This window comes from Staphylococcus sp. 510 (assembly GCF_057219715.1).
On sequence record NZ_JBXVVK010000002.1, the window covers coordinates 1 to 57,671 of the forward strand.

Annotated in this window: 49 protein-coding genes and 8 pseudogenes (1 of these 57 running past the window's edge); 32 read left to right on the forward strand and 25 right to left on the reverse strand. The window is 33.3% G+C overall.

Features of this window, described 5'->3' with window-relative positions; all coding sequences use genetic code 11:
• Positions 1–689: 689 nt before the first annotated feature.
• Positions 690–1,322 (reverse strand): hypothetical protein, encoded by a 633-nt coding sequence (locus AC2D8K_RS01900; RefSeq protein ID WP_124227985.1) that lies wholly within the window; start codon positions 1,320–1,322, stop codon positions 690–692.
• A 409-nt stretch (positions 1,323–1,731) separates the two neighbouring features.
• Entirely contained in the window at positions 1,732–2,712 is a 981-nt protein-coding gene (locus tag AC2D8K_RS01905; protein ID WP_242238589.1) for a tRNA dihydrouridine synthase, read from the reverse strand.
• A gap of 154 nt (positions 2,713–2,866) precedes the next feature.
• Between AC2D8K_RS01905 and AC2D8K_RS01910 the strand changes: the two genes are divergently transcribed.
• From AC2D8K_RS01910 to AC2D8K_RS01920, 3 genes are all read left to right on the forward strand, one after another.
• Positions 2,867–3,337: a type I secretion system protein gene (locus AC2D8K_RS01910; protein WP_484697911.1), complete on the forward strand. Its 471-nt coding sequence runs from the start codon at positions 2,867–2,869 to the stop codon at positions 3,335–3,337.
• Between the two features lie 155 nt (positions 3,338–3,492).
• On the forward strand, positions 3,493–3,903 hold the full coding sequence (locus AC2D8K_RS01915; RefSeq protein WP_124227988.1) for a phosphate-starvation-inducible protein PsiE: 411 nt from the start codon (positions 3,493–3,495) through the stop codon (positions 3,901–3,903).
• A gap of 189 nt (positions 3,904–4,092) precedes the next feature.
• Positions 4,093–4,491: a nuclear transport factor 2 family protein gene (locus tag AC2D8K_RS01920; RefSeq protein ID WP_124227989.1), complete on the forward strand. Its 399-nt coding sequence runs from the start codon at positions 4,093–4,095 to the stop codon at positions 4,489–4,491.
• Between the two features lie 2 nt (positions 4,492–4,493).
• Here the strand turns inward: AC2D8K_RS01920 and AC2D8K_RS01925 are convergent, their stop codons facing one another.
• Entirely contained in the window at positions 4,494–4,688 is a 195-nt protein-coding gene (locus AC2D8K_RS01925) for a hypothetical protein (RefSeq protein ID WP_124227990.1), read from the reverse strand.
• Positions 4,689–5,145: 457 nt separating this feature from the next.
• Here AC2D8K_RS01925 and AC2D8K_RS01930 point away from each other — a divergent pair, with 457 nt between their 5' ends.
• Together AC2D8K_RS01930 and AC2D8K_RS01935 are read left to right on the forward strand one after the other, a co-directional pair.
• Positions 5,146–6,195 carry a PTS sugar transporter subunit IIC gene (locus AC2D8K_RS01930; RefSeq protein ID WP_124227991.1) on the forward strand — a complete coding sequence of 350 codons (1,050 nt, stop codon included), beginning with the start codon at positions 5,146–5,148 and terminating at the stop codon, positions 6,193–6,195.
• Between the two features lie 190 nt (positions 6,196–6,385).
• A complete protein-coding gene (locus AC2D8K_RS01935) occupies positions 6,386–6,706 on the forward strand; it encodes a hypothetical protein (protein WP_002466391.1) in 321 nt (106 codons plus the stop codon).
• 90 nt (positions 6,707–6,796) lie between these two features.
• Here the strand turns inward: AC2D8K_RS01935 and lip are convergent, their stop codons facing one another.
• On the reverse strand, positions 6,797–9,004 hold the full coding sequence (gene lip, locus AC2D8K_RS01940; RefSeq protein ID WP_124227992.1) for a YSIRK-targeted triacylglycerol lipase: 2,208 nt from the start codon (positions 9,002–9,004) through the stop codon (positions 6,797–6,799).
• A 245-nt stretch (positions 9,005–9,249) separates the two neighbouring features.
• Here lip and AC2D8K_RS01945 point away from each other — a divergent pair, with 245 nt between their 5' ends.
• From AC2D8K_RS01945 to AC2D8K_RS01955, 3 genes are all read left to right on the forward strand, one after another.
• Positions 9,250–9,504 carry a type II toxin-antitoxin system Phd/YefM family antitoxin gene (locus AC2D8K_RS01945; protein ID WP_002466398.1) on the forward strand — a complete coding sequence of 85 codons (255 nt, stop codon included), beginning with the start codon at positions 9,250–9,252 and terminating at the stop codon, positions 9,502–9,504.
• On the forward strand, positions 9,497–9,769 hold the full coding sequence (locus tag AC2D8K_RS01950) for a Txe/YoeB family addiction module toxin (protein ID WP_124227993.1): 273 nt from the start codon (positions 9,497–9,499) through the stop codon (positions 9,767–9,769). The genes AC2D8K_RS01945 and AC2D8K_RS01950 overlap by 8 nt, the downstream gene beginning before the upstream one ends.
• 393 nt (positions 9,770–10,162) lie before the next feature.
• A complete protein-coding gene (locus tag AC2D8K_RS01955; RefSeq protein WP_002450206.1) occupies positions 10,163–11,533 on the forward strand; it encodes a CitMHS family transporter in 1,371 nt (456 codons plus the stop codon).
• A 92-nt stretch (positions 11,534–11,625) separates the two neighbouring features.
• On the opposite strand, the gene AC2D8K_RS01960 is transcribed toward AC2D8K_RS01955, so the two are convergent.
• Positions 11,626–12,264, reverse strand: coding sequence for an FMN-dependent NADH-azoreductase (locus AC2D8K_RS01960; protein WP_124227995.1), 639 nt, complete (start codon positions 12,262–12,264; stop codon positions 11,626–11,628).
• Positions 12,265–12,551: 287 nt separating this feature from the next.
• Here AC2D8K_RS01960 and AC2D8K_RS01965 point away from each other — a divergent pair, with 287 nt between their 5' ends.
• Both AC2D8K_RS01965 and AC2D8K_RS01970 read left to right on the forward strand, forming a co-directional pair.
• Positions 12,552–13,982, forward strand: a complete 1,431-nt coding sequence (locus AC2D8K_RS01965; protein ID WP_124227996.1) for an MDR family MFS transporter — start codon at positions 12,552–12,554, stop codon at positions 13,980–13,982.
• A 24-nt stretch (positions 13,983–14,006) separates the two neighbouring features.
• On the forward strand, positions 14,007–15,245 hold the full coding sequence (locus tag AC2D8K_RS01970; RefSeq protein WP_124227997.1) for an ArgE/DapE family deacylase: 1,239 nt from the start codon (positions 14,007–14,009) through the stop codon (positions 15,243–15,245).
• A gap of 66 nt (positions 15,246–15,311) precedes the next feature.
• Here the strand turns inward: AC2D8K_RS01970 and AC2D8K_RS01975 are convergent, their stop codons facing one another.
• A complete protein-coding gene (locus AC2D8K_RS01975) occupies positions 15,312–15,578 on the reverse strand; it encodes a hypothetical protein (RefSeq protein ID WP_484697913.1) in 267 nt (88 codons plus the stop codon).
• A 153-nt stretch (positions 15,579–15,731) separates the two neighbouring features.
• Here AC2D8K_RS01975 and AC2D8K_RS01980 point away from each other — a divergent pair, with 153 nt between their 5' ends.
• Positions 15,732–16,466: a class I SAM-dependent methyltransferase gene (locus tag AC2D8K_RS01980; RefSeq protein ID WP_124227998.1), complete on the forward strand. Its 735-nt coding sequence runs from the start codon at positions 15,732–15,734 to the stop codon at positions 16,464–16,466.
• 213 nt (positions 16,467–16,679) lie between these two features.
• On the opposite strand, the gene isaB is transcribed toward AC2D8K_RS01980, so the two are convergent.
• Positions 16,680–17,189: an immunodominant staphylococcal antigen IsaB family protein gene (gene isaB, locus AC2D8K_RS01985; RefSeq protein ID WP_124227999.1), complete on the reverse strand. Its 510-nt coding sequence runs from the start codon at positions 17,187–17,189 to the stop codon at positions 16,680–16,682.
• 284 nt (positions 17,190–17,473) lie between these two features.
• Between isaB and AC2D8K_RS01990 the strand changes: the two genes are divergently transcribed.
• On the forward strand, positions 17,474–18,409 hold the full coding sequence (locus AC2D8K_RS01990; protein ID WP_484697915.1) for a hypothetical protein: 936 nt from the start codon (positions 17,474–17,476) through the stop codon (positions 18,407–18,409).
• 124 nt (positions 18,410–18,533) lie between these two features.
• Here the strand turns inward: AC2D8K_RS01990 and AC2D8K_RS01995 are convergent, their stop codons facing one another.
• Positions 18,534–19,571, reverse strand: coding sequence for a PTS sugar transporter subunit IIC (locus AC2D8K_RS01995; protein ID WP_124228000.1), 1,038 nt, complete (start codon positions 19,569–19,571; stop codon positions 18,534–18,536).
• Between the two features lie 305 nt (positions 19,572–19,876).
• Here AC2D8K_RS01995 and AC2D8K_RS02000 point away from each other — a divergent pair, with 305 nt between their 5' ends.
• From AC2D8K_RS02000 to AC2D8K_RS02030, 7 genes and pseudogenes are all read left to right on the forward strand, one after another.
• A complete protein-coding gene (locus tag AC2D8K_RS02000) occupies positions 19,877–20,098 on the forward strand; it encodes a hypothetical protein (RefSeq protein WP_002450216.1) in 222 nt (73 codons plus the stop codon).
• 123 nt (positions 20,099–20,221) lie between these two features.
• Positions 20,222–20,827: an FMN-binding negative transcriptional regulator gene (locus AC2D8K_RS02005; protein WP_124228001.1), complete on the forward strand. Its 606-nt coding sequence runs from the start codon at positions 20,222–20,224 to the stop codon at positions 20,825–20,827.
• Positions 20,828–20,881: 54 nt separating this feature from the next.
• On the forward strand, positions 20,882–21,439 hold the full coding sequence (locus AC2D8K_RS02010; protein ID WP_124228002.1) for a sugar O-acetyltransferase: 558 nt from the start codon (positions 20,882–20,884) through the stop codon (positions 21,437–21,439).
• Positions 21,440–21,664: 225 nt separating this feature from the next.
• On the forward strand, positions 21,665–23,023 hold the full coding sequence (gene brnQ / locus AC2D8K_RS02015) for a branched-chain amino acid transport system II carrier protein (RefSeq protein ID WP_185291343.1): 1,359 nt from the start codon (positions 21,665–21,667) through the stop codon (positions 23,021–23,023).
• Between the two features lie 159 nt (positions 23,024–23,182).
• Entirely contained in the window at positions 23,183–24,538 is a 1,356-nt protein-coding gene (locus AC2D8K_RS02020) for an MFS transporter (RefSeq protein WP_124228004.1), read from the forward strand.
• Positions 24,539–24,877: 339 nt separating this feature from the next.
• Positions 24,878–26,071 (forward strand): annotated as a pseudogene (fmdA, locus tag AC2D8K_RS02025) (formamidase).
• Positions 26,071–26,337 (forward strand): FmdB family zinc ribbon protein, encoded by a 267-nt coding sequence (locus AC2D8K_RS02030; RefSeq protein WP_124228005.1) that lies wholly within the window; start codon positions 26,071–26,073, stop codon positions 26,335–26,337. The pseudogene fmdA and the gene AC2D8K_RS02030 overlap by 1 nt, the downstream one beginning before the upstream one ends.
• 89 nt (positions 26,338–26,426) lie before the next feature.
• On the opposite strand, the gene AC2D8K_RS02035 is transcribed toward AC2D8K_RS02030, so the two are convergent.
• Both AC2D8K_RS02035 and AC2D8K_RS02040 read right to left on the reverse strand, forming a co-directional pair.
• Positions 26,427–27,581 (reverse strand): FAD-dependent oxidoreductase, encoded by a 1,155-nt coding sequence (locus AC2D8K_RS02035; protein WP_124228262.1) that lies wholly within the window; start codon positions 27,579–27,581, stop codon positions 26,427–26,429.
• A gap of 46 nt (positions 27,582–27,627) precedes the next feature.
• A complete protein-coding gene (locus tag AC2D8K_RS02040; protein ID WP_221410252.1) occupies positions 27,628–27,951 on the reverse strand; it encodes an FAD-dependent oxidoreductase in 324 nt (107 codons plus the stop codon).
• Between the two features lie 413 nt (positions 27,952–28,364).
• Here AC2D8K_RS02040 and AC2D8K_RS02045 point away from each other — a divergent pair.
• From AC2D8K_RS02045 to AC2D8K_RS02055, 3 genes and pseudogenes are all read left to right on the forward strand, one after another.
• Positions 28,365–28,963 (forward strand): annotated as a pseudogene (locus AC2D8K_RS02045) (stage II sporulation protein M).
• A 64-nt stretch (positions 28,964–29,027) separates the two neighbouring features.
• Complete coding sequence (locus AC2D8K_RS02050; protein ID WP_484697918.1) at positions 29,028–29,345, forward strand: SdpI family protein; 318 nt, start codon at positions 29,028–29,030, stop codon at positions 29,343–29,345.
• 379 nt (positions 29,346–29,724) lie between these two features.
• The gene (locus AC2D8K_RS02055) at positions 29,725–30,804 is read left to right on the forward strand and encodes a hypothetical protein (protein ID WP_185291336.1); all 1,080 of its coding nucleotides are present in this window, start codon (positions 29,725–29,727) and stop codon (positions 30,802–30,804) included.
• A gap of 54 nt (positions 30,805–30,858) precedes the next feature.
• Here the strand turns inward: AC2D8K_RS02055 and AC2D8K_RS02060 are convergent, their stop codons facing one another.
• Together AC2D8K_RS02060 and AC2D8K_RS02065 are read right to left on the reverse strand one after the other, a co-directional pair.
• A complete protein-coding gene (locus AC2D8K_RS02060; protein ID WP_124228008.1) occupies positions 30,859–31,431 on the reverse strand; it encodes an LPXTG cell wall anchor domain-containing protein in 573 nt (190 codons plus the stop codon).
• A 228-nt stretch (positions 31,432–31,659) separates the two neighbouring features.
• Positions 31,660–31,818: a hypothetical protein gene (locus AC2D8K_RS02065; protein ID WP_185291337.1), complete on the reverse strand. Its 159-nt coding sequence runs from the start codon at positions 31,816–31,818 to the stop codon at positions 31,660–31,662.
• A 287-nt stretch (positions 31,819–32,105) separates the two neighbouring features.
• On the opposite strand from AC2D8K_RS02065, the gene AC2D8K_RS02070 reads away from it, so the two are divergent.
• From AC2D8K_RS02070 to AC2D8K_RS02080, 3 genes are all read left to right on the forward strand, one after another.
• Positions 32,106–32,636 (forward strand): hypothetical protein, encoded by a 531-nt coding sequence (locus AC2D8K_RS02070; RefSeq protein ID WP_124228009.1) that lies wholly within the window; start codon positions 32,106–32,108, stop codon positions 32,634–32,636.
• A 686-nt stretch (positions 32,637–33,322) separates the two neighbouring features.
• Complete coding sequence (locus AC2D8K_RS02075) at positions 33,323–34,078, forward strand: 3-hydroxyacyl-CoA dehydrogenase (protein ID WP_484697920.1); 756 nt, start codon at positions 33,323–33,325, stop codon at positions 34,076–34,078.
• Entirely contained in the window at positions 34,071–35,138 is a 1,068-nt protein-coding gene (locus AC2D8K_RS02080) for a 3-hydroxyacyl-CoA dehydrogenase (protein ID WP_311634435.1), read from the forward strand. Before AC2D8K_RS02075 ends, AC2D8K_RS02080 begins: the two co-directional genes overlap by 8 nt.
• Positions 35,139–35,426: 288 nt before the next feature.
• Here the strand turns inward: AC2D8K_RS02080 and AC2D8K_RS02085 are convergent, their stop codons facing one another.
• The 5 genes and pseudogenes from AC2D8K_RS02085 to arcA form a co-directional block, all read right to left on the reverse strand.
• Positions 35,427–36,140 carry a Crp/Fnr family transcriptional regulator gene (locus tag AC2D8K_RS02085; protein ID WP_484697921.1) on the reverse strand — a complete coding sequence of 238 codons (714 nt, stop codon included), beginning with the start codon at positions 36,138–36,140 and terminating at the stop codon, positions 35,427–35,429.
• A 19-nt stretch (positions 36,141–36,159) separates the two neighbouring features.
• A complete protein-coding gene (gene arcC, locus AC2D8K_RS02090) occupies positions 36,160–37,101 on the reverse strand; it encodes a carbamate kinase (protein ID WP_484697923.1) in 942 nt (313 codons plus the stop codon).
• Positions 37,102–37,117: 16 nt separating this feature from the next.
• Positions 37,118–38,552 (reverse strand): annotated as a pseudogene (gene arcD, locus AC2D8K_RS02095) (arginine-ornithine antiporter).
• A 110-nt stretch (positions 38,553–38,662) separates the two neighbouring features.
• Positions 38,663–39,670 (reverse strand): annotated as a pseudogene (gene argF / locus AC2D8K_RS02100) (ornithine carbamoyltransferase).
• 54 nt (positions 39,671–39,724) lie between these two features.
• On the reverse strand, positions 39,725–40,960 hold the full coding sequence (gene arcA / locus AC2D8K_RS02105) for an arginine deiminase (RefSeq protein ID WP_484697924.1): 1,236 nt from the start codon (positions 40,958–40,960) through the stop codon (positions 39,725–39,727).
• Between the two features lie 436 nt (positions 40,961–41,396).
• Between arcA and AC2D8K_RS02110 the strand changes: the two genes are divergently transcribed.
• The 7 genes and pseudogenes from AC2D8K_RS02110 to AC2D8K_RS02140 all read left to right on the forward strand — a co-directional run bounded on the left by AC2D8K_RS02110 (position 41,397) and on the right by AC2D8K_RS02140 (position 47,435).
• On the forward strand, positions 41,397–41,873 hold the full coding sequence (locus tag AC2D8K_RS02110; RefSeq protein WP_002450226.1) for an arginine repressor: 477 nt from the start codon (positions 41,397–41,399) through the stop codon (positions 41,871–41,873).
• A gap of 386 nt (positions 41,874–42,259) precedes the next feature.
• Positions 42,260–43,710 (forward strand): annotated as a pseudogene (locus AC2D8K_RS02115) (SulP family inorganic anion transporter).
• 86 nt (positions 43,711–43,796) lie between these two features.
• Positions 43,797–44,327, forward strand: coding sequence for a GNAT family N-acetyltransferase (locus AC2D8K_RS02120; RefSeq protein ID WP_124228014.1), 531 nt, complete (start codon positions 43,797–43,799; stop codon positions 44,325–44,327).
• A gap of 261 nt (positions 44,328–44,588) precedes the next feature.
• Positions 44,589–44,753, forward strand: coding sequence for a YqcI/YcgG family protein (locus AC2D8K_RS02125; RefSeq protein ID WP_242238583.1), 165 nt, complete (start codon positions 44,589–44,591; stop codon positions 44,751–44,753).
• A gap of 27 nt (positions 44,754–44,780) precedes the next feature.
• Positions 44,781–45,617, forward strand: a pseudogene (locus AC2D8K_RS02130) (YqcI/YcgG family protein); the annotation flags it as partial.
• Positions 45,618–45,642: 25 nt separating this feature from the next.
• Positions 45,643–46,284, forward strand: a complete 642-nt coding sequence (locus tag AC2D8K_RS02135) for an HAD family hydrolase (RefSeq protein WP_124228015.1) — start codon at positions 45,643–45,645, stop codon at positions 46,282–46,284.
• A 3-nt stretch (positions 46,285–46,287) separates the two neighbouring features.
• A pseudogene (locus AC2D8K_RS02140) lies at positions 46,288–47,435 on the forward strand (MFS transporter).
• Between the two features lie 139 nt (positions 47,436–47,574).
• Here the strand turns inward: AC2D8K_RS02140 and AC2D8K_RS02145 are convergent.
• From AC2D8K_RS02145 to secY2, 8 genes and pseudogenes are all read right to left on the reverse strand, one after another.
• Entirely contained in the window at positions 47,575–47,820 is a 246-nt protein-coding gene (locus tag AC2D8K_RS02145; protein ID WP_124228016.1) for a DUF3923 family protein, read from the reverse strand.
• 178 nt (positions 47,821–47,998) lie between these two features.
• On the reverse strand, positions 47,999–49,339 hold the full coding sequence (gene gtfB / locus AC2D8K_RS02150) for an accessory Sec system glycosylation chaperone GtfB (RefSeq protein WP_124228017.1): 1,341 nt from the start codon (positions 49,337–49,339) through the stop codon (positions 47,999–48,001).
• Positions 49,332–50,849 (reverse strand): accessory Sec system glycosyltransferase GtfA, encoded by a 1,518-nt coding sequence (gene gtfA, locus AC2D8K_RS02155; protein WP_124228018.1) that lies wholly within the window; start codon positions 50,847–50,849, stop codon positions 49,332–49,334. Before gtfA ends, gtfB begins: the two co-directional genes overlap by 8 nt.
• Positions 50,850–50,863: 14 nt before the next feature.
• Positions 50,864–53,254, reverse strand: coding sequence for an accessory Sec system translocase SecA2 (gene secA2, locus AC2D8K_RS02160; RefSeq protein ID WP_484697926.1), 2,391 nt, complete (start codon positions 53,252–53,254; stop codon positions 50,864–50,866).
• A gap of 32 nt (positions 53,255–53,286) precedes the next feature.
• Positions 53,287–53,907, reverse strand: a complete 621-nt coding sequence (asp3, locus tag AC2D8K_RS02165) for an accessory Sec system protein Asp3 (RefSeq protein WP_124228020.1) — start codon at positions 53,905–53,907, stop codon at positions 53,287–53,289.
• Positions 53,897–55,477 (reverse strand): annotated as a pseudogene (asp2, locus tag AC2D8K_RS02170) (accessory Sec system protein Asp2). The gene asp3 and the pseudogene asp2 overlap by 11 nt, the downstream one beginning before the upstream one ends.
• Positions 55,467–57,029: an accessory Sec system protein Asp1 gene (asp1, locus tag AC2D8K_RS02175; RefSeq protein ID WP_124228021.1), complete on the reverse strand. Its 1,563-nt coding sequence runs from the start codon at positions 57,027–57,029 to the stop codon at positions 55,467–55,469. Before asp1 ends, asp2 begins: the two are co-directional and overlap by 11 nt.
• Positions 57,030–57,039: 10 nt before the next feature.
• Positions 57,040–57,671, reverse strand: the 3' portion of a protein-coding gene (gene secY2 / locus AC2D8K_RS02180; protein WP_484697928.1) for an accessory Sec system protein translocase subunit SecY2. It continues 580 nt past the right edge of the window; 632 of the gene's 1,212 nt are visible here — the last part of the coding sequence; its start codon lies beyond the right edge, outside the window; its stop codon occupies positions 57,040–57,042.

Here is a 57,671-nt window from a genome sequence, read left to right on the forward strand (position 1 = left end):
TGTTGCTGGTAAAAATCTTGTCCCCAAACCAACTGCTGGTATTATAGCCTTCTTAATTTTCATATATATTACATTCTACTTTTAATTATTAATAAAATTTCTATATTTTTAGCAACGGTTTTTTAGATGGATGCTAAATTTAGCACTATTTAAAATATTTGTTTTCCAATTATTGTTAGTCAAGATAATCCGAATTTTAACTGTCAAATATCTTTCTACAATAAAAGTGTATGAACAGTGACCAGTTTTGAACTTGTGTCTATTATCCATATACCATCACTTTTTGCTTAAAATTCTGTTTATTGAAATTTGAAGAGGAAACATCTTTGTCCTTATTTTGATAAAAATCTATTATGATATGATTAAATAAATTAGCTCAATTAACGTTAAAGTTAGAATATTTATTTTTTATTATGCTTTTTATGAACATACTTTCATCAACTTTAACAATTTCACTACCATCATTATTTTGTTTTTGAGTAAGATAATATTTTTCACTTGAGTTATTTTAATTACTCGTTTCTTCTTTAATGTTTTGTTAGTTACTACAATTTTCGGGTTTGTACCAATTTATTTTGATACTTGTTATCTCTAAAAAATTTATTATCCTCTAATATCTCAACGACGGTAATTATTGTGATTGTACTTAATGTTTTTGTATAGTTTGTATAGTTTATGTATTAATAAAGTTAATAAGTGCCGCCTTGGCCATTGGCACGTGCTTCTACTTGTCCTCTCAAATAGTTGATATAATCTCCAGAACCTTTAGCTTTGCTATCAATAGCTGCAGCTTCTTTTTCGCTCATTCCTTCTTTATATGCAGCTAAAAATTCATCATCAGACATGTTTTTAGCATCTTCTGCTGTATATTTTGATTGTCCCTTACCTTCACTATCACTAGGGGGAGTTGCACCTCCCGCAGCTGGTTGGAATTTCCCTGCTTCTGAAAATTTTTGTAAGGTAGGTGTCATTTCTTGTGTTGTAATAATCCCATCCCCATTTGTATCTGCTGCATCTATTTCATTTGCTAATATTCGTGCTTCTTCACTGTTAATATTAAAAGCTTTTTCAAGTTGTTTCGCTTTTTCATTATTTACTTCATTTGTGACATTATCTTGTTGTATGTTTTCTGTTGATACTTGGTTTTGATTTTCATTTTCTGTAGTTTTGTTTTTATCGATTTTCTTATTCTTCTCATCCTCTAGCTTAGCTTCTTCTTTTTTAAGTTCTAAATCTTTGTAACTCCCATATGCAAATACAACAGCAACGCCCAATATTACAACTAATAAAATAACCCCTAAACTTGCGAAAACTTTCTTCACATAATCATCCCCATTCAACAATTAGTTTAAATTTATATTAATATATTTTGCTACGCTTTTCTATATAAATTTTAAAAATTAATATAGAAAAGACGTATTTATAAAAACAATTGTTTTGCTAGATAAATTTAGATTCATTTAATTTTTCAGATTGAAAAGTATGCTTAAATATATAGAATTAGTTTTGATATGACTATTCTGATGAAAACTCAAATCCTTATTAACTTGCGTGAAATACTTAGACATCAATAGAAACACTTGATAATTCGTATAAAGATGATTATGAAGAAGGTAATTTTATTAAAAATATAGGTGATATGTATAAAGGTAAAATTGTTGTGTTTAAAAATATACAATAATCCCCTGTTAACTAAATGATTAACAGGGGATTGTTATGTGTTGAAATTGATTATGATTCTGAATGTTTTTCTCTTTGTGCTTCGAATTCATCTAGTAATTCGCGTGCTTCGGCAATAGATTGTGTGTTCATTAATTGATGTCGTAGTTGGCTCGCACCTTTAATGCCACGTACGTAAATTTTAAAGAATCTACGTAAACTTTTGAATTGTCGGTCTTCATCTTTGTCATATTTTTGGAATAATGATAGATGTAATCGTAATAGACCTAATAGTTCTTCGCTAGTATGTTCACGTGTTTTTTTTTCAAAGGCAAATGGATTGTGGAATATGCCTCTGCCAATCATCACACCATCAATGCCATATTTTTCGGCAAGTTCAAGTCCAGTTTGTCTATCTGGAATATCGCCATTAATTGTTAATAAAGTATTTGGTGCTATCTCATCACGTAGTTGTTTAATCGCTTCAATTAATTCCCAATGCGCATCAACTTTACTCATTTCTTTACGTGTACGTAGATGGATCGATAAGTTCGCGATGTCTTGTTCGAAGACATGTTTTAACCAATCACGCCATTCATCTATTTCATAGAAACCAAGACGTGTTTTAACACTTACCGGTAGACCTCCCGCTTTCGTTGCTTGAATAATTTCAGCGGCCACTTCAGGTCTAAGAATAAGGCCAGAACCCTTACCTTTCTGAGCAACATTTGCAACAGGACATCCCATATTTAAATCAATACCTTTAAATCCCATCTCCGCTAAACCAATACTCATTTCACGAAATTGTTCAGGTTGATCGCCCCAAATATGCGCTACCATAGGCTGCTCATCTTCACTAAACGTTAAGCGACCACGCACACTGTGAATCCCTTCAGGGTGACAAAAGCTTGCAGTATTCGTAAATTCAGTGAAAAACACATCCGGTCTCGCAGCTTCACTTACCACATGACGAAAGACAATGTCTGTCACGTCCTCCATAGGTGCCAAAATAAAAAATGGCCGTGGCAATTCACTCCAAAAATTTTCCTTCATAATATATTTAAACCTTCTTCTTTATTAGTATCTCGCATTTTTACGCATAATGATATTACCACAAAGGGGGGAGATATACAAAGTGAAGTTGACTATTCATAGTTTAAAAAAATGAGATGAAAAGGATGAAGAATATCATAATGATTTAGTCAGTATGATAGACATCATTACATATAAAGCTGCTAAAGTAAGAAATAATGAGTTGAACTTTAAAAATGCAAATTATAGTAAAGAAAATACAATTGAAATTTACATGGATATTGAACAAGATTTTAAGTCATTAGATTATCAGATACAGGATTTGATGACTATGATGAGTCATCATATAGATCGTTCAAATACTGCTATTCAAGAATTACTTAGTTATTACGAACCTTTTGAGCGTCAGTTTAACAAATTTAAAGTTGCATATAAGATATATAATCAAAGATACGAAGATGAAGCATTTGATAAAAATGCGATTGCATTTTCAAAAATAAAATTAGATCAAAGTATTGAAAAATTTGTAAATAATATGAAAAAGTTTGCTAAAGAGAACTATAATCATGAGATTTATGAGCCGAATTTAAATAAAATTATAGATAAAAACGAAGCTATTAATGTTAAAAAATATAAGAAGTCATGATTAATTGAGAGAGCATTAAAAGTAGAATATTCGTATCATAAGTTGAAAAGAAATTTAAATGCTATATAATAAATCGGGTTGGTATTTCAACCCGATTTTGTGTTGAATAGGAAAATTAACATTGAATACTAAAAAAGGCTCATTAAGGAGAAAAAATGAAGAAATTTACGCCTGAAAAGATAAGTGAACAGTTTTCTAAATTGTTGTTATTAGCGGTTAATATTTGCATTGGTTTCATTGCGGTAACACTTGTTATATTTTTATTTACCGAATGTTTTGGTTTCTTTCAAAACTTATTTTTACAAGATAAAGATTTGAAATATAGCCAAGTGATTGAAGATTTATTGGTATCGTTCATGTATATTGAGTTTATTCTACTCATTATTCAATATTTCAAACACAATTATCATTTTTCGTTACAGTACTTTATTTATATCGGTATTACAGCGATTGTCAGAATTATTATAGTAGAACATAGCGATGCTACTGAGACAATCTTGTTAGTCGCAAGTATATTTATACTAACGATTTCACTATACTGTTTACGAAAATTTACGATTGATTAAAATCAAATACTAAACTTTAAGAGGGAAGCATGTGTGAACGCACTGTTTCCTTTTTTAGTTTAAGGAACTAAGCGATATACGATACTTTTAAGATGAAAGATGTATATTAATTATTTTATTGTTACACTATTATTGAAATGAAATTATTTCAATTGTAATTATATAATAATTGATTAAAGGAGTTTTATCATGAACAAAATAGACTTAAAAACTACGATAAAATCACTTTATAATGACATCTTAATTGATTTAAATTTGAATAAAATAAATAACTATTTTGCGCCCACATACGTACAAACGACAGATCATGTTTCCTCTAATTTTGATGAATTTAAAGCACATCTAAAAAAATTAAGAGAAGTTGTTTCAAGTTTGAAAATCAGTCATTTTAAAACGATGATCATTGATGAAAATCAAAATGCAGTATTTCTACGTTATGACGTAGAAGTAGAGAAAAAGAATGGAAACCAAGGCATCATAGAAGTGTATGCAGAGTTTACATTTAATGATGAAGGAAAAGTTATGACATGTAACGAATTAACATTACCATATCATGAAGCGCTTAAAGGCATAGGTAGTATTAAATAAGCTTAATTATCATCGCCATTTTGTTTGTCTTTCGTACTTGGAACTAAACAATATAGTGTCAGTAATATTGTAAAAGCATAGCCGAAATATTGTTTGCCGCTATAGGGCATATCAGTGAACCCTATAATTATAAGAACGGTAATTAAATCTATAGCCATGAGTGCAAGATATATACGCTTTCTTGTTTTTCGATTCATACTCATCTTCCTTTTGTGAATAAATATAGATTAATTATATGATTTAGATAGCCTATTCAAACTTAATCAAAATGGCAAAACTAATTATTCTATCTTAAGTTAACACGTTGTTATAAAAGTGTAAAAACACCTAATTCGATATAGTAGTTGATAACTAGGCGGAAAATTTATTTAACATATTCGAAGAGCGTTGATACCCAACATGTGTGATTCACTTACAGCCTATGTAATAGTTGATTATGACGGAGGCTTTTTAACAACTCACATTATATAGCTCAAACAATCATATCAAATAATTGTTGCTATTCTAAAAAATCATGGTATTATAATCATAACTTCAAACACTTTCGTATAAATTCATACGTTTCTGTATGAGTTCGACGAGAGTGTTTTTTTATTAAAAGGTTCGTTGTCACGTACTTTAAAATAAAGAAAGAAACTATGAGGTATTTGAATTATGGGCGAAAAACAATGGATTACACCCAGATCATTTTTATTTAATATATTAAATGGATTAGCGATAGCAATCGTTGTAGGTATGCTTCCTAACGCGATTTTAGGAGACTTGAGTAAATACTTAAGTCAGTATAATGAGATATTTTCAAAAATAGCAGTTGTAGTACAAAGCATTCAATATACGATTCCCATATTAACGGGTGTCTTAATTGCGATACAGTTTAATTTAACACAATTACAAACAGCTGTGGTTGGTGCAGCAACATTTGTCGGTTCTGGCGCAACGACAATTACAAATCACCAATGGGTCATTACAGGTATCGGAGATTTAATTAATACCATGATTACTGGAGCGATTGCAGTAGGTATTATTTTAATCATCGGAGATCGTGCAGGCAGTTTAAATATGATTATCTTACCCATTGTTGCCGGTGGTATTCCTGGTCTCTTAGGTTTATTATTACTGCCTTATACCAAATTGATAACAGTGGGCATTGGTAGTGTTGTTAATAGCTTAACAAATACACAACCTATCATTATGACAATTCTAATAGCAGTGATATTCTCTATTCTTATTGTGTCACCGATATCTGCGATTGGAATTGGTATCGCCATTGGTATTTCAGGGCTCGCAGCAGGTTCAGCCGCTGTAGGTGTCTCTGCCAGTGCTATTATGCTAGCGCTAGGGGCATGGCGTGTTAACAAAGTAGGTGTTCCGATTTCAGTGTTACTCGGTGCCGTTAAATTAATGATGCCTAATACCATTCGACATCCTATTATATTTTTACCAGTTACATGTACTGCTGCAGTATCAGGACTCGTAGGCGGGTTGCTTAATATTAAAGGTACACCTGATTCGGCTGGGTTTGGTTTAATCGGATTAGTAGGCCCAATTAAATCATTAAACTTATTAGGTACTAGTATGGGTAGTGGCTTGCTACTGATTGCGATAACTTATGTCATCGTACCAATCATATCAGCTATCTTTTTCAATTATCTATTTGTGAAAATATTGAAACTCTATAAACCAGATGTATTTATTTTTAAATAACTTTATATAAGCCAAAGGCAATTTCTATGAATGAGATAGAAGTTGCCTTTTTTCTATATAAAATGACTATTTCAAATATATTTTAGGGTATAGTTTTATTAAGAAACAAATAATCATAAATAGTTTAAAATTTCAGTCTGATTAGAACATTATTAATCGTAGGTACTAAATTAATGAGAGGAGTGACATGATGGAAATTAATTTAGAGCACCCAGTGTATAAAGTTCAAGTTTCAATGAAATTACTTACATCTCAAGGCGTTCCCGGGACACTATATTTACTAAAAGATGTGATTTATTTTGAAGCAGATGGATTACTGAAAGGTTCAGAGATTAAAAACGAATTTCACTTTAATGAAATAAAGAGTTTGAAATTTGGTTTATCATTTAGCCCGTATAGAATAGTAATAACTGAAAACAATAATGAAAATTGGATATTTGATTACGTGTCACGTAAAGAAGGTAAAAAATTTGTAGAATTATATGAGGCTATCAAAGAAAGTAACGCATAGATAACGTGCAATAGTAAAAATGCCAATTCACCTTTAATGATAGGTGGATTGGCATTTGTTTTATATTATGACTTTCTACAACTCACACTATTAATCAGTCACTTTTTCGTTTCTTACAGCATCGTTTAATAGGTTATCCCAGAAGCCTTGGAATTGCTCGATTGAGATGCCGTTTTCATCTTTTTGTGTTCCGACAAAGTCGCCATGGTCCCAATCGTGTTGGACAGGTGTGATTTGCCATACGCCTTTTTGAATTTGATCTGTAGCATCGACATATTTTTGATTAGATGGATGTTGTGCCGAAACTACTGATACTAGGCCGTCATTTTCTCGCCAAGCTTGATCGTCTAATTTACCAATCACATTTGTAGTTGGTAAATATTTGATATTCATATGACTATTACGATGATGGATACCATTTTTATCTGGGTCAGATGATTCGCCAGTATATGTTTTATAAACTATATTTGGGTTGAGTGACGTATGATTATTCAACTCTTGTGCACCTTCAGTTGTTAAATCATAGAATCCATTATCTTTTGTCTTCCATAAGTTACTATTTTCAACGCGTTTTACATAGTCTATATAGGTTTCATCAGGTCTCTGTTTTAATCCCCATTGAGTTAAACCAAGATCTGCACGAGAGAATTTATTACCTTGTGATTTCGCAAAATCATAAACAGCTTGTCTCACAATTGCCTCATTACCTAGTAAATCAGAGGCGTGTGTGCCGTTATGAGGTGACGCTAACGTAGTAATGGAAGAAATCATGTTATCTTGTCCACCTTTATATAATGGTGAAATGTCACCACCATGTTGCTTTTGATATTCGATTTCTTCAGGATTTCCATTACGTAACATTTCTTCTAATAAACGAACGGTTTGTCCACCCATACTATGGCCAATCAAATGGATTTTCTGGCCGGGTTTCCAATCTCTATAGGCACCTGCATAAGATTTGCCATAACGTTCATGACCATATTTAGCTGCATGTGCCGCACCATAATCTACAGTGCCACCTTTGATATAATAGTATAATTCAACCGCGCGATCATAGTTACTACCTAATGCACTTACACTAGCTTCACTCACGTTATAACCTTTTGCACGTGCTTCTTGTGTGATGTTAAGACGTTCGCCACCCCAATAATTACTATCGCTTAAACCAGGTCCATTATCAGCTGTAAAACCATTAAATCCATGAACAAGTATAATAGGGTCATGATTTTTATATTGTTGTTGAGGCGCTACCTTATTCGTCTGGTCTTTAGTAGGTTGAGTAGCCTGTGCTTTAGATTTGTTGTTATGTATGGCTACCGCATTTTTAGTTAATGTATTTAGACCATCTTTAGACTGATCATCGCCATTATCTGTAGGTGTACGATCTTTAGTCGCTTGTTTATCTAGATTATCTAAATTGATAGGGCTCTCAGTCGATGTTGTATGATCTGGTTTAGATGAATCTAGTGAATGAACTGGCACCTCTTGTGAAGCACTAGAATCTTTAGCCGTGATATGTTGTGTTGTAGATGGATGTTGTGTTGATGATGACTTTGATGGTGCTACATTTACATCTTTATGTGAATCAGTCTGCGGGATCTCTTGTGTACCTTGCTTATCTAGAGATGAATCTTGTGATACTTGTTTATCTTTTTGAGCATTATCCTTAACAGGTTCTTTAGAAGACTGTTCTTGTTTATCTGCTTTAGATGTTATATTTGACTTTGATGGTACAAGTTTTGAATCTTCATTAGGTTTAGATGTTTCATCAATATCTTGCTTTGTATTGTTAGGTTCTTTTTTGCTTGGAGTTGATTTGTCATTTGAAGTTGGTGTCTCATTTGAGTCGACTTCAGGAGATTGTTCTGATTTGTCTTGAGTTGATTGAAGATGAGATGTTTGATCTATATCATTTGTCTTTGTAGTTTCATGTGAAACGTCATTAGTTTTATCAATAATATGTTTAGAATTTTCGTTTGTTTGATTAGTTGATGTATCCTGCATTTTGTCAGTGTCTTGATTTGATGTTTGTGTCGAATTCGATTCAGGACGTTCAACATTCGTATTATTTGTATCAGAATCTTTCGCTTTTGTTGGTTCTGAAGGTTGTTGTTGCGTTTGATTAGAGTTAGATGATTCAGTTGTTTCTTTAACATTTTGTACAGTAGTTTGATCTTGTGATTCAGTTTCTGCTGCTTGTGCAGAATCCGCTCCGACAAATAACATAGATGCAACGATGATTGAAGATGCACCTACACTTAACTTACGAATACTATAAGAATTCTTTCTGTTTTTCATGTTATTAGCACCTCTATCTGTTAAATCTGGATTATGAGCAACATTTAAAATGAAATGCCGACAGATTAACAACGTACTTCAGAAAATCCGACGACACCCACATCATAAATTAAGATTATGAACGTAATATAAATTTCTCTTTACAACTTCTTAAAGTTCCATCAAACAAAGGTACGTGTGAGCAACAATACACTTTACTTATTGTACAAGTTTTTGTACAATTTAATTAAAAGGAGGTACAGATTATGGCAATAGTATCGTACTCAATAGCTAGAAAAAATTTTAGAAGTTTAATAGATAAAGTTAACAATGATTCAGATGCGGTGACTATAACAACTAATGATAGTAATGCTGTATTGATTTCTGAGTCAGATTACAATGCGATGATGGAGACATTATACCTCCAACAATCCCCTGCTAATGCCCAACACTTGGCTAAATCTATAGAAGATGCTGAGCGTGGAAATACAATAGAGGTAGATTTAGAATCATATGAGTAGATTAAATATTTTATTTACACCTGATGCATTTGAAGATTATAAATATTGGCAAATTCATGATAAAAAATTATTAAAAAAGATTAACCAATTGATAAAATGTATAAATCGTAATGGCCCACTCGAAGGTGAAGGAAAACCTGAAGATTTGAAAGGTAATTTTAAAGGATATTATAGTAGAAGAATCAATTTTGAACATAGGTTAGTTTATAAAGTACATGATTCAGAAATCATTATTGTTTCTTGTAAATATCATTATTTTAAATAATTTACTATGGTCTCTAAGCAACAGATTGATATATTTGAGTTCAAGGGAGAGAGACAGAAATAATATTTTCTTAAAATTTATTTCGTTGTCCCACCCCGGCAAGGTTGACTAGAAATGAAAAAGCTTGGTACAAGCACATTTTCATTTCAGTCAACTACTGCCTAAATATGAATGTAACTTGAAATATATATTTATGTCCTAGACTGTTTTAATATAGATGTGTAATGATCCAATCTATTCCCCATACGAATTACATATTTCCTCATAAACCATGTTATGATAAAATATTTTAAAGCGCTTACATTTTTCTAAAAATTAAAACGATTTGGTATTTAAGTATTTTGTAATCAAATGCAATATCGTCGTTTCACTATTTAAAGGGGGATGTTAATCATGCAAGGGGATAGTATGTGGTTAACGATTGTTGGTTTAGCAATTATTATTTCAATTGTAGGATTGCTAATTGCTAAGAAGATTAGTCCGGTTGTGGGTATGACATTGATTCCATGTATCGGTGCTTTAATTTTAGGCTATAGTGTTGCCGATTTGGTTAAGTTCTTTGATAAAGGGTTAGCGCAAGTGATGAACGTTGTCATTATGTTCATTTTTGCGATTATTTTCTTTGGTATTATGAACGATAGTGGTCTGTTTAAACCACTTGTGAAGCGGTTGTTACTAATGACACGTGGTAATGTAGTCGTCGTTTGTATTATGACGGCATTACTTGGAACGATTGCACAACTCGATGGCGCAGGTGCGGTAACGTTTTTATTATGTATTCCTGCCTTATTACCATTATATAAAGCGTTAAATATGAGTCGTTATTTACTCATTTTATTATTAGCGCTCAGTGCAGCAGTGATGAATATGGTGCCTTGGGGTGGTCCAATGGCGCGTGTCGCAACCGTATTAAAAGCTAAAAGTGTCAATGAATTATGGTATGGTTTAATACCAATTCAAATAATTGGTTTTATTCTCGTTATGTTACTTGCAGTGTATTTAGGTTTTAGAGAAAAGAAACGTATTCAAAAAGGGATCGCAAAGGGAGAAATTGAACAAACTCAAGATATTGATATACATAAACTTGTTGCACATTATGAACATGAACAAGATATTAAGTTTCCAGTAAGAGGTCGTGCCAGAGAGCATGGGTCTATTAAGTGGATTAATACATTATTAACTTTATTGGTCATGGTTGCCATGTTAACGAATATTGCACCGCCAGAATTCGCATTTATGATAGGTGTTTCTATTGCTTTAATCATTAACTATAAGAGTGTAGATGAACAAATGGATCGCTTAAAAGCACATGCACCTAATGCATTAATGATGGCTGTTGTCATTGTAGGAGCAGGGATGTTCTTAGGTATTCTCGATGAGACGGGTATGCTTAAAGCAATCTCTACAAGTTTCATTCATATTATTCCGCAACCAGTCGGACCGTATATTCATATTATTGTAGGTATCTTTGGTGTACCACTTGATTTATTAACAAGTACGGACGCTTACTATTTTGCATTGTTACCTATTGTTAAGCAAACAGCCGCTGAGTTTGGCGTATCACAAGTGTCTACTGCTTATTCAATGGTGATTGGTAACATTATAGGTACTTTCGTAAGTCCATTTGCGCCAGCAGTATGGCTTGCACTTGGTCTAGCCGAAGCCAACATGGGCACATATATTAAATATGCCTTCTTCTGGGTATGGGGCTTTGCTATTGTATTGCTACTTATTGCAATGTTAATAGGTACAGTAGCCTTTTAACTACAGGGAAGTGTTAAGGCAGTCTAAAAAATAAGCGTAGTACAGAACATGATAGTTAAGTACTACGCTTGATTTATGCGATTATTGATATTTTATGAATAAAATGCGTCAAAGACTTGATCGATATCTTTATCTGCCTCTTTGATAATATCTTCTTTAGGTAAAATGGATGTACCTTGTGCACGTGCAATGTAGAATTCATCAAAGCCCATAACTTCTTTGAACATTTCTCTTAAATAATGGTATGAAAATTCAAGTGGTGTATAACGATCTTCATTGGTATAAATACCACCACTTGCTTGTAATAGTAATGCTTTATAATCATCTGTCATTAGTCCAACTGAGCCATCGTCTGTATATTTAAATGTTTCTCTAGGAATCATAATATTATCGATGTAATCTTTTAAACGAGATGTGATATTGAAGTTGTGTAATGGTGTCAAAATTACAATACGATGATGTGCTTTAAATTGTTGTACTAAAAATGTAGATTTGTCAGCAACTTGTTGCTCTTCTTCAGATAATGGTGTGCCCGCACCAAGTTTATTCCACACGTTTAATAATTGCTCGCTATCAAGACGAGGTAATAAACCTTCATATAAGTTAAGTTCTTCAATCTCTCCATTAGGAAATGCTTCATTATATTTTTCTAAAAACATAGCTTTCATTTGAGCAGTATAGGTACTGTCATTATTAAAATCAGGGTGTGCGTTAATAAGTAACGTCTTCATAGTTAAATACTCCTTTGTATGTAATATGACAAGTATACACGGTTATATCATAAAATCCTATTACTATTGACTCTCAAATACATTAAATATAATGGGCAATCTATTCACATTAAAATACACGACATCATTACTTTCACGTTGTTCAATTTCACACATTTCATTTCAACACACACAAATATTTTCAACAGTTAGGAATAATTTAGGGTCTTTTAAGTAAAATGGTTTGCTAAGCTAACTAAAAATGATACAGTTTTTCGTGGACAATTTTAAGAAAGGAGTAGGGTGTCGTGTCGAGTAGTGAAATGACAATAGCAAAACGAAATACGATTGTAGTAGTGATGTTAATCAGTGCATTCGTAGCTATGTTAAATCAAACCATTTTAAATACTGCCTTACCAGCGATTATTTCAGGTTTAGGTATTCCTGAAACGACAGCACAATGGTTAATTACAGGATTTATGTTAGTTAACGGTGTCATGATTCCACTTACTGCATTTTTAATGGATAGATATTCTACACGAGGTTTATATATTTTCTCTATGGCTGCCTTTTTAATTGGATCTTTAGTGGCAGCACTTTCCCCAAACTTTAGTGTTTTAATGGTGGCTCGTGTGATTCAAGCAATAGGCGCAGGTATCTTATTGCCGCTCATGCAATTTACCGTGTTCACCTTATTCCCAGTAGAAAAACGTGGATTTGCGATGGGACTAACAGGTATTGTCGCACAGTCTGCACCTGCGATTGGACCAACGTTAACGGGATTACTCATTGATGCGTTTAGTTGGAGAATGCCGTTTTACGTCGTCGCAACAATTGCTATTATTGCCTTCGTGATTGGTTACTTCTTCGTTGAAAACCATAGTTCTCCAAAAGATACTGCTTTAGACAAGATTTCTGTCGTATATTCTACCTTTGGTTTCGGCCTCATTTTATTCGCGTTTAGTAGTATCAGTACGTTGGGTATCACGTCACCAGCTGTAATCATTACATTTATATTAGGTGTAATCGTGATTGCCATCTTTACATTCCGTCAGTTAAAAATTGACCATCCATTGTTAAATTTACGTGTCTTTAGAAGTAAGACATTTACCTTATCAGCAGTAGCATCTATGTTGTTATTTATTGGTTTCGTTGGCCCTGCATTACTCATTCCTATGTATGTACAAACAGGTTTAGGACTATCAGCGGTATTATCAGGGTTAGTGATTTTACCAGGTGCTGTGTTTAATGCATTTATTTCTGTTTATACAGGTAAGGTATTTGACCGTTTCGGATTACGTGTCCTAGTGATACCCGGCTTTACATTGTTGATTATTATGACGATTCTTCATACATTTTTATCAACCGATACGCCATTTTGGTATGTCGTCGTCATTTATGCGATTCGTATGTTCTCAGTCGGTTTATTAATCATGCCATTGAATACTGCAGGACTTAATGCATTACAATCGGAAGAAATTTCTCATGGTACAGCAATTATGAATTCATTACGTATTATCGCTGGGGCAATGGGTACCGCAGTGAGTATTACGATTCTTTCCATTGTATCTAAAAATGATTTAGCGGGTAGTCATACCGGGCAGTCTAAAACTGAAATGATGCGAGCAGCTACGGTGCATGGCGTAGATGCAGCATTTATATTTACAACCATCTTGATTGTGATTGCATTTATTCTATGTTTATTCATCAAAGATAAGACAAAAACTTCTAGAAAATAATAAAATTATAAAGGAGTATTTGACATGAGTGTATTTACAAAAGAGGACCATTTACAAATTTTAAAAGATATCGTAGAAATCAAAACAGTGAATGATAATGAAATAGAAGTAGCAAAATATTTAAAAGATTTATTAGAAAAGCATGGTATCAAAGCAGATATCGATGAAATTAAAGGTCATGATAATCGTGCTAACCTAATTGCTTCTATTGGTGAAGGTCACCCAGTCGTGGCGATTTCAGGACATATGGACGTGGTATCAGAAGGCGATCCTAATAATTGGCAATTCCCACCATTTGAATTAAAAGAACAAGATGGCTATTTATATGGCCGTGGTACATCAGATATGAAAGCAGGCCTAGCTGCACTAGTCATTGCGATGATTGAAATTGATCAAAGTGGCGCGTTAAAACAAGGTACTATCAAGTTAATGGTGACAGCTGGAGAAGAGATGCAACAACTAGGTTCAGAACAATTATATAAAGAAGGTTATATGGATGATGTGGATGCATTAGTCATTGCTGAACCATCCGAATCAGGTATTGTCTATGCGCATAAAGGTTCTATGGATTATCAAATTGTATCTCGCGGACAAGCAGCACATAGTTCTATGCCTGTGGTTGGACAAAATGCGATTAAACCATTACTAGATTTTGTGCGAAATATTGATGAAGAATACGAAGACATTAGAAAAGAATTACAGTGTGAACAATTTGATTTCAAACATGTGATTGAGAGAATAAAAGGACGTGTGGGTGACAAAGTTGAGGAAGAAGAAATCGAGCGCGTCATTAATGGATTGGTAATTAACCATACAATTATTCAAGGTGGCAACCAAGTCAATTCTGTACCTGATATGGCAACAACAGACTATAACATTCGTACCGTTCCAGAGTTTAATAATGATCAAGTAAAAGCTTTATTTAAAAAGCATATTGAACAGATTAATAATGAAGGCGGTCAACTGGAAGAAGATATGTACTTAGACTTAGATCCAGTACTTACAACAGGGGAAAATCGTTTAATCGCGCTAGGTCAACAAGTGGCAGCCAATATTTTCAAGAGAGATGTCGTTGCAACACCAACAGTTGGTGTGACTGACGCATCTAATTTACTACGTGATAAAGATGAACATTTCTCATTCTTAATGTTTGGCCCAGGTACAGTACCACATCAAGTCAATGAACATGTGAATAAAGAAACATATCATCAATTCGTTGATTATTATATTGAATTATTAACATCTTATTTAAATGAAGCTTAAATAAACATATATAGGAGTAGCTATTGATTGCGTGATACACGTATGATCAGAGCTACTCCTTTTATATTATGATAATAAGAGTGGCGTAGAAAATAGAATGAGTAAGATGATATTTAAAACACCTAATAAAATGACAGTTAATTTGTGTTTACATTTTGAAAGTAAGGCTAAAAGGATGATTAAAGTTATGAAAATAAGACTAGCACCTGGCCAATACCAGAACGAGAATGTAGAATTGTTAAATAAATTAGTGAAAAAGGTTGTATAAACGATAAATAAATTCAATACTGTTAAAATAATTGAAGTGACATATAGTAAGCGGATGTTGGTCATGATGTTTATCCTTTCTAATCATGTTGTTATATTAATATCATATTATATATGGTTAGTACTCAAATTTCAAATCAATTTAATTATTAAATTATATAAAGTAAAGGCACTTTAGCTTTAGGAAAATCGAGAGTTTTTCAAAAGGGAGAGAGATGAATGAATGAACGAAATGAAGTTATAATCAAGTTACTCGATAGAGCAGATATTAAACCAGGCATGCGTATATTAGATATTGGATGTGCGACTGGGGAAGTCACTCAATTAGCAGCTGAACGCGTTGGATCACAAGGTGAAATGATTGGTATTGATATGAATCAAACACTGTTGGAAAAAGCAGTTGAAAATAATCAATATGATCATGTGTCTTATCAACTACATGATATTTATCAATTACCAGAAGCATTAGGCCAATTTGATGTCATCATTGGTAGAAGGGTACTCATGTATTTGCCAGATGTGGTACAAGCGTTACGCATATTAAAGGACTTTTTAAAACCAGAAGGTATATTCTGCTTTCAGGAAAGTGATGCTATTAATGGCGGTACGGGTGCAGATGAACTACCACTACATCAAACAGCGATACAATGGATATGGCAAACTGTAGCGCAAGAAGGTGGCGATATTCATATCGGTCAAAAACTATACAATTTGTTGAACGAAATAGGTATGAAAGACATTGATTACTTTGCGGAAGCGGTCATTCATACATCCGACAACAATGATTTAGAATGGCTTGTAGGTATTATGCTACCAAGAATGAAGGCACATCATATTGTGGACAAGACCTTCTCAATAGAAACGTTCAAAGAAGAATTAAAAGCAGAGGCACAACACAATCATAGCGCCTTTATAAGAGATATGGCATTCGGAATAATAGGGAAAATGAAGTGATAAAGAAGGGAGAGGGACAGAAATAAAATTTTCTTAAAATTTATTTCGTTGTCCCACCCCGGCAAGGTTGACTAGAAATGAAAAAGCTTGGTACAAGCGCATTTTCATTTCAGTCAACTACTGCCTAAACATAAATGTAACTTGAAGTATATATTTATGTCCTAGCTCTCTTTTTATATATGGAAGGTATAATATTAACTAGCTATAAGATGTTTATGATACGTTGGCTTTAGTGACATATCCGTTTTCAATTGCAAACGCAATATGACCTTTGCCTACTTGATAACTATAAATGCCATCGCCTTTCTTTTTAGCAGGTTCTGTTAATGGATTTTGATAATCATAGTTATTACCATATTTTTGTTTCACTTGTTTTAAGCTAATTGAGTTTGGTTTTACTTTAATATCTACATTGTTTGCTTTGTGATTTTTATACTGTTGGAATGTTTGATCATAAATTACTTTAGAATTCGTTGGTGCTTGATATTTACCGCTAACTTTAACACCGTTGAACTCTAAATTATCCGCTTTTAAACCATTATAGAATGATTGGCTCAATACAAAGTTACCTCCTGAAGCAGTGTAACCGTTATATTTATACCAATACTGTGATGACGCTGCGTGTGCTTGGTGAGATGATACATTATCTGTAGAAACGCTTACTCCTAGTGCTGTGCCTAATACAATACTTCCCGCAACAAAAGTTTTAGTTAATTTCTTCATAAAGCATCACTCCTATATAATTTTTGGCAGTGAAAACGCTACCAACTTCAAAGTACAACAAATTTATAAAAGGTTCAAATTTAAAGTATAAAATGATTGTCGATTTTAGCAATATAACTATTAATTTTAAAAATACATTTTTGCATATACGGTATAAATATAAATAATTTCTGTTTGTTGGCCATATTTTTATAAAAATATAGTATAATTGCCTCGTATAAAGAAGTAGTAATAATATATATTTGGGAATTTTTGAAAAAACATTAAACAAAGGGGATTTATCATTGAAGAAATTTTTATTTTTAAGTGGAACAGCATTATTACTTTTGTCAGCTTGTAACAATGGCGATTCATCTAGTGATTCAAAAGGAGCATCGAAAGTAGAAGATACACAAAAGAGTGAAGACAGTAAAAAAGGGAACGATTCTAAGTCATCATCAAGTAAAGAAAGTTCAAACCAATCAAGCAAGTCTAAACAATCATCTACGAATGATATTTCGAATCTATCTGAAAAGGAAAAGTTGGTGTTAGTATTTTTAGCAAATGAATCTGGTGAGTATGCCATAACTAAAAATGATATTTTAACAGGAAGATACACGACACAAACGTCGGATGGTAAAAAAACAGAAGAATTAAAACATTTTGCTATAACTCGAGATATGGAATCTATTCCCAATGCGCCTGAAGGTATGAAATTTTATGTTGTTTCACCTTCAATTGGTCAATTCTCGTCTGTTATCGGTGTAAGTGATGAAAAAATTTATTTAGGAGGAACTCAAAGTCAAATTCCTTCATATAAAGATGCCTTAAAAACTGGTGAAGAACACGATACGAAAGAAGTCTATGATAAATATAAAGACTCTAATGAGTTTAAGCAAATAGCTAATAAGATTAACATTTACGATAAAATGCCGACATTCTCTGACGACGAAAGTGATGATGATTCAAGTTCAGACGACAATAGTTCATCTGATAGTAGTTCAGATTCTGAAGAAGTGACACGTGATAATGTCATTGATAAAGTAGAATCTTACGAAGGTGAAAAGTTAGATACAGATACGTATACATTTAAAGAACCTGAAAAAACAAGTGATGGTAAATGGGGATTCTCATATGATGATAAAGACGGTAATTTAGCCGGCTCATATACTGTTGATACAGATGATGGTTATGTGACTAAATTTGATGAAAATGGTGACAAAATCGGTTCAGGATATTAGGACTTGAATTAAATTAGAAAAGTTCGCTAAATTTGTAAAACTTTGTGTAAATATTGATTGTTAACAAGATAAAAAATAACTCCCAGCTGCGATAACAATCGCATGGTTGGGAGTTGTTTTTGTATTATGAGTGTTTAGTATGTTTTTGCCAAGGCATTGGTATGTGTAAGTGCATTAAATCGAATTTTTTAATGAGTGTACCAATAATAAAGGCGAGTACTAGACTTGTGATAGCTACGGCAATAATTGTAATCGCTGATGAAACTGGATTGTTAAAGCCAAATAAGACAATCGCACCTGCGATAGGTGTTGCCATACCAGTGACACCAATTTTCAGTCCACTAAATGCAATAATACAAGCATTGACCATACCAATAAGAGCCTTCGTACCGTATAAAACGGGCGCATATCTTACGATTAAATCAATTTGTGTTAAAGGCTCGATAAATACTGCAAATCGATTTGGTTTTTCGCCAATTTTCAAAATGTTGAATAATGTGAAGTTTACAAATGACGCACCTGTACAAGTAATAGCACCAATGGCCATTGGTAGTCCTGTAAGGCCTAAGATACTTGCGAGCACCATTGAACTTAATGGCGTCATACTTGTAACTGGAATAATTAAGCCTAAGATGATCGCTAGAGCATATGGACTACTGTCGCCAACTGAGTTCACGGCACCTGCAATTTGATTTAATACGGCTGTAACACCTGGATTAATCAGTGATGCAAGTCCATATACTAATGCCGGTGCAATGAGTATCACTGCGATTAAATCTAAACCTTCAGGCACTTTCTTCTGAATCAATTTAATAATAAATGCAACTATATATGAAGCGATAAATGCTGGTAATAAACTGAAATCCTTTAATACAAGACCGACGATAATAGCGAAGACAGGTGATACACCTAAATTGATACATGCGAGTATACCTACTGCAATACCACCTAGACTACCCGCAAGGTCCCCGATGTCTTGTAAGAATTTAATATGTAAGATACCACCAATTGCATAACTTAAGAATGCTTGAGGTAGGAATGTAGCACAAGCAGCACCAGATAAAGCTTGTAAGCCTTCCTTACCATATGGTGCGAATTTAAGGAACAATGTCATAATGACCAACACGATAACGAGTGTTCCGACGCCTAATATAATATTCATGTCATTAAACCCCTTTAGTAGAAATAAGAATTGTTCTATAAAAAATCATTTGACAATTGTAACATAATGTTCAAAAAATTAAATCGTCCACAAACCATTATTAATCAATATTTAATTTTTTTGAAAATTCAAATGAAATGCCTCTAACCTCCTTTGATAGACACGTCGAGGGAATGTAAATGAAACAATATACATCAATATTCAAAATAATATTTTTAACAATATAGACAAAAAAGATGGCAATTTACATGAATAAAATGATGATTTGGGGTATATAATAAACACGTAAAGAGGGGGAGATAGTCATGAAATTTTTTAAACTAGATTATCAACATCATAAAGATATTGTAGATGATAATGTGTTAACAATGTTTGTGCTTGCAAAAGATAAAGATGAAGTGGAAGCATTCGCAAAGAAATTAGGGTATGCGGTCGAAAATATTAAGAAATTAACTGAAAAAGAATTCGAACATGAAAAAGAAGTGACAGAACATTATAGATTAGAACATGCAGATCAATATTTATAATGTTGTAATACGACAATTGAGGTATTAAAACGAGGAGCTGTGGATGATTGATCTACAGCTTTTTGAATATAAAAAAGAATCGATGATGAATAAGATGAATTCATTAAAAGGGTGTGTTACATCATGTATATTGGTAAGCATTCACAAATCAATGATTATGAAGAAATAAAACGATTTATGCAGCACAACAATTTTGCGACGATCGTAACGAGTAACGATATTAAGCCTATCGCTTCACATATTCCCGTGATGATTTCAGAACAAGATGATCAATTAGTAATCACAGGACATTTAGCGAAACATAATGAATTGGTACAAATGATAGAACATAACGCACATGTATTAGTGATCTTCCAAGGACCAGACGCCTATATTTCCTCTACATGGTACGAGACAGAAGATGTACCGACATGGGATTATCAAAGTGTGCATGTATATGGGGAAGGACGATTATTGAATCATGACGAACTAGTATCTGATTTGAAGCAATTATTGAATCACTATGAAGGCTATAAAGATGATGGTGCAACTTGGAATCATTTATCAGAAGATACTAAGAGACAAATACATGGGATTGTCGGATTTCAAGTTAAAGTGAATGACATAGAAGCAGTATATAAACTTAGTCAAAATAGAAGTAAGCAAGAAAAAGTGAATATTGTTAAGCAATTAAAGGCGTCGGGCAATCAAAAGGAAAGTAAAATTGCTAAAGAAATAGAGAAATATTAAGACATTATTTTATAGAATTCATGAATAACATAAACTTGGGAGGATTAGGTAGCAATGAGAGAAATAGAAAAATTAGATAAAGGTATGCCATATCATTTTGATGATGAGGAAGTGGCGGCACGTAAAGCTAGAGCAGCACAATTATGCCAAGAATTTAATGCCATTCCTGCTACAGAACCGGCACAACAAGAAAGTAAAATCCGCCAGATATTAGGGTCTGCTGGTGAAAACATTTCATTCCAAGCGACATTCAATTGTGATAACGGGAAAAATATACATGTCGGACATGACGTCTTAACAAACTATAACCTTACCATTCTAGATATAGCGCCAGTGAACATTGGGAACCATGTGATGATAGGTCCTAATGTCGATATTTATACCGTTAACCATCCATTAAGCGCAAAGAGAAGAGGAGAGTATTTAGCTCAAGCAAGTCCTGTAAATATAGGCGACGATGTTTGGATAGGTGGCAAAGTCACGATTACTCCAGGAGTGACTATTGGAAATAATGTAGTGATCGCTTCAGGTGCAGTAGTCACAAAGGATATCCCAGATAATACCCTTGCGGCAGGTGTACCGGCAAAAGTCATTAAAGAATTAGAAGAATAGTAGTTTGATAACTGATTGATAAAACAAATATATGAGAATGAAGTGCTATACAAATGGTGTATAGTACTTTTTTTAAATATAATTCAATGTGTTATTTTACAATTTATAAAGTAATAATGATGTATTATTGTCTAATTTTTTAAAATTTTCTTGTTATTTACATTTTTCCTTTACAAAATATAATGTATAATAAATAAAAAATAACTAGGAGAATAAACAGACATGATGAAAAACAAATTGACTTTAAAAGAGAACATTTTTATCGGATCAATGCTATTTGGTTTATTCTTTGGTGCTGGGAATATTATTTTCCCAATTCATCTTGGACAAACAGCAGGGTCAAACGTATTTATTGCCAATTTAGGCTTTTTAATTACTGCTATCGGATTACCGTTTTTAGGTATTATCGCTATCGGTATGTCTAAAACAAACGGTATTTTTGAAATTACGTCAAGAGTTAGTAAAACATATGCATACATATTTACGATTGGTTTGTATCTAGTCATTGGGCCATTCTTTGCGTTACCTAGGTTAGCAACAACATCTTTTGAAATTGCATTTTCACCATTCATTTCACCTGATGTTGCGAAGATTTACTTACCGATCTTTAGTATTATCTTCTTCTTATTAGCTTGGTTCTTTGCGAGAAAGCCGTCTAAAATTTTAGATTACATAGGTAAATTTTTAAATCCAGTCTTTTTAGTTTTATTAGGTATTGTTGTAGTCTTAGCGTTCATCCATCCATTAGGTGGGTTAACGAATGCGCCTGTGAGTGCAGATTACGATAAGAGTCCATTACTTAAAGGATTCATTGATGGTTATAACACGTTAGATGCATTAGCATCATTAGCCTTTGGTATTATTATTGTATCTACGATTAAAAAGTTAGGTATCACAAATCCTAACAGTATCGCCAAAGAAACATTTAAATCTGGAACAATCAGTATTGTTTTAATGGGGATTATCTATAGTTTACTTGCGTTTATGGGTACGATGAGTATTGGTAAATTTAAAGTGAGTGAAAATGGTGGTATTGCATTAGCTCAAATTGCGAGACACTATCTTGGGAATTACGGAATTATCGTATTATCTCTGATCGTTATTGTCGCATGTTTAAAAACAGCGATTGGTTTAATCACTGCGTTCTCTGAAACATTTACAGAGTTATTCCCGAAACGTAGTTACTTAATGTTTGCGACAGTGGTCAGTATCTTAGCATGTATTTTTGCTAATGTTGGTTTAACTAAAATCATTATGTATTCAACGCCAGTATTGATGTTCATTTATCCATTGGCCATTACAATTATTTTATTAACTTTAGTAAGTCCATTATTCAATCATTCGAAAATTGTATATCGATTTACGATTTTCTTCACAATGATTGCGTCATTTATTGATGGTGTTAAGGCTAGTCCAGAGCCATTTTTGAAAACATCATTCGCTAAATTTATCATTTCATTGGGTGAAAAATACCTACCATTCTTTGATATTGGTATGGGTTGGATTCTACCGGCATTAATCGGATTTATCATTGGATTGATTGTTTATAAAATCCGCTCGAATAAGTCAACGACAACAGAATAATTGACTATATAGCGTCTATCTTACATTTGAGATAGGCGCTATTTTTTAAACAATGACAGAGCGATAGCGTATGACTTAAATAAATATTTATTTGCGCTTAACAATGAGTTAATAATCATTAATTACGCTTAATCTAAAATAAAATAAGGGATGGTTAATATGGAAATTGTGAAGTCAAAGCAAGATTTATATCGAATCATTGATGACGCGGACAAACAACATACATCCAATATGTTGTTATTAATGATATTAGGAACGATATTTTTAGATGCATATGATATTACCATTTTAGGAACGATGACAGACCAAATCACGAAAGAATTCAATTTATCTCCAACCATGTTGTCATTCGTGATGACATCATTACCTGTAGGTGCATTAATGGGTGCGATTTTTGGAGGGACGCTCGCGCATCGATTTGGTAGAAAGCGTATCCTTTCAATATCATTGTTAATATTAATGATTACGTCTTTAGGTGCAGCATTTTCGCCTAATATTATGATCTTATTGATATTTAGGTTTCTGATGGGTATTGCGATAGGTATGGACAGTCCAGTAGCGTTTACATTTATTGCAGAAATTAGTAACAAAGTCCAACGAGGTCGTAACGTTAACTACTGGCAAGTCGTATGGTACATAGCGATTGTGACATCGTCGTTAGTGGTCATTGCATTTTTCTTAATGGGAGCAGGAGAATCATTGTGGCGTATGGCAGTTGGATTTGGTGCTTGTATTGCTTTAGTGCTATATATCATGCGATTAAAGTATTTACAAGAAAGTCCGACTTGGATTATTGATCACTTTTCACTTGAAAAGGCGACACACTATATTCAGAAACATTACGATGTGCAGTTGAAATTAGATGAAAGACAAGGAGAACATCAATCAAACGCACAACAACAATCATATAAAGTACTACTTAAAAAACCATATTTAAAGAGATTAACACTAGCAACAGCGATATCAACATTACAAGGTATGCAGTACTATGCAGTGGGATTATATATTCCAATTATTGCTAAATATATGATAAGTGAGGATAAGCTAGGGGTCTTATTTGGTACAGCAATTGTCAATGTTGCTGGTATCATCGGTGCGTACTTAGGTGCACAGTATACACATCGTCTAGGTACAAGAAAACTTACAATGATAGGTTTCGGTATTGTCTTATTTGTTATGGTTGTAACAGGCCTATTTTACAATAACTTACCAATGGTGATTAATACATGTTTAATTGCATTGTTCTTATTCGGTCATTCAGGTGGACCAGGAACGCAAGGTAAGACAATTGGTGCATTATCATTCCCAACACATTTACGTTCACAAGCGACAGGTATTGTGGAGTCAGTGAGTCGAACGGGTAGTATTATAGGAACGTTTGTATTTCCGATTATATTAGCAGCAGTCGGATTAAATCAAACGATGTTATGGATTGGTCTCGTACCACTAATCGGTCTTGTCATTACATTTGTATTGAAATGGGAACCTGTTGGTAAAAATGTTGAAGATGAATAATTTAAGTATAGGCTAGAAAGTGAATCAATGAGAGTATAATTGTATCAATCCACTATAAAGATTGAAATGACAAGGGTTATAGAACCAAGGGTAAGACTTCCGTGTGTCTGAAGGTAGACAAACGGAAGTCTTATTTATTGAGTATTTCTATATAACTTCCCCTACCCTACTTCCCCTTGAATGTTCAAACATGTCCTTTTATATCATTTGTTTATCGTAATAATTCCAATTAATAAAAATATACACATTTTAATATATTTTGTAACTTTAATTGTGTTAATATTTAGATAACTTAATAATCAGTCATAATTAACTTTCATATGTAAGGGGGAAGGGCATATGCCTAAAAAGTTATTTAGTATTGATTTAAACAAGAAGATGGATCAACAAGCACATCCAGGACACAATCGATGGCATCCTGATATTCCAGCAGCATTTTCAGTAGATCCAGGGGAATCCTTTAGAATGGAATGCTTAGATTGGACAGATGGACAAGTTGCCAATAATGATGATCCGAGTGATATTAAACACGTGAACTTAAATCGTGTACATGTTTTAAGTGGTCCAGTACACGTAAACAACGTACAACCAGGTGATTTACTTGTAGTAGATATCTTAGATATTGGTGTTTTTGATGAACATCAATGGGGGTTCAATGGTATTTTCGATAAAACAAATGGTGGTAGCTTCTTAGTTGATCATTATCCAAATGCACAGAAATCAATTTGGGATTTTAATGGTATTTATGCAACGAGTAGACATGTACCAGGTGTTGAATTTGTAGGACAGATTCATCCAGGATTAATTGGTGTGGCACCTACTCAAGAGATGCTAGATGAATGGAATCGTCGCGAGAAAGAATTAGTGGATACGGATCCAAATCGTGAACCAGTCTTAGCTAACTTACCTGATACTGATGCGGTTGTAGCTGGCACTTTAACTGGTAAAGACTTTGATAGAGTGGCGAGAGAAGGTGCGCGTACTGTACCACCTCGTGAAAATGGCGGAAACTGTGATATTAAGAACTTATCAAAAGGCTCTCGTATCTATTTCCCAGTATTTGTTGAAGGTGCAAAACTTTCAGTTGGAGATTTACATTTCTCTCAAGGGGATGGAGAAATTACTTTCTGTGGTGGTATTGAAATGCCAGGATGGATTGATTTAAGAGTCAACGTTATTAAAAATGGTATGGAAAAATATCATATTAAAAAGAATCCTGCGTTTAAACCAGGACCAGTAATGCCGAATTATACAGATTATATTGTGTTTGAAGGTATTTCTGTAAATGAATTTAGTGGTAAACAAACATATCTAGATGCCAATACAGCGTATTGAAATGCGGTATTAAATGCGATTGAATTCCTAAAAACACGTGGATTTACAGGTGAACAAGCTTATATGTTATTAGGTACTGCACCGGTACAAGGTACAGTCGCAGGTATAGTGGACGTGCCTAATGCATGTTGTACGATTGCGATTCCAAGAGAAATTTTCAAAGATGACATCGTACCGAATTTGGAGCCTGATCAATAATGCCTCAATATACTTATGAATGTAAAGAATGTGGCGAATTTACTTTACGCCAATCTATGAAAGCACAACATGATATGGCAGAATATCCACAATGTCATCATGATGCAAAGCGCGTATTCTCGACATTCCAAACCTATAAAATGGATGGAAAACTGAAACAAAGAATTGAACGAGGGCAAACACCTCGCATCATGTCCAAAGATCAATTACCGAAAATGACACCCAAACCAACCAAACAAAGCAGACCATGGATGGCAGATCATTAGTCTTTGTAGACAACCAAATGACATAATAAAAGCTCTCTCACTACAGTTCATGTGAGAGGGTTAACTTATCAGGAAAAAGTGAGATTATATTAATTTGTGCCATCTAATTCCTTATTAGAAAGAACCTCCGCAAAGTCATACGGTGAACGATCACTTAAATGTTTGCCTAACATTTGGTCGGCTCTTGCTGCAGCTTTTTCACTAAGTGGGAATAAAGCTTGTTCATATTGTGCGAATGCTGTTTCAATATCATTAGGATGTTCAATAATTGCTTGTGCTAATTCGGATCCGTCAAACATCGCTAAATTAGCACCTTCACCAACTGGTGTCATGACATGTGCTGCATCACCTAAAATCGTAACTCCAGGTACACGATCCCATTGATGACCTACAGGTAAGGCATGTATTTTACGTAGAATTGGACCTTTTTCACTTTCAGTGATCAGTGCTAATAAGTCATTGTGCCATTGGTCAAATTGATGAGCTAATTGTTTAAGTGCAACGTTAGAATTATTAAAATCAATTTGATCTAATTCTGCCTCTGTTTGTCTTAAAGCAATATAAGTGTGAATGACATTTCCTGGTTCGCGATGTGCTTGGATCCCTTTACCAGGTGCAAGAGCATACATAGCACCTTGACCCACTACATTGGCTGCGGAAGGATGTTGGTTGTCTACATCATATAAATACGTTTCAATTAATGATGTACCCACGTATTGAGGCGTGGCATTAGAGACTAAAGGACGTACCTTAGAGAAAGTACCATCTGCGCCGACAAGGATTTGGGTTGTCACCGTTGTTCCATCAGCAAAGGAAAGTCGGTGTTGACCGTGCTCTAAACTTTGAATGTCTGTTAACTTTTTATCCCATTGGATGGTATTCGGTTTAAGTGATTGGAGTAGTATTTGTCGTAAGTCACCGCGAAGTACTTCAGGTCGACCGTGAGTACCATCATCTGGGATATCTACAATAGTATTGCCGTCTTTATCAAGTACTTTAGCAGCTGCACCGCCATCATGGATGATTGATTGGAATTGGTCGAAGAGTCCAGCTCTTTGTAATGCGATTTGACCGTCACGTTCATGGATGTCTAACTGCCCACCTTGCGTTCGTGATTCAGCTGAAGGTTCTTTTTCATAAATAGTCACTGGGATAGAATTTAATTGCAGTACGCGGGCAAGTGTAAGTCCACCAAGCCCCGCACCGATAATTGTAATGTGATTGTTTTCAGTTTGGGACATCATATTCATTCCTTTTCTTTTTTAATTAATGAATCTAAAATAGCTATATTTATTTTCCATCTAGTGTTTCAGTTAAGATTTCCGCTAATTGATATGGTGTGTTCTCTCCTAATAAGATATCTAAGAATTGGTCTGCATGTGCTGCAGCCTTTTCACTTCGTGGAAACATGTCTTTTTCATAACTTGCAATGGCTTGATTGATATCGTTTGGGTGGTTTGCAATTGCTTGTCCTAACATGGCGCCATCGTACATCGCTAAATTAGCACCTTCTCCTGCAGGTGGCATTAAATGAGCTGCATCACCAATCAATGTGACGCCTTTCATTGGCTTCCAGCGATGCCCTATTGGCAATGCATAGACTTTACGTAACACAGGCTGACGTTCTGTTTGATTGATGAGTGCTGTTAATGATTCAGGCCATCCATCAAACTCTGATTCGATATGCTTAATTACATGTTGAGTATCGTTAAAGTTGATTTGATTAAACCAAAGATATAGAGAAGATTTAAAAAGCAGAAGAATGAATGTATCATTATTTTTATTGGGTATAATGGCTATATTTGAAATTTTAAATGTCTTTTTTAATAATAAATTAAAAATATTTATATTAGGGGGGGTATTTACAGTAATTACACTATACTATACTTTCAATAGTCGACATAGATTACATATTTATACTAAATTATTATTAGCGTTTTTCATTATATATTATATGTGTAGTTAATATTATGAAAGCGCTTATGTTATTTTCCATGGATTTTCATCTATAGTTAAAGGAGAAGACTATGTTAAATATAAGCGATAAACATTATGTTCAAAGGACTATGAAATGGTTTGTATTTTCGATGATTATTTTGATTATAAGCTTTATTTTATCTAGTATATTTAGTCCATCTCTTGATACTTTTAAAAGTATCGGAGACCAAATACCATCAAAGCTACTGGTTTAAATAAAGTGTGGGAATATATCATAAATAATGGTTTTAGAGTGCCTTTACAAATGTTAATACTCTCTTTAATTCCTATTCCATTTCTATATTGCGTAAATTTAATTTCTACAAGTACAATTATAGGAATTATGTTCGGATTCGTAATCAATTTTGACTTTCATAAAGGTTTGATAATAATTGTATCATCAATTCCACATGCCATTGTTGAAATACTTGCGATGTGCTTTGTTGTCAGTAGTTTATTTAAATTAAATCAAGCAATTGTTAGAAAAATCAGCAATTTGTTTAGAAAAGAGAAAAAACAAAATGTTTCATTTAAACAAGCGTTAATTCAATTAATTAAAACATATATCTTAATTGCGCTACCTTTATATATTATTGCAGCATTTTTAGAAACTTACTTCACTGAATGGATATATAGTATATTGATATAATCTAAATGATGATGTTTATTTGAAATTTTTACGAATAGAGGAGATACACTTGTTACTCTTTCCTATGAGCCTTTTATTGATTGTGATAGGTATTTTATATAGTAAAACCTATCCAAAAGAAAGAAATCGATGGTATGGTTTTAGATCTAAAAAGTCAATGAAAAATGATGAAATATGGCTTAAAGCACAATTTTTATTTATTCATTACAACAAAAGTATATTTAAATATAGTGCCATGTTTTCAGTCGTTTTCGTAATGTGTGATATAGCATTGATTATATTGAAATTAGAAAACCAATTAATAGGGTCTATATTAATACAGACAGGAATTATTTTAATATTATTAGGTGTACTCCATTGGAGTGTGAATAGAAAACTATAAATGGAAAAATATTATGAAGTTAGATGATGAGATTTTAAGTATACATAAATGTAATATTAATATAAGTATGATAAAGGACAAGCACTGTGGTATCAGTGTTAGTCCTTTTTCTATGAATAATCATTATATGTGAAATAGACGAAAAAATGAGGACATGGGACTTTAAAATAGTAACTATGAGATTTAAAGGTAGAATACTTAAAAATTATTTTAAATGACGGACGTATGGTGTCCATTAAGATGTATATAATACATCTTAATGTCTAGTTAAAATGCATAAATATATAGAGAAGGTTAAAAATTTAATATTTAGTTTAAGCGACTTAACTCATCATATTTGTATAAGTTGCACTTTAAATAGTAAAAAAGTGGGGTTTTAATGAAAAATTTGAGTATCCAAAGTGTAGATAGTTTCAAAAGTAAATACAAAAGCGTACCCGATAATAAAGTCTTGCGAAATATGAATAGTGACGAATTAGAATCATACTTTTTAATGTTATATAATATAAGAAATACTATTAATCAGGGACAAGCACAATATAATAAATTATTGAAAAACAATAATGATAAGAAAAATAGAAAATTAGAGACTATTACTAGTGATTACAATGAAAGGCAAGAAACATTAAAATATTATACGCCTGAGACTGATAAAATTGATGCTAAATATAAGCAGCGTAGAGATTCGATTGTAAAACCTATCAATATAATTTGTAAGGTGTTATCAGTAATCATTGCAATAATAGTATTTCTTAATCTCTTTTTTATTTCCAAAATCCTAGCTGCTATTTTATGTTTTGTTACTTATAAAATGGTAGATTTGATATTAGGTTTTGTTGGTGGATTTATTGAAAGAAGAATATACAAAGCTAAATATAGAGAATGGACTGTAGCAAGAGCGCTAGATCAAGATTACTTTAATAGAGAGATTGCTAGGTGTGAGGCACAGTTTGAAAGTGACAAGCAATATATTTTATCTGAACATAAAAGGTTTGATAGTAAAATAAGGAATGATTATCAATCGATTTATACCCATTTTGAGAATGAAGCGCAAAAATTAGAAACATATCTTCCATCTGAGTTTAGAAGTCTAGATATTTTATCTACATTATTTGCAATTTTAAATGCTGGATTTGGTGACAGTTGGAAAGAAATCATCAATGTATATAGAGATCAAAAAAATATGAATGAATTGAAATCTCATATAAATGATATTCAAAATACATTAAATAGTATGAGTAACAATCAAAAAGCAACTATTCAAGCAATCAATCATCAAGGTCAGCAACAACAAAGGTTATTAAATGAACTTAATGTAGGGATTCATCAGTCAAACAATAACATCGAGAAGTTGACTAATGATATCAACAGAGGTTATGAAAAAGTACAAAGAAATCAAAAAGCTATACATGATGAATTAGCTGATATGAATCCTCATAATCCTAGAAGTAAGTATTAAGTTAATATAGACAAAAAGAGTACAAATTTGTACTCTTTTTGCATATTATTAGAGCTATTTTTCTTTTGAAAAACGTTTGAAAGTAAGTAATGAACCAACAGCTAATAATGCCGTAGCAATTGATGCTACTAGACCATTGTCTGTTGCTTCACCAGTAGCTGGTAGTTCTTGTGCTTGTGTGGCATTATTTTGAACTGCTTGTTGTTGGTTATTGTTTTGAGTAGTTACTGTGTTATCAGGTGCTTGTTGTTGACCATGTAATTTATTAGCTTCTGCTTCAAAATTTACACTGTCATCATCTTTGAATAATTCGGCTGATTCTTTCTCAGAACGAATGTCAAATTTTAATCCATTTTCTTGTGCATATTTTTTATTATTATCAAGATATTCTTGGTATGTTTTATCATAGCTATTTACAGAACCAGGACCGCCGCCTTCACCGCCACCTTTACCTGAAAGACGTCCTTGTAATAAGCGATCATGTTGAATTTGCCATTCAGTTTGGTTGGCTACTGTAAATTGGTTTTGTGAATCTGCATGAGCTTCATTTGAATGAGCAGCTCCTACTCCTGTAAATAATAATGCACCTGCTAATGTTGTTGCCCCTAAAATTTTAGTAGTTTTCATAAAAAATCCCCCATCTATAAATATTTTGAAAATTACAACTAAATTCTAACACAAACCACTAAATAAAAAAATGATAATTTTAAATATTTTGTAAATGTCTAAGCTATATAAAAATATTGAGTTTAATTTGATTCTGTATTTATTTGATTTTTTGGTTTTGATCATTATATTAAAACAAAATAAAAAGTTTGTCGCCTTATCTATAGGAAACAAACCTTAAATTAAAATTTAAAGACAAAAGCTAAATTCAGATTTTCTATAATGTATTTTATTCGTCATTAAATCATCAGATAAGACACCATTATGACCAGTGCGTTGTGCTACATCACCAGGTAGTTGTCTATCTCCAACTAGCTGATTATATTTCTTAAAGTCAGATTCGGTCATATTCTCTTTACTTCTTAAATAAGCTTCATAATTTTCTATATCTTGCAGTTGCTTATCTTGAGTTGTATTTGTATTTGTTTGTGCTTGTTGAGGATTTTGTTGTACTAGCTGATTGTTTTGTACTTGTTGGTTTTGATTTTATAAAGAAATCGCATCTAAGATATTTAAATATATCATTTATATAAAAACGAAATAATTGTATAATTTTAATGAAGACATTTCGGATTTAAATGTATCATTACATAGATATTCAAATTATCTGTAGCTGTTTAAAATGGGGGACTTATATGCAAATAAAGAATGCTATTTATCAAGGGACTATAAGTGGTAAGCAAGTGGTTGTTGATCATGAACGTTTGAAATATAACAAATTTTTAATATTACCGGTGATAGTTGGTATCATTTTTATTTACCTAGCAATGGTAGTGATGGTGATAATTATTAATCTAGCATTTCTAGTGGATCTAGTTTTTATAAATATTTTAGGTTGTATTGTAGGATTTTTTATACCTGCCATACTTTTTAAGTATCTACATAATCAGATTTTTATGAGGGAGATTACCTTAATTCAATTAGGTTGGGATCAATATGAATTACATGTAGGTAATCAGAAATATATTGGCTATTATAAAGATGTAAAAAAAGCTATCTATGTAAGCTACCCAGGTCAAGCAACCATATTTATGCCAGATGCAGTAACGAAAATTAAAACATATGATGGGACTTATAGAATTGCTTCAGTGAAAATGGAACAACAACAAACTGTACAAAAAATTAAATTTCATTTTGAACAAATGATTGATAAACATCAATCTTAAAATATAATTTTATATCCTTCACATTAAAATGAATGAAGCAACTTGGTAAAAAGCGAAAAGAGATGTGTATCATAAGTTTTAACTTCATAATAGATTACAGGGAGGTTTGATCCTATCCTTATTAAAAATAAAGTATATATGTCGATCATCATCGTATTAATTATTATAAATGTAATATTAATATCGACTGATCAGGACATAGCAAGTAACATTGGAAATAGGTTGATTTATATAATCTTTTTTATTAATTACTTATTAATAATTATAGGAGTTCCCGTTAAAACTAAAAAGTGATAGTTATTAAACTTACGTTTGACGTAAAACAATGATTTAATCGAAGTCACAATCGGTCGCATTTTTATAGCTAATTATATTGTACAAATATTTCGTCTCACAACGCTCTCTTCAACGTACTCGCAATCATCTCTATATTGAAGGGGGCTTTTTTATATTCAACTACGGAAAAGGTGATACACATGTTCAAGTTTTACCTATCCATATCTTTCTTCTGATAACTCCTCAATGACTCATTCTCACTCTATTTCTTCATCCATATACATACACTTATATAACTTTGCAAATTCCATTCAATTATTTATATATTATCCAAAGGCATTCAGTTCAAATAAATAAATTTTAAGCGTATACTTGAATTGTAAGCAATATGAATTATGGGGGCATAAGAGATGAATTTTAAAAACGTAGTAGTCGCAGGTGGCGGTGTACTAGGAAGCCAAATCGCTTTCCAAAGTGCATTCCACGGATTTAACGTAACGTTATATGATATTAATGATGAGGCTTTAGAAAAAGTCAAAGAGCGTTTGAATATCTTAAAAGGACGTTATTTAGATGATTTAGATACGACTGAAGAGAAAGTAGAACAAGCGTATCAATCAATCCAATTTAGTACTAGTATTCCTGATGCAGCAAAAGATGCTGACATTGTTATTGAAGCCATTCCAGAAGTTGTTTCAATTAAAACAGATTTCTATAAACAATTAGGTGAAAGTGCACCTGAAAAAACAATTTTCGCAACAAATTCTTCAACATTTGCGCCAAGTCAATTTAAAGATGTTACAGGTAGACCAGAAAAATTCTTAGCATTACACTTTGCTAATGAAATTTGGCTACGTAATACAGGTGAAGTGATGCGTACGGAAGATACTTCAGATGAAATCTTTAATGAAGTCTTAGACTTTGCGAAAGCAATCGGTATGGTACCACTTCCAATCCACAAAGAACAACCAGGTTATATCTTAAATTCATTACTTGTACCTTTAGTAACACAAGCAGGTTACTTACTAGGTAACGAAGTTGCAGATTATAAAATGATCGATAAAACATGGATGAAAGCGACAAACGATGAACATGGACCATTTGGTATGAATGATATCGTTGGTATCGCGACACATTTAAATATCAGAAAATCTAAAAATGGATGAAAATTCACCAGAATGGGCTAAAAACTACCTTAGATTCTTAGAAGGTATGGTAGAAGAAGGTCGTCTTGGTAAATCTGTAGGTAAAGGTTTCTACAATTATCCAAACCCTGAATTCAAGAGCAAAGACTTCTTCGATAATCCAAAAGAAATCAAAGATTTAACACACGGATTTAAAAATATTACTGTCGCAGGTGGCGGTGTCTTAGGTAGTCAAATCGCATTCCAAACTGCATCTGGTAATTTTAACGTGTCACTTTATGATATTAGTGATGATGCGATTGAAGCTGCTAAAGGCCGTATAAAACAAATTAAACAAGATTACAAATCAGATATGAATGTGGATGACGCTACTGTAGACAAATTCGAATCAAATATCAGTTACTACACTGATTTAGCTGAAGCAACCAAAGATGCAGATTTAGTTATTGAAGTTGTACCAGAAAACACTGATATTAAAAAAGATTTCTATAAACAATTAAGCGAAGTCTTAAATGAAGATGCGTATATCGTTACAAACTCTTCTACATTAAGACCAAGTGACTTTGAAGATTTAACTGGTCGTCCAGAAAAATTCGCGGCATTACACTTCTCAAATGGTGTATGGCTTAAAAACACTGATGAAGTCATGGTTGCAAGCAAAACAACAGAAGACACATTTAATAAAATCTTAGCATTTGCACGTGATATTCACTTAGTAGTAATTCCAATTCACAAAGAACAACCAGGATATATCTTAAATACGTTATTAATTCCATTACTACATGCTGGACTTAAATTATTAGTTAAAGACATTGCAAATGTTGAAACAATTGATAAAACATGGATGATCGGATTCCATGCGGTTCATGGTCCATTAGCTATTGTAGATATCATTGGATTAAATACGATGTATCACATTTTAAATGCTATTTACCAAGAATCTAACGATGAAATCGATGGTAAAGTCGTTGATTTATTACAAAGTAAAATCGATAAAGGTGAATTAGGCCGTGGTGTAGGTAAAGGTTTCTATGACTACTCAAACGGTGCACCATATTTAGAACCAGATTTCTTAAAATAAGCATTCTGCAATAGTAGATGTAAAGATTCATTAGTGACAGTTCCCTTTAATAATTAAAATCATTCAATAGATGACATATAAATCATTTCCCCAAACCCCTTTACTATCCGCCGTAGTAAAGGGGTTTTTGCTATTGATTAAGCGTATCAAAAAAGCTCGACAGCGATCGCTACATTGATCTTTGTCGAGCTTTAGTCGGTTAATCACCATGTCACGTTAATAAAAGGAGGTCTTCATATGCTGATTAACCATGGGATGGGGTGAATATGAGTTTATGGGATAAAATGATTACGCTAAAATTTGTTTACTGATAATCCAGTTTTTATGGTGCTTAAGCAAAATATTTTGCTCTTTCAATTCTTGAATAATATGGCCAGTTGTTTCACGTGAAATACTTGCAAGATCACTAATCATTTGAATCGTTAAAAATGATTTGATTTCATAAAATGCATCGTTATCATAACCAATCATGTGACATAAATAAATTAATATTTTAATCACGCGTTCTTTTGCACTTTTAGAACTGAGTGCCATATGATATTCAATTTGTTGTTTCTGATTGTTACATAACAATTGGTAAATTCTAATAAACACTTTGTCATTGTTTCTACATAGATATTCAATAAAATCAATGGGAACGGCAATCATGATACAGTCTGTAATGGCTGTACACATTTCATTCGTTGTCTTCTCTTGGAAGAGATTATGCATGGGGAATAATTTATCATCCTTGTTTAAGATGCGGTATACATCACCATTCATACTAAATTGTTCTCTTAATATATAACCATCGATCAAATAGTAAATATGTGTTAATTCGTCAGAAAAATAGTAAATGACTTGTCCTTTGTTATATTGTCTAACGATACATTCATTTTTGTAAGGTTGTAAAGCAACAGAAGGGATGTGAATCAATTGGGCAAGTCGTTCAAGACACTGATCACTATGATTTGTGATTATTGAATTATCGATTGCAATGCCTCGTGATTGGTTGTTTGTCATAAAGTCACCACCTTAGTGATTAATGCTCGATTTGTGTGCCAACATGTCCTTTGAATGCTTCATATGCATTATCTAAATTAGTGATAATCGCGCGTCGGTCTTCACCACTTTCAACAAAATCAATGGCAGCTTCGATTTTAGGAAGCATAGAACCCTCGGCAAATTTACCATCTTTGGCATATTGTTTTAACGTTGCAACGTCAACGTTTGTTAATGCCTCTTGATTAGGCTCGTTATAGTTGATATATACATGCTCTACGTTCGTTAATATCATTAAAGTATTAGCGTCGATGAGTTGTGCTAAGCGTTCACTGGCAAAGTCTTTATCTATTACAGCTTCGACACCTTCATATGTGTCGTTGCGCTTAATAACTGGTATGCCGCCGCCACCACATGCAATGATGATATTTTGATTCTCTACTAATGTACTAATGAGTTGATGCTCTAAAATAGACACTGGCAAAGGTGAAGGTACCACTTTACGGTAACCACGTCCAGCATCTTCCTTATAAGTTGATTCTAGATTGGCTTGCTGTAATTGCTCAGCTTCTTCTTTAGTGTAAAATGGTCCAATCGGTTTAGTAGGGTTAGACATGCGGGGGTCATGTTCGTCGACCTCAACACGAGTAATTACTGTACCTGCACGTCTTGGACTCTTAATTTCAGCAAGTACTCTGTTGACTTCCGTCTCTATCCAAAATCCTATCATACCTTGGGTCATGGAACCACAAACATCAAGCGGCATGGCAGGGGTTTGTGGACTATCTGCTTTAGCTTGTTGGATTAACATCGTACCAATTTGTGGACCGTTACCATGAGAGATAACAATGTCTGCATCAGTATCAAATAAAGGTTTGAGTGCTTGCATTGTCGAACGTATTGCTTTTCTTTGTGCGTCGGCTGAGCCATCATCAGTTTGTATGGCATTACCGCCTAACGCGATGACGATTTTGTTATCCATATCGTTCACTCCTTAATTAGAATACATTTACGGCACCAGTGATTAATCTGAAAATGCCGATGATTGCTAGAATTGTGATTAATACAAAGAAGATATAGTCAACCTTGCTTAAAGGTTTCCGGTTATTTTTTTGGACGGTTTGGTAAACGAATAAGCCTGGAATATAGAGCAACATAGTTAATAGTAAGTAATCTATACCCGCTGCATAAACGAGCCAAATCGCGTAAACAGAAGAGATAATACCAATAACCCATTGTTTCGTTGTAGCACGTTCTCTCGTTAAGTAAGTGTATTTAACTTGATAGAAAGCACTAAACATATATGGGATAAGGATCGCACTGGATGCGAGTGAAAAGGCGAATTGATAAGCACTCTCTGTGAATAACATACTGATTAAAAAGATTTGTACTAATATATTCGTAATTAATAATGAATTGACAGGTGCTTTATTTTTATTTTCTTTTGCAAACCATTTAGGGAATAGGCCATCTTTCGCAACGACGAAGGGTAATTCACCTGCGAGTAGTGTCCATCCTAACCAAGCACCTAATACTGAAATAATTAAACCAATGTTGACTAGTACTGAACCCCAATGTCCTACAATATGTTCTAAGACTGCAGCCATAGATGGGTTAGATAGTTCTGAAATATGATTCTGTTGAATGACACCTTGTGCGAGAACAGTCATTAAGAAATAGATGGATGACTAATACAGAGATAAGACCGATCACAGTTGCAGTACCGACGTCTTTTTTACTTTTAGCACGGCTTGAAAAGACAACCGCACCTTCAATACCTGTAAATACCCAGACCGTTACAAGCATTGTACTTTTCACTTGGCCTAATGTATCACCCCAACTGAATATGCCAGTATCGCCACTTGTCATACCGTATAATCCAGCTTTAAAGGTCTCAAAGTTAAACGCAGCAATCATACATACGATGACAAGTAAGATAGGGATGAGTTTAGCAACAGTAACGATACTATTAATAAATGCAGCTGTTTCTACACCTTTTAAGATGAGGTAGTGTACGCCCCATAAAAGGATAGAAGCAACGATAATACTTGGTAAGGTATTTCCCCCTTTGAATATTGGGAAGAAGTTACCGACTGCTGACATTAATAATGTGGCATAGGCCACGTTGCCTAAGAAGGCTGCAAACCAACAACCCCAAGCACTTGAAAATCCAATAAAATCACCGAACCCGGCTTGTGCATAACTATAGATACCACCATCTAAGTCTTGTCTTTCATTCGTTAAATTCTGAAAGACAAAGGCTAGGGAAATCATACCAATTGCTGTGATAATCCAACCAATAATGATGGCTAAACCACCAGCTTGATTACCCATATCAGAAATAATGTTAAATGCACCGCCACCAATCATTGAACCAATGACGAGGCCAATCAAGGAGGTTTTACTTAATTTATTTCCATCTGATTCACTCATATGTCATGTCTCCTTTGAATAAATAAGCAGGTTCAGTTGTGATTCATATATAGGAGTTCAGTGATATGAGGGTATCGTAACCAAACCTGCGTCTTCTTTTTAATTGCAAACTATCCTAGCGTAGCTGCCATCACAGCTTTAATCGTATGCATACGGTTTTCTGCTTGATCGAATACTTTAGAATGTTTGCTTCTAAATATCTCGTCAGTGACTTCCATTTCAGATAAACCATAGTCATCTTTGATTTGTTGACCATATGTTGTATTCGTATCATGGAAGGCTGGTAAACAATGTAAGAAAATCGTGCTATCTTTACCAGTTTTATCGAACATAGCTCTATTAACTTGATAGTCTTTTAATAATTTAATACGTGATTCAAATTCACTTTCTTCACCCATAGATACCCACACGTCAGTGTAGATAACATCGGCATCTTTAACACCTTCGTCAATATTATCTGTAATTGTGATTGAACCACCGTCTTGTTTGGCACGTCTTTCTGCAATATCAACATAGTCTTGAGATGGGAAGAGTGCTTTAGGAGAACAAATTGTTACGTCTACACCAAGCATTGGTCCAGCCACAAGTAGTGAGTTAGCCACATTGTTACGTCCGTCACCCACATAAGTAAGTTTGATGCCATCTAAATGACCAAAGTTTTCTTTAACTGTCATGTAGTCAGCTAACATTTGTGTTGGATGCCATGCGTCCGTTAAACCATTCCATACAGGTACACCTGAATATTTAGCTAAGTCTTCCACCATCTCTTGTGAGAAACCGCGGAATTCGATACCATCAAACATTCTTCCTAATACTTTAGCTGTGTCTTCAACAGATTCTTTTTTACTTAATTGGATATCATTTTTTCCTAAGAATTCAGGATGTGCACCTAAATCAATAGAGGCAACAGTAAAGGCTGCACGTGTACGTGTAGAATTCTTTTCAAATAATAGGGCGATATTTTTATGATCTAAATAACGATGTGGAATCCCTTTTTGTTTATAATCTTTTAAAGTAATAGCGAAATCGATTAAATCGCTAAATTCTTTTTTCGTAAAGTCATCTTCTTTTAATAAATGTCTACCTTTTCAGTTAAGTGGTTGTTGAATTTCTGACATGATTCATTCCTCATTTCTTTAAAATGTATTAGTAAAGTACATGTGTGTACTGAATTAAATATCTTCTCTATATAATGGTTGGCTCATACATCTTGGGCCCCCACGACCACGGACTAATTCACTACCTGTAATTTCAATAACTTTAATGCCTTTATCACGTAATAATTGGTTAGATACATAGTTTCGGTCGTAAGTTACGACAACCCCTGGACGGATAGTCAATGTGTTAGAACCGTCATTCCATTGTTCACGGGAACCATCGATAACGTCACCATTACCTGTTGGGATAAATTCAATATTGTCGATATTAAGCGCATCTTCTAATGTTTCTTTTAATTTGTTTGAGTGCGTAATTTTAATGTCTTGACCTTGTTCATCTTTTTCAATGGTGAAGATGTTCATGTTATCTTCTTCTTTGAAAATCGCAGCATGCATTGTAAATTTGTCGTAGTCAATCATGGTAAATACTGTATCTAAATGCATAAATGTACGGCTGTTTGGAATTTCGATGGCAAGTACTTTAGTAAATGTAGATTGATCATCGAATAAAATTTGTCTTGCTAAGCGTTCGATAGCTTGTGCAGAGGTACGTTCAGAAATACCAACTGCAAGTACATCTTTAGATAGAATTAATTCATCGCCACCCTCAATATTGAATGGTGAATTTCGATCTAACCAAACTGGGACATCGTCGTTTTTGAATCTTGGATGATATTTCAAAATATATGTCATGAAGATAGATTCACGACGACGGGCACGCCAATACATACGGTTGATAGTCATTCCTCTACCTACAGATGCTTGTGGGTCTCTAGTGAAGTAAAGGTTTGGCATTGGATCGAGATAGAATGGATAGCGGTCATCAATATATTCTACGAGGTGATTCGTTTCTAATTGAATTTCTTCTTTACGTACACCAGCCATAATTTTTTCTACAAGTTCTTGGTCATTTAATGTCGCGAACAGTTCTTTAATTTCTTTTTCATGACCGAGGACAGTCTTTTGTGATTCTTTTAAAATGTCGTCGATAAATTGTTCGCGAACTGAGGCATCTGCAATGGCTTCTGCAGCTAGGTGTTCTAAATAAACAACTTCGACACCTTCATCTCTAAGTACTTGCGCGAAATGGTCATGCTCTTCTTGAGCAACTTTCAAATAAGGAATATCGTCAAATAGCAATCCACTTAGATGATCAGGTACTAAATTTTCTAATTCTTTACCTGGTCGTTTAAGTAATACCGTTTTTAATTTGCCGATTTCACTGTTTACGTGGATAGGTCCTTTTTCCATTGTTATTTCCTCCTTTGATTTAATACATCTAGAGTATAAAGCGCTTTCAACATAGAGATTGAGAATCTTTTCACAATGATAATGTCGAATATCTCATATAAAATATTTATTCAATGCAATTTGATGATAGATTATGCCATATAAACGCATAAAACCTATAACTACATGTATATTAAGTTAATACGATAATAAATAATTAATATAATATGATTTTTTATTCGATTGAATGTATGGATAGTCATGCATGATTAATTAACTATAAATGTTAAATCTATCTATATTTTAAGAAGATTTTTATACATCAATATAAAACTTTTTATAAAAATTGTTATAAATGAGAAATACTTCACATATTGTATGAAGGAAATTTGATATGGTATTTGTGATGAAGTTTGTCTGTATTTTGTGAAATATGCAGATAAAGGAGTAAATAAATATGAGAAAAAGTAAACGATTGGATTTAATATCGACAATTGTGAAAGATAATGACATACGTTCAAAAGCCGAAATTGTCGACTATCTTGATAAACATTTTGGTATCAAATATAGTGTGGCAACGATTAGTAGAGATTTAAATGAACTTAAAATATATAAAATGCCTACCGCCAATAATGATCGATGTTACCGAAAGTTTAATGATAATGCTCAAAACGAAGCGAAAACGAAACTCATAGCTTTTTACAATGATGAGATCGAAAAGGTCACAATTAAAGATCACTACCTTATTGTCAAAACATCGCCAGGATTTGCGCAAAGTGTGAACTTTTATATCGACCAGCTTAATTTAAATGAGGTATTAGGAACAGTTGGTGGTAATGATACGATATTGATATTAGTTAGTTCAGCCGATGTTACTGAATTTGTACATTATCAATTATTTGGACAGACGTATCAAGAAGAACTAAAGTCATGATTCATGTGACGTGATGTATATTAAAAGTCGATGACAAGTATCAAAATGAATTTTGCCATTGAAGCGTGCTTGATGTTATAATGCGTAAGGTTTCAATTCGACAAATAAAACGCGATTCAATTGATATATGTCATATAGTGAGTGGCACGTAGGATAGTCAATAAATAACAATTCTAATGAGATGATAAGATAGCCACCTTCATGGGCGAGTGATGAAACCAAGTTGAATGACACAATGGTTTCTTACTCGCTCTATTTTATTGCTAAAAAAGTGGTGATGGCATATGTATGCAAAGTGCAAGTATATGCATATTTTAAATACGATAGGGACGTAATGAGCGCTTTATCAATATTGAATTTAAATAGTATGAAAAGGAGCGGATGTCATGGTAGATAGTTGGAAAGTTCAGTGGTTTAATCAACCAATGAAAAATATACTAGCAGGTATTGTAGTGGCACTTGCTTTAATTCCAGAAGCGATTGCCTTTTCAATCATAGCGGGGGTGGACCCGATGATTGGTTTATATGCGGCGTTTATCATAGCGACAGTGACAGCGATTGTTGGTGGACGACCGGCAATGATTTCAGGTGCTACAGGTGCTGTTGCACTTGTTGTGACACCACTCGTGAAGGAACATGGCGTGGAATATTTATTTGCAGCGACGATTTTAATGGGATTGATTCAACTTGTCTTAGGTATTTTAAAAGTAGGAAGACTGATGAAGTTCATTCCACAATCCGTAATGATTGGTTTCGTTAATGCATTAGGTATTATGATCTTTCTATCTCAAATTGAGCATATTTTTAATATATCCATTGCGACTTACATTTATGTCATTATTACTTTATTAATCGTATATATTGTACCTAGATTCTTTAAAGCAATTCCTGCACCATTAATTGCGATTATTTTATTAACAGCATTATATATGTTTACAGGTGCCAATGTGCATACTGTTGGTGATTTAGGTACGATTAAACAGGCATTGCCTCATTTCATTATTCCACAAGTACCTTACACACTGGAGACATTACAAATCATCTTACCATTTTCAGTTTCAATGGCGATTGTAGGGTTAGTAGAAAGCTTACTCACTGCTAAAATTGTAGATGAATTTACAAATACTTATAGTAGTAAAAATAAGAATCTCGTGGACAAGGTATCGCAAATATCATTACAGGATTCTTCGGTGGTATGGGTGGTTGTGCGATGATCGGACAATCTGTCATTAATGTGAAATCAGGTGCGACAAGTCGATTATCGACATTAACTGCAGGTGTAGTACTCATATTTATGATTATTGTATTAGGGGATTTAGTAGTGCAAATTCCAATGCCTATTTTAGCGGGAATTATGGTCATGGTATCTATTGGAACAGTAGACTGGCATTCCTTTAAATATGTTAAAAATGCTCCCAAAACAGATGCCTTTGTGATGATTCTAACAGTTATTATTGTATTGATGACACATAATCTATCCATTGGTGTTATCGTAGGTGTCGTATTTAGTGCACTCTTCTTCGCGACTAAGATTTCTAACGTGAATGTGACTTCAGAGATGTTTGATGAGACGTTACATGTATACTTTGAAGGTCAAATTTTCTTTGTATCTATTGATTCCATGATGAACCAAATTGACTTTAATGTGGACCATTCAGTCATTGAATTAGACTTCAACCATGCACATTTATGGGATGATTCAGCAGTGAATGCGATTGATACCATCGTACAGAAATTCGAAGCCAATCATAATACCGTCTATGTGAAAAAGTTAAATTCTGATAGTAGAAAGATTATTTCCGAGCTAAGTCAGATTAATCATAACCAGTTGATTTAATCGACACTAGCTGTAAAATATAGAGGAACTCATGACGGTAATTGTGTAAAATATCAGCGCACTAACTATGATGAGGGGTGAATAGGATGAAATTCATCATCAGACAAGAGCAAAAAGAAGATTACCTGCAAACTGAAGAAGTAGTGAAAAAGGCTTTTGAGAATGAATCATATAGTGATCAAAGTGAGCACACATTGGTTGCGAAATTACGAAAATCAGAGGCATTTGTTCCAGATTTATCATTAGTCGCTGTAAATGAAGATAAAATCATAGGACATATATTATTATCTAAAATTTTGATTGATACTGAGGATAAGAAAGTAGAATCTTTAGCATTAGCACCTATTTCTGTTTTACCCGAATATCAAAATAAAGGTGTAGGTCAAAAATTAATACAACAAGCTTTAACCATTGCAGAGATCCTTGATTTTGAATCAGTCATCGTTATGGGACACGAAGCATATTATCCGAAATTTGGTTTCAAAAAAGCATCTCATTGGGGCATACAAGCGCCTTTTGAAGTACCAGATGAGTTATTGATGGCAATTGAATTAAAAGATAGTGCTTTAAATCATGCTTCAGGTATCATCCAATATCCAAACGTATTTTTTGAATGATGAGGTTGAGATTGATAATGGTATGTAAAAAACATAATGTAGATTGGTATATAAAAGAATAAATATATGATCATAGAAACTATAATTTGACTCCTGTTAACTTCATGTAACGGGAGTCTTTTTTTTATCTAACTGATTTTTTGGCTAATACTGTGATTGCAATAGAAATTATAATTATATTAAAAAATTATAAGAGATTATTTGAAAATTCCAGGTTTTTAGTTACAATATAGGCGAACAATATTTTAAAGGAGTGTTTAAATGTTCGTTTCTCAAAGCCGCATTGGAAGAATAGAAAATCGTTGCGAGTGGTTGAATCGAGAAATTAAACAATCTAAAGAAGTTATAGAATCGAAAGGATTTCCATGTGTATTTGGCGTACAAGGACATAAAAAGGAAGTTCACTTTTATTCTGCATTAAATTAACCATATAGTCCTGAAGAATTATCTAAAGATATAGATCTTTATTTAAATGAATTAAAAAAGATGCCTAAAAAAGATAGGGGCATTTCTGGATTGTTAGTATATTTTGAACCAATTGGCAATATGAGTATACATGCAAAGCAATTTATGGTTTGGCAACTTCTTTCATCAATGAAAAATAAGTATGGATATAAAAAGGATAATATTGATAATAATCCTTTAGACGATGGTTATGCGTATCGTTTTAAAAATGAATTGTGGTTTATTAATTTTAGTTCTAATAGTTATAGACACAGGAAATCAAGAAATTTAGGTGCTTTTATAACATTAGCAATGCAAACTCTTAGTAAATCAGATGAATATTTTAATTACAATATGGAAACTAAAGCTAAAGCACAAAAAAATGTTAGAAAATTAGCAGAGAAATATGATGGTTGTCCCGTACATTCTGGTTTAGGACCTGTTATTGGTTCAGGAAAATTTTCACCAGCTAAATTATCTTATTTTATAGGGGATACCAATTCGGAAAAATCTTATGAACCATGGAAATTTCAAGCATTTAGACCACAAAAAATAATATTAGATGAATCAATTATTAGTGAAAATGGAACTCAAGTTAAGCATTTTGAATGCCTTTATGGAAACGAAAAAATTAAACGATACTCAAACTGTAAAGAAGAACATGACATAAATGAAAACAATCTACTAGTTACTAATTCCTCAGATTTAGTAGAGTTATATAATAGTAATATTCAAATAGCAACCTTTAATAAGAATATAGCTTCAGAGTACAATGTTTTTGATATAGATTATATGAATGATTTATTGGCATTAAGATTCATCAAAGATAACGCTATTTATAACTAATATAAATTTGAAAGGAGTAAATGTTTTGTATAAAAATATAATATTTGACTTCGGTGGAACAATTGCTGATTCAAAAAAAAGTAGTTCGATAGCAACCAAAAAAGCATTTTCAGAATTTGGTTTACATAAACCTAGTGACACGCAAATTGAATATTATATGGGGATACCTATAGAAAAATCCTTTGATTTAATGAGTGAAAAAAGTTTATCTGAAAATGAATTGAATCAATTAATGGAGTTATTTAGAAGATATTATAAAGAAACAGAAACATTATATTTGAATATTTTTGACGGAATGACAGAACAACTCGCAGAGCTCCATGAAAAATATAAGTTGTTTGTAGTATCTAGTAAAAAAACAGATGTATTAAAACGAAATCTAAAAAAATTGAAAGTTGAACATTTCTTTTTAGAAGTTATAGGTTCGGATAAGGTTGAAAACTATAAACCTTCCCCCGATGGAATATTATATATATTAAATAAATATAACTTGCATCGTAATCAAACGATATATATAGGTGATGCAGTTTTCGATATAAAAATGGCTAATAATGCTAATATAGATTCTTGTGCTGTAACTTGGGGAAGCCATGGTGTTGAAGAATTAAAACGTGAAAATCCTACATTCATTATTACAAATGTTCACCAACTAGATTTTGAGGAATAGTATATGGCCATCAGTAAAAGAATAACAATTATTGGATTTTTAACAATGTTTATCGTAGGCGTATCAGATTTGATAGTCGTTGGTATGTTAGGTGAAATGAGTAAGGAATTTCATGTAAGTAAAGCTTTGATAGGTCAATTGGTCACTTTATATGCTATTGCTTTTTCGATATTAAGTCCTATCTTAACGAAACTCACAAAAAATATAAATGATAAAAACATCTTAGTGTATGGTTTGATTATTTTTATTCTGTTAACTTTAATGACTACGATAATTAGAAATTACATTTTGTTGTGTTTAGTTAGAATTGTATTAGCAGGTGTCGCTTCATTAATAACAGTAAAGTTAATGGCAACAGGTGTCAACATTGTTCCAGAAGAATATAAAGCTTCTGTAATTGCTAATATATATGTTGGATTTAGTGCTGCAAACATATTAGGTATACCATTAGGTACGCTAATAGCTTCTCAGTATAATTGGAAACTTCCATTTTATTTAATCGCAATTATCACTTTTTTATGTTTATTAGGTGTATTGTATTTTATACCTCATAAAACCGAAGATCAAAGTGTTAATAATACTGAATATAAAGTAATTATAAAGGTATCATATTGATACTTGTTTTTTTACTATTAATGATGGTTTCTAATAGTATATTGTTTACATATATCGAGCCTTTAGTAAAAAGCAACGGTCATAGTATCTTTATTGTAAGTTTATGTTTATTCCTTTCAGGTATTGCAGGTGTACTAGGATCAAAATTAGGTAATAGTTTGTCGGAGAAAAAAGGATACAATATAGCTGGAAATATAATTATTGGGGTATACACAATCGCTATTATATTCATTTGGTTCGCCGGTGGAAATGTTTTAATTCTTACTTTATGTGTATTTATATGGAATTTATTTCATTGGGGAACAAATCCAACAGTTCAATATGCATTACTTAAATTTTTACGAGGAGACCCGAGTCAAATATTAAGTTATGATATCTCAGTATTAAATTTAGGAATAGGATTAGGTTCATTTATAGGGGGAATATTATATTATATAGATTATCATTTTAATTTATCTTTAATGATTTCAATCATATTAGCAGTTTGTTCATCATTAATTTTAAAAATGGTGGTTCGCTCAGAGTATATGAAATAAATATTAAAGATCATAAATGGAGCTTCACTGTTTTAATCTCATTCATCAAAATAAATTAAATAAGTATTCATATAAAAAAGCAATTTCTATTCGAAGTGGATAGAAATTGCTTTTTGTTTTGAATGTATAAAACTAAATATTAATGTAATGCTTGATTCTTTTGCTTTTTTGAAATTACAATATTAGCGAGTAACCATGCTATTTGCACTATAAACGGAATTAAAAAAGCAAATCCTAACACACCTAGATTAACTAACTTTAGTTCGGTTGTTTGTGTTACGCCAGCTGCATCTACATTTCTATTCCAAACCATAAACGCGTAAAAAATGAAAGTTATAATTTCTAGAATACTCATTATCCACCAAGAAATCCATGAAATTTTCATTTTATTCACCTCAACTTAGTTACTTTTAGATTAACATAATTAAGTTAATTTTCTGAAATGATATTTCATAAGCCCCCCCTTACTATTTTATTAGTAGGGGGATTTTAGGATATTTGAATTTTAAGTCAATACAATAGATTTTACTTTTATCATTAAGTGAATGTCTCTTAATAAGCGGTTATTCATACAGTGCTTGTTGCATTACACTCACGAATGTATCAGTTGTAAGTTGGTTAGCGTGTCTAGCTTGGTAAGTACGATGTAAGTCGAACTGTTGATGGTTAGTAGTGATATCGTGTAACACTTGGTTAAACTGGTTCAATTGTTCTAATGTAAATGTGTTTTCTGGTGCAGTAAATGGACGCTGATGTGCAACCTCATCCCACGCTAAGATAACGTGTTGATGATGAAATGCACGTGCTACTGCATTTTCAATTTCGTTGCCTTGATTAATGTCGAGGTAAATATCACAGCGTTGGTATAGTTCCGCACATATATCTTTAGTTGCTGCTGGATATAAATGTACGTGTTGATGTTGATCGTACGCCATGAGTTTGGACGACATTTCAGTTAATGCAGCGATATGGAATTGCATATTAGGGTGCGCCACTATAATATGTTCAAGTTGCAGTATTTCATCTGAGTTTGTCAGAATGAGTGCATGGTTTGAATATTGATTTGATTTATCAAAGTCATACAGATAACCGGCTTGATAAACATGCGATGTTTGATCAGAATTAAGTTGTGCCACCACAGTATGATATTCTCTGTAATCAGGTATCATCACAGAGAATTGACGTTGTAATGTGCCATCTAGTAATGAACACATATTTCCTGGGACATGACCATTACAACTTTCTTGCCAGAATAATAAGCCTTTACCTTCTGTATTCATATGATGTAAGACTAAGAATGGTGTTGATAAAGAATTAATAATGATCTCAGATAAATCCACTTGAATTTGTTGAAGATAGAAGGTTATAAACGCCACTTTAGAAGGGAAGAAATAGGATTGTCCTTGCCAGTCTAATACATAATCCCCTGTGACATAGTTTTCATATATCACTTCTTTACCTTCTCGGGTTACATATTTCTTTAATATAGCTTTTCCAGCTAAGTCATAAATCGTTTCAGCAAATTTAAAGCCATGTTTTGAATAATGATCTTCAGAACGTAAACGACTTTTATCGTCGAACCAACGCACATGACTAACTATGCGCGTTTTATAATGCGGGCGGTAACGTATTTCGCCTCTAATATGTCCCATATCTTTAATTTGAGCTGATTGTCCATCGCCACTAATTTCCCAAAATGGTGGGACATCAACAGCATTAAAGAATTTAGGTTGATCGTCATCATGTAATAGATTAGCCGCAAAGAATTGATAAGGGGACGTCACTTCATCTGGTAAGAAACCATCATCTTCAATACAAATGGTGAAGTTATGATAATCTGCTTGTTCAAGTGTTTGATGTAATAACTGAGTCGGTTGATTATAATATTCAAATAAATTAATCATAGAGCACCTCGTCGACTAAATTCTGCCATTTGTTAATCATTTCTGTTGTCTTAAATGGTGTAGCAATATCATATGAAACTTGTTGAGGAGATGTAGGTCCATTGTTAAAGTATCGAACTATTTGATCAGCCATGCGATCTGTAATCTCCTCGATAGATTCTTCCTTAGTCGGTTTATCTAATAAGTAACCGTTTTGACCATCTGAGATGAAAGTGGGGTTCCCATAGTTCACATTGAAACCAATCATACCTAAGCCAGAACCTACTGCTTCCATAAGTGTTAAGCCAAAGCCTTCACTTTGTGATGCTGATACAAATAATTCATATTGTATGTAAATTTCATCAAGATTGACGTGACCTTGTAAGTGAATGTAGTCGTCGGCATGATGGTCACTAATGATTTGTTGAATTTTATCTTTTTCTGGTCCGTGTCCGTAAATATCAAATGATAGCTGTGGTACGGCTTGTTTGGCTTTAATAACTGCAAGTGCGATCCAATCGACGTGTTTCTCAGACGCTAAGCGTGAAGCGGTTAGGATAGAATAAGGTTGTCTTTCTACACTTGGCATTGTTAATTGGTCGAGACTGCCCACGGGTATCGTTCTAATACGTGGTTGAAATTTTGTATATTGCGCAAATTGTTGTGACAGAATTTGATTTTGTAAATCGGTAGCCACAATATAGAAATCAATATATGGTGCGTGATTAAACTGATATTCATAATAATTGTTCCATAAAATGTGCGTACCATCTGTGATATTGTCACTATAATGTTCTGCATGTACCACTACACCGACATGACTTTGGCCTTTATTTTGGAGCACTGCTTGGCCGATATCAGTGGCACGATCTAATATGACAATGTCGTTATGTGTTAAATGTAATTGCTGAATAAAGTAAGCAACAAAGGCTTCTTTACTATCAAAACGTGCGTCGTTAAATACATAGGAATGCGCATCGCCATCTATGATTTCTTGATAGGCGATAGAGCCATTTTCATTGTAGAACTGACGCATATACAATTTGGCATAGTTGTCATAAGGTGCGTAATATTCAGAGAAGACACGAACATAGCTATAGAAATCTTTGCGAATTAACATACCATTAACGACAAATTCAGCACGGTCAACATAGGGTTGGTCGGCATTTTTCATATAACAGGTTACAAATGTTTGAGGTTGATGGTCTAAATAAAGACGTTGTACCTTGCCTTGTTGATCGACTTCAGTTCGTGTCACTGTATTTCCGACATCGTGTTTGAGCTGATCGATGGTATATGTAGTTGGTGCTATTGGGATATCTGTAAAGTATTGATATAACCAAATGACTTCGTTGTCTTGAAACCCCAAGTTAGCCGTTAAGGTTTGTATATTTTCTGACGCAATAAAGTCTAAAAATATGAACTTTGCATCTTCTTTTAAATGTCGTAGCATTTGTGCGCGATAACTTTGTGCATATTCTACGCCGCTACTTGCCCAACCAATGCCAAAGTTGATGTTATAAATTGTCATAAATAGCCCTCCTTTTAAGGGAAATGAATGGTTAAATCACCATTTTGTTGTTCATCAATGATACTTAAACATAAGTTTCGAATCATACGATGTTTAATGTCATGTTCCATATCATTAAATGAATCTAACGCCACTTTATGGTATTCAAATATAGAATTCCGTTGACCTTTTTGACGCTGATTGACGTTCGCTTTGAGTTGTTGTAAATAGTCTACTTGCTCAATCCATGATGTGTCGATGGCTTTGAGTACTGATTTTCTTAAAAATTGTTGATATAACTCGTTGTCACTAATTTTCTGTTTATTAGTGGCTAGTTGGTCTTTAAATTGTGTTATTAAAAACTCAATATTTTCATCGTGATTTTGATGATTAAATTCAAAATTAGCATCCACAAAACTAAAGCTCAAGTTTTTATAGATATAACGAACAATATGATCTCTTGTCATACTACCGTCAGTCTTAAAGTGATGATTAAAGACATCTCGAGCAATACTTTCAAAGTCTAAGTCATCTAAGTTTTCACTATTAAGTATACGGTTACGTTCACTATAGATTAATTGACGTTGAGTACTAATACTCTTCTCGAATTCATTTGCCGTTTCACGTGCTTTCATGCCTTCTTCTTCAGAAACACGTTGTGCCTTTTTAACAATGCGTTTGATTTTATTGTTAAAGGTAGGACTATCTGACAGGTATGTTGTATCTTGGTTCATCAATGATGGATTGTCTTTTAACTTGGAATCACTCCAACGTTGGACTAAGTAGTCATCTAATGAAATAAAAATTTGAGACTGACCTGGGTCGCCTTGACGACCAGCACGTCCTCTTAACTGTCTATCGATACGACTATTTTCCATGTGTTCATTAATCAGTACTGTTAGACCACCGAGGTCGTGAACTTCTTTAGACAGTTTAATATCTGTACCTCTACCAGCCATACTTGTAGCTACAGTAACGGCATTCAATTGACCTGCCTCTGCGATCATTTGGGCTTCACGAGCAACATTTTGTGCAATTAGCAAGTTGTTCGGGATATGTCTATTAAATAATTCACTTGAAAAGTATTCCGCTGCTTCAGCTGTACGAGTAATTAATAATACAGGACGTTGCTTTTGATGATAGTCAATCACTGTATCTAAAATTGCGACATTTTTATCGTCATCATTCACAAATACTTTATCCGGTAAATCTCGTCTTATTACAGGATTAGACGTTGGAATCTGAATAACGATTTTTGAATAAAGGTCGAAAAATTCTTTCTCCGCAAGTTTACCTGTCGCCGTCATTCCAGAAAAGCGTTCAAATTGCATAAAGAGATTTTGGAAGGTAATGGTAGCCATGACACTCATATCATCTGAAATATCTAAATGCTCTTTAGCTTCTAAGGCTTGGTTAAGTCCGGCTTGCATTTTCGTACCTGGTAACATACGTCCTGTGATACGGTCGATCAACATGATTTCGCCGTCCATAATAATGTAATCTAAATTAAGATCAAATAAATAAGTGGCACGTAATGCAAGATTAATATTCCTTACTAAATCAAAGTAGGGGGCATCATAGATATTAGGCACATCAAAATATGTATTGGCCTTTTCGATACCTTGTTCAGTTAACCAAATTTCACGCTTTGTCTTTTTCATTTTGAAATCTTGATCCTCTTTAAGTGTTGCTACAAAGGTTTTTACAATTTCAAACAAATTAGATTGTACTCTTGGTGCACCAGAAATGACGAGTGGTGTTTGTGCTGCATCTAAGATAATAGAATCCACTTCATCAATGAGGGCATAGTGTAATTCAGGTAAGAACTTGCTTTCTTTTGTATCAGCTAAGTTATCGATAAGATAGTCAAAACCTAAATTACCATTGGTTGTGTAAATAATATCGTGATGATATAGCGTCTGCTTTTCTTGATTGGAGATAGGTCCTTGAGGATTCTCTACAAATCCCAGTGATGTTGTAAGACCTAACCATTCATATAAAGGTTTCATTTCTTCGTAGTCACGTTTCGCTAAATAATCATTTGTAGTGATTAAAAAGACAGACTTACCTGATAGCGCATTTAAGTATAAGGGTAATGTGGCAGTTAATGTTTTACCTTCACCTGTCTGCATCTCTGAAATATTTCCTTGATGCATCACTATTGCACCTAGTACCTGTACGTCTTTGTGATACATACCTAATACACGACGTGACGCTTCTCGGACAACAGCATAGGCTTCAGGTAAAATATCATTCAACGTTGCGTTACCATCTTGCAACTGCTGTTTGAAGTCTATAGTTTTGTCTTGTAATTGTTCATCTGAATATTGACGCATATCTTCACTATAACGATTGATTTTATTTAATATTTTATAAAGTTTTTTTAACCTCATATGATTAATTGCGGTATTCACATTGAGATTCATAGTTATCCTCCTTTCTGATTGATTAATGGATTTTAATCTTGATCACGTTTTGGACGTGTTGTTTTCATGATTTGATTGACTAGGTTAACATTCTCCTGTGGTGTACGTGATCGACCGTCCTCTGATGAATGTGTCTCTGTTATATCATCAGAGCTCGTTGAAATGTCATTGGTTGATGATTCGATAGATTCGGCGATTTCTTTATCTTTATCCTTAACAAAATATCGTTCAGTTAAGGTGATTTTCTTAAATATAAGATGATGACATGCAGCGTTCATCAAGCAAATATCATAACTATAAGCCTCATTTGGATAAATAAAATAGCTATCAGTTTCTTTAATCATACAGTGGTCGAATGCTTTACCATTTTTTAAATAAAAGGTCACAATGACATAAACACTTTGTGCTGGCGTGGCAGTAATATCTAGATGAATATCATAACGATAACCTCTCTTTAACATAGGGAGTTTAGGCGGATGGCCATCTTTATCAAATGTAGTGGCTGGTTCCCATAAGTTAATTTGCAAGCCTGATGGCATGAGTGGATTCTCATAATATGTGTAGTCATCGTGAAATTGTATTGTTGCGCCATGTTTATAAGTATGACGTGTCACTTTGCGCCATCTTACGTCTAATGTTTGATTACTTTGCATGATTGTCTCTCCCAAAATGATCTTTTAATAAAATATGATAAAAGTTCATAAACCAATTCACAACGGTTGATGTATCATCATTATGTCGACCTGGTACGGCTTTGTTCATCAGATGGACATGATGTCGACTTAATACTGGTAGCAAATCTTCGAATGCAGACTGATCGTAATCGTCGTTTTTCATATAAGTAATAGCAATGGATGTATCGCTAATATGATTATTTGAAAAGACATTCCAGAATTTGTCGTCTAAGTCTTTAATATGCTTCAAATCGTTATTAGTTTGTGACGACTCGGCCATTGTATGTTCGGGTGAAAGGGCGATATCTAATGATGTTTCGAAATCATTAGGTCGTAATAATTTCATATTTTTAGCTATAGTACCGACATTGACTAAAGGCTTACCAACGTTAATGCCTTTAGGATTTAATTGGGCACCGTAGTATAAAGCACCAAATGATCCCATCGATAAACCTGATAGTATCAAGTCATCTTCTTTAAAACCGAGTTGGTTTAGTGTATCGGTGATGACTTGTTTAATGCCATTTTCATACGTATCAGAGCCTAAGTAAAATGCGCCACCTTGAATTCTTGGATCACTAATCAGTAAGAAAGGCGCACCTAATTGATTCATTAGAAAATAAGCTTCAAATCCTTCAGCTTCACGATAACCACTGAAGTAAACATTAAGTGGTGGTTTGAAATCTCCAGGATTAAAGTAATAAAAGAATTCTTCACGATTTTCATCTACAAAACGATGACTACCGAGTAATAAATGACCGAATTCAATATGTGACAAACGTTTATGTACGGCGCCGATATGAACGGTACCACTACCTTTAACACTTACCGACGTTGAAATGTATGCCGTATAGGGTCTACGTTATAAATAAAGTGGCTCGGCAAGTTCTTCCTCACTTAGAACAATCTTTTCAAGGACGCCTTCTTCTGGATTTAAAGATACTAATCGAAACGTATATTCTAAGGTGACATCACCTTCAGTTCGGAATTCCGGCCAAACTTCAATCACTTTATCTTTATCGTATACGAGGTTTTGCTGCCAATTGAGCACCGGAATCAATTCATCACCGAAATGACCTTTCAATTGAATTTCTCTATTACCATAATGAATCACTTCGATATGTGCTGGCGATTGGATATGTGTTCGAGCTGGACTCACCTTATCTCCGTATTGCCCAGGAAATGAAATAGATATCAATTTATCATGAAGATCATCCGTCGTATCATAATGAATAGGACGAATGAGATATCTCTGCACTAAATCAAGTTCATCATAGCAACTTGGCCAATATTGTGCATCGACAAGTGTATTATAAGGATGACTCACAACATGCAAGAGTTGTGTTAATGCATCTGTCAGGTTCGCTTGTATAAATACTAAATCAAACTGTCCAGATTCCTCGACAATCTCTTTAATACTATCGATATACCCACTATCAAATTCAAATAATTGTGTATCAAAATAGTCCCAAGCGACTTCTGGTTTATGCGTGAATAGATATTCTAAATCTGTTCCACCAATTTGTAATACTTTAAATTTACGTGGCATGGTTATCACCTTCTAAAAAGTGGTCAAGTTGTTCAATAATGTGACCTGAACTTAAATCTTCAATCATATTGGTATTAAATGTAAACGCACCATTCCAATGTTTTAAGGTACTTAAGAAATAATCTAACGCAGTCGTAATATCCGCATAACTATTAATCAAATAGCCATTTTCTAAATGAGTAACATAACTACTTTGATGCATATTTATTTGTGGAATTCTGACACTGATACTTGCAATTTGTAAGAATAAATCTGGCTCATCATTAAGGTCAATGACGATTCTTAGTCGAGACAATGCCTTTAATACGTCATATTCAAATGGCACCGATTGAATTTGTACTAATTCCTCAAAGTCTTCCGTTGATTTTGCTTGGATTAATTCTGATTTGGCTAAATCATCCTCATCTTCTTCGTTGAACGTTTCATTAACATTTTGTATTAATTGAGACAACCATTGTTGTAATTGAGTAGCGCTATTTTTCGTTAAAATAACTAGGCGATACGATGGATGACGTTTAATATAAGTGATTAAATCATTGATTAATATTTGCAAATAATCATCATTAAGACCATCAATCCAAACACCTATGTAAGTTTCATCTAACTGGCTACTAAGATTTTCTAAGATTTGTGTATCGAATGGTGTAAATCTCAATATTTCAGGTTTAGTATCTAGTGTTTCAATGAGCTGATGTAAGATATGCTCATTTTCATGTGTATCAACAAGCCATTTGTTGCTATGTGCCATACTCTTAATTAATGGTTGGTCAATCGTACGATTACGTTTACTAAAAATAGAGTAATATACTTGCACGTCATCTCTAAGCGTATTAAAAATGCTGTTATGAGCAATATGTGATGAAACAATCAGTTTATCATTCGCTTGCATATGTTGATTACAAAATGTGTTTAAACGTTCTGTAATTAAATCAACCATTGATGGATAGGTCTTGGAATGAAATTGGTGCGCATGATCTGCCATAACTTGAACAACATTAGTCTCTAGGTTTTCACGTAAAACAACATCACCCGAAGCGGTTAAATAATCTTGATATTGTTCGTGACCAAGCTCGTCGTAATAACGGATAGCACTCAAATAACCACGTTCGTCAAAGATATAACGACGCTGATGGATATCATGCTCAAAATCATCCACTACAATTAAATAGCCATCTTGATTAAAATAAATTTTGGATACGTAATGTGCTTTCATAGCCTGTATTAAATAAGGTGAATAGAAAAATTCAGTGTTATCAGGCCATTCTAAGTCTTCAAATTGAAAGGATCTAGGTGGAATGTCTTCGAATCCCTGAATTTCGTCAAATAATGACCAAATATTTGCTTCATATAAGTCATACTTATGCAGAAATAAGCGTAAATTGGGATTAAAACTTAAATGAAGTAGTTTAAAATCTTCGTCATTTTTTTCATGCATCGACATGAGACTAATGGAATCATCAAACTCGATCATTGCGTTTTTTATATAAAATGGTTGATTCAAATTACGCCACCATTGATCATTGTTGTACCATGCTGGAACGAAATATTTCATACCTTACTCCTTACCAATATTTGTTTAAAAATGATTTATATTTATCAAAGTATAAATATGTTCTAATTGTTTCTGTAATATTTATCGTAATGTAAATCAAAATAATAAACTGCGTAAAAATTGAAATTTGATCGTAAATACCAGATATAAATATAGAACTAATGAGCGGCAGGCTAATGATAAAACCTATTATTAAGGCGCCGATTGCACTAATTTTTTTAGCTCTACGGTCTAAATAATGTCTTGTATCATCGCCAGGATAAATGCCATCGAAATAATTCCCACTCTTTTGAAAGTCTTTAGCAATACGTTTTGTATTCAACATAACTCGAGATAAATAATAGTTTAAGATGATCAACATGATGATGAATATCAATACCCCAATCGGATTATCTAATTCTAAAAATGGTGGTCGATATTGAGTATCTCCAGTGATCCATCTTCCAACTACATGTATTAAGACACCTAATAAGAAGAACAGTGAAAAGTTAAACATGATTGAAATGCTACCAGCAGGGTTTAATTTCCAAGATACATAAGTGTCTTTTTTAGATGTACTGATATTCATAATATCTCTATAAATCATGCGATATTCAATCATTTCTATAAATAATAAAAGAATCAACACGACTAATATCATAA

What these genes read in the sequence shown, in the direction of transcription:
- AC2D8K_RS02070 (WP_124228009.1), top strand. Translation starts at nt 32,106, where the DNA reads ATGCAAATAAAGAATGCTATTTATCAAGGGACTATAAGTGGTAAGCAA.
- isaB (WP_124227999.1), bottom strand. Translation starts at nt 17,189, where the DNA reads ATGAAGAAATTAACTAAAACTTTTGTTGCGGGAAGTATTGTATTAGGC.
- AC2D8K_RS02080 (WP_311634435.1), top strand. Translation starts at nt 34,071, where the DNA reads ATGGATGAAAATTCACCAGAATGGGCTAAAAACTACCTTAGATTCTTA.
- AC2D8K_RS01935 (WP_002466391.1), top strand. Translation starts at nt 6,386, where the DNA reads ATGGAAATTAATTTAGAGCACCCAGTGTATAAAGTTCAAGTTTCAATG.
- AC2D8K_RS02010 (WP_124228002.1), top strand. Translation starts at nt 20,882, where the DNA reads ATGAGAGAAATAGAAAAATTAGATAAAGGTATGCCATATCATTTTGAT.
- AC2D8K_RS01915 (WP_124227988.1), top strand. Translation starts at nt 3,493, where the DNA reads ATGAAGAAATTTACGCCTGAAAAGATAAGTGAACAGTTTTCTAAATTG.
- AC2D8K_RS02145 (WP_124228016.1), bottom strand. Translation starts at nt 47,820, where the DNA reads ATGAAAATTTCATGGATTTCTTGGTGGATAATGAGTATTCTAGAAATT.
- gtfA (WP_124228018.1), bottom strand. Translation starts at nt 50,849, where the DNA reads ATGACAATTTATAACATCAACTTTGGCATTGGTTGGGCAAGTAGCGGC.
- AC2D8K_RS01980 (WP_124227998.1), top strand. Translation starts at nt 15,732, where the DNA reads ATGAATGAACGAAATGAAGTTATAATCAAGTTACTCGATAGAGCAGAT.
- AC2D8K_RS01955 (WP_002450206.1), top strand. Translation starts at nt 10,163, where the DNA reads ATGCAAGGGGATAGTATGTGGTTAACGATTGTTGGTTTAGCAATTATT.
- AC2D8K_RS02110 (WP_002450226.1), top strand. Translation starts at nt 41,397, where the DNA reads ATGAGAAAAAGTAAACGATTGGATTTAATATCGACAATTGTGAAAGAT.
- AC2D8K_RS02030 (WP_124228005.1), top strand. Translation starts at nt 26,071, where the DNA reads ATGCCTCAATATACTTATGAATGTAAAGAATGTGGCGAATTTACTTTA.
- AC2D8K_RS02085 (WP_484697921.1), bottom strand. Translation starts at nt 36,140, where the DNA reads ATGACAAACAACCAATCACGAGGCATTGCAATCGATAATTCAATAATC.
- AC2D8K_RS02120 (WP_124228014.1), top strand. Translation starts at nt 43,797, where the DNA reads ATGAAATTCATCATCAGACAAGAGCAAAAAGAAGATTACCTGCAAACT.
- AC2D8K_RS02060 (WP_124228008.1), bottom strand. Translation starts at nt 31,431, where the DNA reads ATGAAAACTACTAAAATTTTAGGGGCAACAACATTAGCAGGTGCATTA.
- brnQ (WP_185291343.1), top strand. Translation starts at nt 21,665, where the DNA reads ATGAAAAACAAATTGACTTTAAAAGAGAACATTTTTATCGGATCAATG.
- AC2D8K_RS01910 (WP_484697911.1), top strand. Translation starts at nt 2,867, where the DNA reads ATGATAGACATCATTACATATAAAGCTGCTAAAGTAAGAAATAATGAG.
- AC2D8K_RS01905 (WP_242238589.1), bottom strand. Translation starts at nt 2,712, where the DNA reads ATGAAGGAAAATTTTTGGAGTGAATTGCCACGGCCATTTTTTATTTTG.
- asp3 (WP_124228020.1), bottom strand. Translation starts at nt 53,907, where the DNA reads ATGCAAAGTAATCAAACATTAGACGTAAGATGGCGCAAAGTGACACGT.
- AC2D8K_RS02020 (WP_124228004.1), top strand. Translation starts at nt 23,183, where the DNA reads ATGGAAATTGTGAAGTCAAAGCAAGATTTATATCGAATCATTGATGAC.
- AC2D8K_RS01945 (WP_002466398.1), top strand. Translation starts at nt 9,250, where the DNA reads ATGGCAATAGTATCGTACTCAATAGCTAGAAAAAATTTTAGAAGTTTA.
- AC2D8K_RS02065 (WP_185291337.1), bottom strand. Translation starts at nt 31,818, where the DNA reads ATGACCGAATCTGACTTTAAGAAATATAATCAGCTAGTTGGAGATAGA.
- AC2D8K_RS02005 (WP_124228001.1), top strand. Translation starts at nt 20,222, where the DNA reads ATGTATATTGGTAAGCATTCACAAATCAATGATTATGAAGAAATAAAA.
- AC2D8K_RS01970 (WP_124227997.1), top strand. Translation starts at nt 14,007, where the DNA reads ATGAGTGTATTTACAAAAGAGGACCATTTACAAATTTTAAAAGATATC.
- AC2D8K_RS02000 (WP_002450216.1), top strand. Translation starts at nt 19,877, where the DNA reads ATGAAATTTTTTAAACTAGATTATCAACATCATAAAGATATTGTAGAT.
- AC2D8K_RS02125 (WP_242238583.1), top strand. Translation starts at nt 44,589, where the DNA reads ATGTTCGTTTCTCAAAGCCGCATTGGAAGAATAGAAAATCGTTGCGAG.
- AC2D8K_RS01930 (WP_124227991.1), top strand. Translation starts at nt 5,146, where the DNA reads ATGGGCGAAAAACAATGGATTACACCCAGATCATTTTTATTTAATATA.
- AC2D8K_RS01975 (WP_484697913.1), bottom strand. Translation starts at nt 15,578, where the DNA reads ATGACCAACATCCGCTTACTATATGTCACTTCAATTATTTTAACAGTA.
- arcA (WP_484697924.1), bottom strand. Translation starts at nt 40,960, where the DNA reads ATGGAAAAAGGACCTATCCACGTAAACAGTGAAATCGGCAAATTAAAA.
- lip (WP_124227992.1), bottom strand. Translation starts at nt 9,004, where the DNA reads ATGAAAAACAGAAAGAATTCTTATAGTATTCGTAAGTTAAGTGTAGGT.
- secA2 (WP_484697926.1), bottom strand. Translation starts at nt 53,254, where the DNA reads ATGAATCTCAATGTGAATACCGCAATTAATCATATGAGGTTAAAAAAA.
- AC2D8K_RS01960 (WP_124227995.1), bottom strand. Translation starts at nt 12,264, where the DNA reads ATGAAGACGTTACTTATTAACGCACACCCTGATTTTAATAATGACAGT.
- AC2D8K_RS01920 (WP_124227989.1), top strand. Translation starts at nt 4,093, where the DNA reads ATGAACAAAATAGACTTAAAAACTACGATAAAATCACTTTATAATGAC.
- AC2D8K_RS01925 (WP_124227990.1), bottom strand. Translation starts at nt 4,688, where the DNA reads ATGAATCGAAAAACAAGAAAGCGTATATATCTTGCACTCATGGCTATA.
- AC2D8K_RS01995 (WP_124228000.1), bottom strand. Translation starts at nt 19,571, where the DNA reads ATGAATATTATATTAGGCGTCGGAACACTCGTTATCGTGTTGGTCATT.
- AC2D8K_RS02050 (WP_484697918.1), top strand. Translation starts at nt 29,028, where the DNA reads ATGAGCCTTTTATTGATTGTGATAGGTATTTTATATAGTAAAACCTAT.
- AC2D8K_RS02075 (WP_484697920.1), top strand. Translation starts at nt 33,323, where the DNA reads ATGAATTTTAAAAACGTAGTAGTCGCAGGTGGCGGTGTACTAGGAAGC.
- arcC (WP_484697923.1), bottom strand. Translation starts at nt 37,101, where the DNA reads ATGGATAACAAAATCGTCATCGCGTTAGGCGGTAATGCCATACAAACT.
- gtfB (WP_124228017.1), bottom strand. Translation starts at nt 49,339, where the DNA reads ATGATTAATTTATTTGAATATTATAATCAACCGACTCAGTTATTACAT.
- AC2D8K_RS01950 (WP_124227993.1), top strand. Translation starts at nt 9,497, where the DNA reads ATGAGTAGATTAAATATTTTATTTACACCTGATGCATTTGAAGATTAT.
- AC2D8K_RS02055 (WP_185291336.1), top strand. Translation starts at nt 29,725, where the DNA reads ATGAAAAATTTGAGTATCCAAAGTGTAGATAGTTTCAAAAGTAAATAC.
- AC2D8K_RS02035 (WP_124228262.1), bottom strand. Translation starts at nt 27,581, where the DNA reads ATGATGTCCCAAACTGAAAACAATCACATTACAATTATCGGTGCGGGG.
- asp1 (WP_124228021.1), bottom strand. Translation starts at nt 57,029, where the DNA reads ATGAAATATTTCGTTCCAGCATGGTACAACAATGATCAATGGTGGCGT.